The organism is Microcystis viridis FACHB-1342 (assembly GCF_014698335.1).
Lineage (GTDB): Bacteria > Cyanobacteriota > Cyanobacteriia > Cyanobacteriales > Microcystaceae > Microcystis > Microcystis ichthyoblabe_A.
In genome coordinates this window covers 1-45,534 of sequence record NZ_JACJSV010000037.1, presented here as the reverse complement: position 1 = coordinate 45,534, position 45,534 = coordinate 1, and the positions used below count along the sequence as shown (strand labels likewise).

Sequence of the window (45,534 nt, the reverse complement as noted above, 5' to 3'; positions counted from 1 at the left end):
AGGATAAGTTATAATTTAAAAAATTAATCAACAACTAAAGCTTATGCTTGTAGCTAAGTGAAATCATTGATTAAGAGACCTGTACTTTTCAATGACTTTTTGCCGCAAACCCTATGTAGCTTGGCTGCAAGACCAAGCAGCAAAACTGCGATCGCCTGATCGCAATACTTTAGATTGGCAAACTTTAGCCGAGGAATTAGAGGAAATGGTGGATGAACGCAAATACAAAGCAGAAAGCTTTCTTTTCTTATTCAACTCCTCAGTCACCTGCTACTTTACGCCTACTGGAAGCATCCTTACTACCTACCCCAATGGACAGACGAGATAGATAATTTCAGATTGGAATCGAGCCTGCTATTTCGCTCTCAGGTAATCTACAATCATGCCTTAGAACGGGTTTGGTTATTGTTATCAAAAAGCACTGGGAAAAGCGAGCCGCAAAAGTGGATTAACTTTACCAGTTGACTGTCCTTGGACAATTGAGAAAATTCTTGATGAGGATTCGTTACCTGGTTAAAAACTCGAGCTTGCAATCCAACTTACATCCATACAACAATAGGGTGGGCAATACCCACCTTACTTCAGTTGCTCAACAACTAATAGCTGGTATTCCAAAATCTGGTTGAAAAAGAAATTGATACCAATTTTCAATAGTCGTGATTAACATCTGAAAGTGCAATTCCGCTCTCAGAGAGGAATTGCACTTTGGAATAATCAACTAAGTCTGTCATCACTTTTGAAAAATGATATGAGTCAGCGGTTTAATCACTATCGGTGCAGCAGTAGGAGCCACATTAGGGAACGCACTCTACAGCGATTAAAATGCGTAGATTTCATGATGAGCTAGGCGGATTTGATGGTTTCAAATACTTCCGATTATCTAAGCAATCAATTACAGATAGTCCTAGCTCATACATAGCTTCCAAAGCCGCATTTTCATACTTGTTATACTCAGTCAGATCATGAATTATTTCTTTCTGCCCATGAGCTATATTATTTCTCCTGCTTACTAATGTCTTAAGTAAAAGCTCATGTTGATCCACCATTGAGCATGATAAACCAGCATCTGTAGAGTTCTTTTTAAGCAGCATAGGCTTTAAATTGCTATCTGCTTCTAAGCGAATATTGAATTCAATATTCTCATTAATTAAAGCTGGCAATTCGTTGGAAAAAAAGCTCCAAACTCCATCTGCTGACAAATCACCTCCAAGTTCTTTAAAGCGCTTCCTTAGCGATAGCTTTATAACCTCCTCACGGCATTGATTGCGTTTAATATTTTGCCTTTGAATTGTATCGAGGTATAAATCCCATGCAAATCTACAAAAACCTTCATAGTGAGCATATAGCAAAGTAGTAATAGCTCTCAAGAGAGCTTCATACCTTACAGGATGCTTAACCCTATCAGTCGTTAATATTTGAATTTTAATTGCAGCCAGTTCTCCTTCTCTCCAGTTGAGATCAGCCTCGATCTCATTCGCCCAGTTACTCATGAAAATTACTCCAGAAGCTGAGTTAAACCGTCTTGAATACATCCAATTCTATTAGAAAGCTTAGTTCTGGAGTTAGCTCCAGGTCCAATATTATCCTTAAAGCTGTTTGACTGAACAATTTTGATTATTTCATCCCTAACAGAAGAATTATCCAGATTCTCTAATCTTTCTAGTATCCTAAACACGCCAATTGTAACAGCTTCAAAATAAGCTGGAGCTAAAGCACCAATTGGTGATTGATCGCGATATCGAACAAAAGCACCACTGCCGAGAATTTGGCTCAAGTAATCAAATAATCTATTAAAGTCTTGTGTTTCAGTAGAATAATCAAATTGTATTTCTCCAAATAATATATTTTCCATGTATGTGTCTAACCAATCTCTCACACTCCCCCGGAAGAGATCTTGAGCATTTTTTGCGGCAAAAAATCTTAAGACAAGCTCTTCGTCTCCCTTTTGTTCTTTTTCTGATTGAGACAATGTATCTATGCAAGTCTTAAAGTTTGAATAGGAGGATCTTTCTTGGAGAAATGTATAAAACTTTATACCTGGCTCACCAAGCATCCTAGAAGAACAGTTACGAATTTCCTGTGGAGCTAGAATTGAGCCACCAGTATTTAACCTTTTGAACATTTCATAACGCAGAAAAGACTTACTTTGCCTTTTAATAATTACTGTCCTTACAGAGGATCTTTTAATCCTAAGCTTGAGTCTCAATGATAAATCTTCAAAAGTCAGATTATTAAGTTCTGAAATCTGATCACAACCTTCTAACTTTAGAGATTTCAGCTTTTCTCCATCTATATCAGTGAAATTCAGTACATTGGCATCAATGAATTGAATCACAGAGCTAAGGCGTTGTAAGCCATCAATTAACTCCAAAACCCCATCTGAGTTCTCAATAGTAAATATCTGTGGTATTGGCAACTCAAGAAGTATGGATTCTATTAAACGAGACTTTTGTTGATTAGACCATCGGAATAACCTTTGATATTCCGGTTGAATAATGAGTTCATTTTGAGAATATAAACTGATGATTTCTCCAAAGCTGAGATCGATAGATTCAGTACGAACCTCACCAATTTTGGCATCTATCCGTTCATCTATTGATTCCATCATCATATTGCTCCTAGACTTCTAAACCCTATGGCAAGCAAAACTTGTACCTTAAACATTCTAATCGTAATCTGCCAGTTGAATATTACATTCAAGGAAAAAGTATGAACAGGGAACGAGCCGCATAACTATTAATCATACCGCTCCCTGCGGTCGAGTAACCTCCCCCATCCTAATATCCCACTTCCATCGGTCTAACACCGCCTCAATAAAACCTAATACCGCACTGTGCGGTTTAATCACCTCAATTTGGACATAATTACCGCAGAGGGTAGTCTAGCACCCCACCCCAGTGGGTTCTAGCACATTTAAGGTAAAGGCGAAATTAAAAATTGTTGCCATCCTACAGCCAAAAGTCTAGAATGATCATTAATTTTTGTGAATGGTCGGGTCTTCTAACCGAAGGCATTGACGAAAAGCACATTGTATCTGTCCTAGAGGCACTATGAAAAAGCTTAAGCAATACTGGACTGCTGAAGCACTGGAAAAAGACTTAGGCGATCCTCTCAATCCCGATAACCCTCTATCCTACAAGCGGGTGATCGAAATTGATGAGAGCGAAGAATTTCCCCACGAGGAAATTCGCTGGTTATACGACTGGAAACTCCAACACTACTACATTCCCACGGATTGCGGCGGTGAGTTCACCTCTTTTGAGGAATTTGTCGCTTTTGTGCGGGTACTTTCCCGACGGGATCAAACTATCGGCATCGCTTTTACTACCCTATTCTGGTCGTTTTTAAACTGGATGGCGGGAACCCCAGAACAGAAACAGAAGCTCGCCCGTTTTATCATGGATGACTATGGGGCGCTGTGTCTGGGTTACTCGGAAAAGGAACACGGCAGCGATCTGATCAATGGTGATCTGACCGCGACGAAGGTGGAAGGAGGTTATATTCTCAATGGGGAGAAATGGCCGATTAACCGGGCGACTATCTCTGGAATTTCCTTTATTTTGGCGAAAACCGATGCTAACGGCGGGCCAAAGTGTTTAACCCTATTTATGGTCGATAAACGGCAATTAGACCCCGAAAAATACTATAATTTGCCGAAAATATACACCCATGGTGTGCGGGCCTCGGATATGAGTGGCATTGGTTTTAAGGATTGTTTCGTCCCTGATTCCATGCGTTTACGCGAGGAGGGAGACGGTTTAGAATTAGCCCTGAAAGGTTTCCAAATTACCCGAATGTTGTGCGCTGCTTTTTCCCACGGGGCAGCCGATACCGCTTTAAGAACTACCCTCGGTTTTGCCGTTAATCGAGTAATTTATAACAAAAATGTGATGGATTTGCCCCAACCCCGGCGCACTCTCGTGGATGCTTTCCTTGACATCCTTATTTGTGATTGCGAGACGATTCCGGCTGCGAGAGGTTTTCATATTATCCCCGAACAGTTTAGCGTCTGGGCTTCGGTGGTAAAATATTTTGTTACTGTCCGTCTGGAGGAGATGGTTAATAGTGTTTATGTGGTCTTGGGATCGCGTTTTTATATGCGAGAAGAACACGAATTCGGCATCTTCCAGAAGCTACTGCGGGATAATTCGATTATCAGTATGTTTGACGGCAGTTCGATCGTCAATCTTCATGCTTTAATCCTACAATTGCGTCCTTTAACCAAATATCGGGCTAAACGCAACTCGCGCACCATGTCGGCGTTAAAAACCCGTTTAGAGGCGATTTTTAGCCTAGAAAAGTCAGTTCCTCCCTTTGAACCCAATAATTTAGAATTATTTGGCCGGGGAATGGATGATTCCCTGCAAGGTTTAGAAATTGCCCTTGATATACTGGAAGGATTGAAAAATTCTGACGAAGTGGACCCAGAGATATTAGAAAATCTATTGATGTTGGGTAATTTAGTTTTAGAGGAACTAAATGCTCACGATGAAAAGATTAGTCAATCGAAATTCGAGTATGGTCACGACCAATCACCCGAATTGTTCGAGATTGCCAAGAAATACTGCACTTTACACGCCGCTTCTGCTTGTTTACACACTTGGCTTTATAATCGTTCTATCTTGGGGGAATTTTTTGCCCGGGGGGAATGGTTGGTGTTGAGTTTACACCGATTACTGCGAACTCTGCGGCCGCTGCCTTACACTCTATCTGAGGTGTATGTAGAAAATGTTGCCCAAGAATTGCTGAAATTATATCAAGAAAATCAACATTTTTCGATTGTGCCTTTTCAATTAGCCCATTTACAAACTACCGAGGAAAAAACCCATGAACTCCAGCTCCAATCTTAATAATCTGGTACAAAATTGGTTAGTTAAACAGTTAGCTGATCAGTTATCTTTGGATGCTAAAACAATTAATGTGACTGAACCTTTAACCCGTTATGGTTTAGATTCGATCGATGCAGTAACGATGGTGGGTGATCTAGAGGATTGGGTTGGTCAAGAGTTACCTTCTACCCTTTTCTGGGATTATTCTACTATTGAAAAAGCCTCTCTTTTCCTAGTAGAAAACTACGATCTTTCTAATCTTTCTGATGAGGAAACCCCCGCAGAAGTTGCCTCCGTCGCTGAAAAAGCTGAACCGGCCGTTAGTGGTGGCAAAGGTTGGAGTTTATTCGGTCGTCGTTAATTATCAGTTATCATTGATCAGTTACCAGTTACGGCATTTCTCATAAAAATGAAGTATAACCTAGAGGATAACTGCTGTAAATTGAAATATACAAAAAAGGGCGATCAATTGATCGCCCTTTTCTCCTACTAAATAACAAAAATTAGCGTAAGATATACACCAGTAAAAACAGGATAATCCAGACCACATCGACGAAATGCCAGTATAATTCTGCCGCTTCCACACCAAAGTGAGATTGACTAGAATAGTGGTCTTTTTGACGAGAACGCCAGAGGACAGATAGAATCAGCACTAAACCGAAGGTAACGTGGAGACCGTGGAATCCGGTTAAGGCATAAAAAGCGCTGGTGAAAACATTAGTTGTCAGACCGAATTCAGCGTGATAATATTCGTATCCTTGACCACAAAGGAAGATAATTCCCATCAGGGCAGTAATACCGAACCACAATTGTAAACCGGCATTATTGTTTTGTTTAATCGCCTTTTGTCCTATGTGCATAACAAAACTACTGGACACCAGAATAATCGTGTTAATTGTCGGTAGGGTTAATTCTAATTCGGGCGTGCCGGCGGGGGGCCAAACGGGTAACATGGTACGGTAGAACAAGAAAGCGGCAAATAAGCCTAAAAAGATGGAACTTTCCGCCACTAGAAACAAAACCACACCGAATAAGCGATGATCCGGGTGGCCATGATGTCCGTGTTCCACTGTTTCCTGATGATAATTGACAGAGAGTTGAGAATCTTCGAGCGTTGAACCTTGCATGATTGAATGTCCTTAGTTTACACAGGAGACGGGGAGCTTTTTGTCAGTGGGAAGTGGGAAGTGGGAAGCTTTTTTTCAGTGATCAGTAAACAGTAAACAGTAAACAGTAAACAGTGAACTGAAAACTCACATCTGATAACTGATAACTGAAAACTCACATCTGATAACTGATAACTGATAACTGATAACTGATTATTGGGATTCAGCACCCACTTCAGCGAGGAGATCTTGTACTGATTCCGCTGCTTCCGATTCTTCCATATCAATACCGTAATCGTAGGGGCCAGACCAAAGAATCGGCATTTCCTCAAAATTCTCGATAATTGGGGGGGAGGAGGTTTGCCATTCTAGGGTTAAAGCGCGCCAAGGATTACGACCAGCCGGTTGACCTTTAAAGGCACTCCAGACCATATTAATAGCGAAGGGAATACTCGATATACCGAGAATATAAGCTCCTGCGGTACTAAGAACATTTAAATCCTGAAACTGCACATCATACAGGGCAATACGACGGTTCATACCCAATAATCCCAATTCGTGCATCGGCATGAAAGTTAAATTCAAACCGATAAAACTGAGAACAAAGTGGATACGACCGAGAGTCTCGTTATACATCCGTCCGGTCATTTTCGGGAACCAATGGTAAACGGCAGCAAACAGGGCCATTGCCGTACCACCAAATAGTACATAATGGAAGTGACCGACGACAAAATAGGTATCGTGGACGTGGATATCGAAGGGAACAGAAGCCAACATAATCCCAGTCAAACCACCGATGAGGAAGGAAGACAGGAAACCGATCCCAAATAATAAAGACGTATTGAGACTAAGTTTACCCCCCCAAAGAGTGGCACACCAACTAAAGATTTTAATGCCGGTGGGAACGGCGATTAACATAGTTGCCGCCATGAAAAACATCCGTAACCAGCCGGGGGTGCCGCTGGTGAACATATGGTGGGCCCAGACGATTAAACCCAAGAAACAGATGGTGAGACTGGAATAGGCGATCGCTCGATAACCAAAAATCGGTTTACGCGCATGAACCGGTAATATCTCCGATATAGTGCCGAAAAAGGGCAAAATCATGATATAAACAGCAGGATGGGAGTAAAACCAGAACATATGCTGATAAACCACCGGATCGCCGCCGCCAGCAGGGTTAAAAAAGCTCGTGCCGGCGATTAAATCAAAGGACAAGAGAACGAGAGCAGAAGCGAGAACGGGAGTGGAAAGCAGTACCAGAGTCGAGGTGGCCAGCATTGCCCAACAAAATAGCGGCATACTGTACAAATCCATCTCAGGAATCCGCATTTTCAGGATCGTGGTGATGAAATTAATCGAGCCTAAAATCGAAGAAGTCCCGATCAATAAAAGGCTCAAAATCCACAATTCTTCCCCCCATTTGCCGCTAATTAAGCTTAAAGGTGGATAGGAAGTCCAACCGGACTGGGGTGCGCCGACAAAGAAACTGGATAATAATAGCAGCCCGCCGGGGGGATTAAGCCAGAAAGCCACAGCGTTAAGACGAGGAAAAGCCATATCTTCCGCCCCAATCATCAGGGGAATGAGATAATTGGCAAAACCTGCCCCAACTGGAACGATCCAAAGAAAGATCATGATCGTTCCGTGCATGGTCATGAATTGGTTATATAGTTCTGGGGAGACAAAATCGGGGTCGGGAGTGGCTAATTCTGTCCGCAGCACTTCCGCGAAAGCACCGCCAATAAAGAAGAAAAGAAAGGCAGTCACCAGATATTGAATCCCGATGACTTTATGATCGGTGCAGAAAGTAAAGTAATCGGTCCACTTGCGGTGATGGATCACCTCGGGAACGGTTGCTGGGGTGGTTATTTCCGTTGATGCTGTCATAAGGCCAAGATTTTAGATGACAAGAAAAATTACATTTGCTGCTGATGGGCAACTTGGGCGAGGATTTCACCGTTTATGCCCATTTCTTCGGTGTAGGGGGTCAAATATTGACTATCAGAGCGATCTTTAGCGGTCATAGCTACAGTTCGATCGCTGTCAACTTCGGCGATTGTGTTATCCTGCACCCATTGGTCGTAATCGGCTTGGGAGTGAACCACAAAGCTAGATTTCATGCCGCCGTGATAGGCCCCGCAAAGTTCCGCACAAATGATCGGATATTGACCAATTTGGTTGGATGTGAACGATAACACCGTTTCCTGTCCGGGGATAACGTCCTGTTTTAGACGCAATTGGGGAACCCAGAAAGCATGGATCACATCCCCTGCTTCCATATTCAGTTGCACGGGACGATTGACGGGAGCGTGCAGTTCTCCGGAAACAATGCCGGTTTCGGGATAGGTGAAGATCCAAGCGTATTGAATACCTTTAACATTGACCACTAGGGGGGGAACTCCTTCACCATCGTAGGAATTGCCGATACCTAGGGCTACTCTGCGATCGCCGCCCATGGCCATCATCGTGCCGTGGTGATGACCGTGGTGGGCGATTTCTCCTTTGCCACCCTTGGAAATCAAGGGATCGAGACCGCCGATATTGTTATAAATCTCGAAGCTATAGACGGCAAGGATAAAAACGATTACCGTCGGGATGGCTGTCCAGAAGATTTCTAGGGGGACATTGCCCTCCACTGCCGGCCCGTCGGTTTGATCCCCCGGTTTACGGCGAAAGCGAATCACTATATAGATAATCACGCCTTCAACTATTAAAAATAGTCCCGTGGCGATGGTCATCATCAGATTAAAGATATTATCTATCTCCTGAGCATCTTCAGAAGCGGCCACAGGCATTAAGCCATGATTTTGGCCATACCAGAGACTAATTAAGGTTAAGGTGATCCCGAGTACGAGCGTCAGGATACTGCTGGGAATTTTCACGGTCTTTTCAATATTTTTAATAGTGGCTACTTATTCAAGGCTAAAACATGATTCCCCTATAGATGGGAAATTTAACCAGCATCTTCTGAGAATTTTATCTTTTCTTTGGGATCGTTTTCGGGGAAAGTATTTAAAATAACTAATTTTTATGTTTTATTCTGAGTTTATGTAAACAAATGTAACGGAAATGGCCAGAAATCTAAAGAATATCTAAAAGGTTTTACCAGTCGTAAAAAAACTCATTCACAGTGATAACTGACTGGCAAACCAAGCCAGGATCTTTGATGACAGACTCCTTGAGAACAGGCAAACCGATGACCGAATCTGTTTTTAACCCGACACCCCTAAGAGAAACCGGCCATATTCAGGTGTGGATGCGCCGCTTAGTTTGGAAAATTGCGATCGCTACTTTCGCCCTCATGGTGGTGGGCGCTGCCACCAGAGTTATGAACGCCGGTTTAGCTTGTCCCGATTGGCCCCTCTGTTACGGTCAATGGATTCCCAGTCAGCAGATGAATCTACAGGTATTTCTGGAGTGGTTTCATCGTCTCGATGCCTCTTTGATCGGGTTTAGTACGATCGCTCTCGTCGGTCTGTCTTGGTGGTATCGTCGCCATCTTCCCCCTTGGCTGTGGCCATCTGCGATCGCCGCCTTGGCTTTAATTCTGCTGCAAGGAGTCCTGGGAGGATTAACCGTCACCCAATTACTGCGATTTGACATCGTAACCGCCCATTTAGCCACAGCTTTGCTCTTTTTTGCCACCCTAATCGTCATTGCTATCGGTCTGACTCCCTACCGTGGCACAGGTACGGTCGGAAAACTAACCGGGATGGGAATGGTCGCCACCAGTCTAGTTTATCTGCAATGTCTCCTCGGCGGTCTCGTCGGTTCCCGTTGGGCAGCCCATCAGTGTTTAACGGTTTCCCAACTCTGCACGGTGATGAATAGCCACATTATCGGGGTTTTTCCCGCCACTATCTCGGTGTTAACCCTAGTTTTCTTCGCTTGGCGAGCTGCCGCTATCCATCCTCTCCTCAAAAAACTAGCTTTTAGCGCCGGGGGATTAGTCGCCCTACAGGTGTTTTTAGGCGTTGCCACCCTGAAACTACATCTCCAGGTGGAACCCTTAACCATTACCCACCACAGCATCGGTGCGCTATTGGTGGGAACCCTCGTCGCTTTTACCACTTTTGCCCTTCGCGATCGTTCTTTCGCGTCTATAAGCCATCTCTAAGGATTTAATCACGATGACTGGAACTCAAGCCCTTCGCCACCACGATAATTTTTTACAAGTCGCTAAAAGTTATTATCAACTCACTAAACCGCGAATTATTCCTCTACTGCTGATTACCACGGCCGCTGCCATGGAAATCGCCTCTAAAGGTCAGGTTTCCCCCCTCTTACTCTTTCTTACTCTCCTCGGTGGCACTCTCGCCGCCGCCGCCGCTCAAACCTTAAACTGCATCTATGATCGCGACATCGATCACACCATGCTTCGTACTCGCGCCCGTCCGATCCCCTCCGGTCGCGTACAACCCCTCCACGCCCTCATTTTTGCCCTGGTTTTAGCCTCCCTTTCTCTAGCACTTTTTGTCTTTTTTGTCAATACTTTGAGCGGATTTTTAGCAATGACCGGTATCGCATTTTATATGCTGATTTATACCCATCTGCTCAAGCGTCATAGTATCCAAAATATTGTTATCGGTGGCGCGGCTGGCTCGATTCCTCCCCTCGTCGGTTGGGCGGCAGTAACGGGCGATCTCGGTTGGATTCCCTGGATTTTATTCGCCATTATTTTTCTTTGGACTCCTCCCCATTTTTGGGCTTTAGCTTTAATGATCAAGGATGATTATGCAGAAGTGGATATCCCGATGATGCCCGTAGTTAAAGGGGAAGAAGCCACTAGCGAACAGATTTGGCTCTATACTTTAATCGTCGTTCCTTTCACTTTCCTCCTGATTTATCCCTTGGCTGCCTGTGGTGTGGTTTATGGTCTAGCGGCTTTGGTTTTAGGGTTTGTTTTCCTGAAAAAAGCTTGGCAATTAAAACAGAATCCTTTTGATCGAGACATGGCTCGATCGCTGTTTAAATATTCCATTCTTTACATGATGTTATTATGTACAGCTATGGTGATCGATAGTTTACCCATGACCTCTCGTCTCCTCGCTACAATTGCCAGTTTATTCCCCTGTAGTTAATCTCAGTTATCAGTTATCAGTTATCAGATGTGAGTTTTCAGTTCACTGATTACTGTTTACTGAAAAACCCCATCTCCCCAATTCATAATTCATAATTCCCTCCGACTACTGATTGCGACTGAGGGAGTTAATTCGCTCGATTAGTTGCGCTAAGATTTCTTGTAATTGTCGATCTTGATGTTGGGAAAGGTTGATTTTATCACAGCTATAAATAACGGTGGTGTGATCTTTGCCGCCAAATTCTTCGCCAATGCGCGGTAAACTTAAATCCGTGTGTTGACGCATTAAATACATCCCAATCTGTCGAGCAAAACTAATTTCTCGTCGGCGGGAATTTCCCTTTAGATCAGCGATCGAGAGTTGAAATTTTTCCGCTACTACCGCCATAATAATCTCAGGAGAAGTGGCAATTTTGGCCATTGGTGGATTTAAAACTGGCGCGATATTTTTTACCGTCATCGGCAATCCGGAGATAGAAATATAAGTAGTAGCCCGGATTAATGCCCCCTCTAATTCGCGAATATTAGAAGTATAATTAACGGCAATATATTCGATAACTTCTCTTGGGAGACGCAGATTTTCGTACTCGGCCTTTTTTTGTAAAATTGCCATGCGAGTTTCGATATCTGGTGCTTGGATATCGGCGACTAATCCCATAGAAAAGCGAGAAATTAAACGATCCTGTAAACTGGGAATCTGTTTGGGGAGGCGATCGGAGGCTAAAACTACCTGTTTTCCCGCTTCGTGCAGGGTATTAAAGGTATGAAAAAATTCTTCTTGAGTGTATTCTTTTCCTTCAATAAATTGCAGATCATCCACTAATAATATGTCAGCATGACGATAATGATTACGAAAACTTTCCATACTATCTTGACGGATAGCGGTGATTAAATCATTCGTGAATTGTTCCGTCGATACATAAAAAACCTTGGATTGGGGATATAATTCCAGACGATAATGACCGATGGCCTGCATTAAATGGGTTTTACCTAATCCCACACCACCACAGAGAAAAAGCGGGTTAAATTCGCGTCCGGGTAATTCCGCCACCGCTAAAGCAGCCGCGTGGGCCATGCGGTTAGTTGGACCGACAACAAAACGGGAAAAATTATATTTAGGGTTAAGTTGATTACTGGGCGGTAATTCTGATTCTAAGCTACTGTTAGGCTGGAAAATAGCGATCAAATCGCCCTGTTGTGCCGTTAGTTGAATCTCGACGGGATAACCGACGATATCCTCCACTACTTCGGCAATTGTTGACAGATAATTTTTCTGAAGATGGTTAAGAATAAAGGGATTGGCAGCCTGAATTACTAAGCGATCGTTTTGCCATTCTTTAACCGTTGCCGTTTGAAACCAAGTCTCAAAAGCGGGACGGGTTAATAGTAATTTTAGACGCTCTAGGAGATTATGCCAAAGTTGTTGGGTGCTGCTATCCACGGTTAATTTTGATTAACAAAGTTGCTCTAGTGCTGCTGCGGGGAAACCTTATCAGTTTAGCGAGATTTTGCCGTTGACGATAAAATGATTTTCAGAGCGAAACAATTAATCCTTATACAGATGACACAAGTTTTAACAATCACCCAATTAGGAAACCCAATTCTACAGCAAAAAGCACCGGAGATCGATAATCTTCTCGATTCTGACTGTCAAAATTTGATCGATTCCCTGATTACCACGGTGCAAGCTGCCCACGGGGTGGGAATCGCCGCGCCCCAAGTTGCTCGGTCTCTGCGTCTGTTTATCGTTGCTTCTGGTCCCAATCCTCGTTATCCCGACGCTCCGATCATGTCACCCACTGCCATGATTAATCCGCGTATTTTGCAGGTGAGCGAGGAAATGGTCAAGGGTTGGGAAGGTTGTCTCAGTGTCCCCAATTGGCGCGGTTTTGTCCCCCGTCATCAGTGGATTGAGGTGTCCTATTCTGGTCGCAATGGTCGGGAAATCCGTCAAGTTTTCAGGGATTTTGTCGCACGCATCTTTCAACACGAATACGATCATCTGGAGGGAATCCTCTTTCTTGATCGCCTTGCTTCTCCGGCGGATTTATACTCGGAGGAAGAATACCAAAAAATCAGTAATATTGCTGAATATAAGCGTTAACGGGAGAATTAGTTTGAGCATTTGTACTAAAATTTCCAATACGCAGTTTAAATTCAATACAGCTTAGGCGGGGGGATATGATAGTTTTTAGCACCCAACTACACTACTTAGCTAAAAAAACTGATAACTGATAACCCGGGAGAAAATATAATTGTAGCTACCTACCCATTCCAGATTAATTCCTATGGCAGAAGAAACCACCACCCCAGCAACTCCGGCAGCAGAAGCAGCAAAACCGGCTCAACCTGCGGCTGCTAAAAAACCCAAGGAGCCTACCGTTGAGGAAAAACCCTTTGCTGAATTTATCGAGCAGCATTTTCAGCCCGCATTGGCTGCCGCCTTGCAAAAGCTGGGTATAACTGATATAAAGCTGTCCTTTAAACAGGATAAAATTCCCGTGCAGGGCTTTTCTAGCTCTCCCTGTTGGCAGTTAACTGGCAATTGGCTCGGGGGAATGCGTCAATTTAGCATTTATTTTTTAGAAGAAGACATCAATGGCAAAAAAGCTTTTTCTCAAGCTGAGGGCGGTGCTAAACCTAGTACACTTGAATCATTTATGATCGATGAAAGGAAAGTTAGTCTTGATTTACTGTTGTTTTACACCCTGCAACGGCTTAACGGTCAAAAGTGGTTGACAAGAAACTAAAATTGCTGGGGATTAGCGATCGAGAAGGGGGGTAAAATGAGCATAGACGACCACTGCTTATCGATCGCTAATAGTAATTATGCGTGTATTTGTACTACTTTTTAACGCAGGCACAGAAAACGAAGGTATCCACACCATTCAAATGGGAGCTATCAATAAGGTGTTGATGTTTGAATCGGAAGATGATGCCACCCGTTATGCGCTGTTGTTAGAGGCCCAGGATTTTCCGACTCCCACGGTAGAGAAAATTGATTCGGAGGAAGTGGCAGAATTTTGTCGCAGCGCTGGCTATCAAGCGGAAATGATTGAAGCGGGTATGTTGGTAATTCCCCCCGAAAGCAATGCCGAGGAGTTGGATTGGCAAAAAGAGGAAGTCCCCCCCGCCGAGGAGGAGTTTTCCGAGATTCCCGATGCGGAGTTAGACAGCATCCGTCGTCGTCTAGAAGGACTTTTGTAATAAACCTCTTGTAAAAATCGAAAATTGTCCTGCTTGGTTAGGAGACAGGAGACAGTAGCCAGTAGTCAGGAGTTCAGAGTCAGAAGACAGGACAATAAATCAATATTGTTCCCTGTTCACTGATAACTGTTCACTGATAACTGTTCACTGAATATGACAACCGTGGGGGAATTGGGCGAAAATTTGGTGGCGGATTGGTTGCAATTACAGCAATGGCATATCCTCCAGCGTCGTTGGCGTAGTGGCGGCGGTGAAATCGATTTAATCGTCTTATCTAAATCTCAGGCGATTCTCGCTTTTGTCGAGGTGAAAACCCGCAGCGCTGGCAATTGGGATTTAGGGGGCAAATTAGCAATCGATGACCGTAAACAGGGGAGAATTTACGAAGCTGCTCAGATATTTCTCTCCTTTTATCCCCAATGGTCCGATTTAACCTGTCGCTTCGATGTGGCTTTAGTTAGTTGTCAAAAAAGTTCTCTATTAGCTTTACCTGAGTTTTCCCTTGATTATCCCTGTCAGCGACAGGCAGGTTATCAATTGCAGTTACAGGAATATCTCGTGGCGGTTTTCTAAAAACACAATAGGCCCGCCTAGGGAGGCGGGCTTTATCTTGTACAAACGATATGGACTCCTAAAAAATTAACGGACTCAACATAATAGAGGTTTACAGAAACCACAACAGTCTATCTGTCAACTATCAAGATTTCTCAGTTTACCGACTCAGGTGCTGATTACGGCTCACTCCATCTGTCCTATATCGAGCAACAGAGGCGAAACCATACTTTACTTTACAAACTTTGAGAATCTGCGTCCGATTTAGCTGTTGCGTTGAGCTAGAGCAGGTGGCACAGGCTCTAGGTCTTTTTGCCTGAAAGGAAGTTGAGTCGCTTCCCTTGTGCCTTTATGTTTTTAATATAACACCTTTGTCGGGACTCGATCGAGCTTGTGATTAAAGTTTACATTTATTGATTTTTAGCAAAAATTGCCGTTACAAAACTATGGGAAGTGGGGTGTGGGGTATGGGGTGTGGGGTGTGGGGTGTGGGGTGTGGGGAGAATAAATAAAATAATCTCCTATCTCCTATCTCCTATCTCCTATCTCCTGACTCCTATCTCCTGACTCCTGATTAGGGACTGAATCTCCTCTCTGTAGGCAAAAGGAGCGCGACTGAGAGCCTCTTGAAAGAGGGGTTGAGCCTCTTGATTTTTGCCCTGTTCTTTTAGTACGATCGCCGTCGCTAAAATCGGTCGGAAATCGTTAACATCCATCTGTTGAGCTTGTTTATAGGTGTTTAAAGCTTCCGGATAATTTTGCTGCTCGAAATAGATTTTGCCTAAAAGTAACTGAACGGAAACGATATCGATTAAACTAGCGGGATTATTGGGATCGGCAGCGGCTTTTAAAGCACGATCAATCGTGTCTTTGACTAGACTAATCGCCTCGGTATGGCGGTTTTGGCTGAGAAACAAATTAGTTAATCCAGTTAAGGCCCGTAGATTTTGGGGATGGGAGGCCAAAAGACTGCGATAACTGGCTGTGGCTCCTGCATAGTCCTCTATTTGCTGTTTTGCTTCCGCTAAAAGTAGTAGATAATCGGATTGTTGGGGGTTAAGTTGCGCTAATTTTTCTAAAGGTTCGATCGCTTGCTTTAAATCGCCCTGCTGTAGGCGAATATCTAATAATCCCCGCAAAGCCGTCTGATTATCGAGTTCACGCTCTAAAACCATCTGATAACCCAGTGCTTGACTGGCTAATTCCTCTTGTTTCACTGCGGACAGATGACTCTGGCCCGAGGAGTGCTGACTCTGGAGAATAGAAGTCAATAGCGGCATGATTGAGAAAGACAGCAAGGCAAATAACATCAGGATGAGACCGATGGACAGCCAACGACGGTTAGAGAGAGAGGCTTTCATAGACTGGGGTGGGAGGGGACAGACAGGAAAATGTTATGGAAATCTGGAGATTTGATGAGGGGATCGATCGAATTCGCCGCTCTTTATTGAGTACAATGGGCAGACAGTCAAGACTCAAAAGGGTTTTGATAAGGTTGACAGTCAGAAGATCATGGTTCTTAATATACTAGATGCCAGTAGAGTCGCCCTAGAGGGTTATTGCAACCCCCCAGGTCGCGCTTTTGACTTGCTTGATTACTAATTTACTATGTGTCTCCGCCGCTAGGAGTGTGATATGAATCGTCCTGGGAATCGGTTTACCGAATCACCGAAAACCCCCCCGACTCCTGAAGTGGAATTTCAGGAAGTCCCCCTTGAGTCCCCCCATACTGAGGCTGACTCAGCCGTAGAGTCAGCCACCCCCGAAGAAGTCAAACGTCAACAACCGATCCCCCCTCCCAGTCATCTGCGGCAGTATCGGGCGATCGGTCTCGTCTATGGCCATTATCAGCGATCGGAGGAACAATTAACTAAAGGCAATATTTTAACTGCCGATGGTACTCTGATCGATTCTGTGATTCTCGGTCGGGTGATCAGTTTGGTTAAAAATCATCTCGATCTGGAAAAACCCCATCTTTGGGTAGTTTATCCCCGCACCCGTCAGGAAAATGATGCCCTTCATGTTCAGATTGTCGGTGTTTGGGAACCAGAAACCCTGAAAAAAGAGGATGATCAGGAGATAGAGCCTCTACCCGCTTCTACCCCGGGTTATTTTTCGATTCGAGGCGAAGTCATCTTTACTGAACGGGAAAATCAAGCGGTAGTGGTCAAAATCCGACAGATGCCCAAAACTGAAGCGGACAAACCCAAGTTTTTTAAACTAAAATTGCGCGGCACTTTACCAGGTAAACCGATCGGTCGTTTTTGGGATTTTCAGGTACAACTGAAAGGAGATGCCTTAATCATTTTGGAAGGTTTAGACCTCGGTTTTGCCAGTAAGAAAAAACCGATGGGTAAGGGAGGTTTTAAAAAGCCTTTTGATAAAAATCGTCATCCCTCGGCCGATAGATATTCTCGACCGGAAGGGGAAGGAGAAAAGCGACCTTTTGCCCCCGGACAATCCCCTATCCCTCGGCCTTCCCGATCCAAACCCCTATCGGAAAACTAATTTTTTCTAAGGATGGGTGCAGAACCCATCCCTAGGTTTAAGGTTTTTTTTCAGGAGTTATTTGCTCGTTAGTATCTGGGAATACGAGCGCGAATTCTATAACTATAACCTGTTCCCAAAATCTCGGTGATAAAAACCGCCAACTGAGTGCCTAAAATCGCTTCATCGGCAGAACTAAAAGATTTATAATCTTCTATTAACCACTCTTGACCACCATTAACTAAAGTACATCTAAATGTACCAAGAGATTCGGCAATTTCTGTATATTCTGTATAGTTTCTCGTTCTTACTTCGCCCCTACTATCTGCCCTCAAACATAATTGATTAAGTTCTGCATAAAATTTGGCAGGAATTTTGTCTAAATCACCCCCTTTAGTCGCCCAACGCACAAAAAGATGGAAAGACCAAGGAAGATTGAGATAAACTAGATAACATAAAACCAGAATAGTTGTTAAATATAAGGAGGAAGTCAAGAATTTATTATATTTCCTTTTTCGGGATTGATTTAAACGGTTAGCTAAATCTAGCTTTGATTTTCTCATTTTAATTAGTAAAAAATAAGATGTATAAAAAAATCCTGCGTTTTGCTCCGATTATCCTGTCCTTGAGTTTGTTTATTCTAGCGGTCTGGGCAATTAGTCAAGAATTTAAACACTACACTTTTGCCCAACTCTTGGCTAGTTTGGATCATATTACCACAAGTCGTAAGCTAGAAGCTGTTTTTTGGATGGCTTTGGGTTATTTGTCGATGACGGGTTATGATCGCCTAGGTTTTTATTATATCAATCATCCCTTAGCTTTAGGCACTATTATCCGTACTGCTTTTATCAGTTATGCCCTTGGTAATACCATTGGTTTAACCTTATTTTCTGGGACCGCGATCCGTTATCGTTTCTATACTCCTGCGGGGGTGGGGGTGGTGGATATTGCCAAAGTCATCACTTTTACCCATTTAAGCTTTTGGTTAGGAATGTTAGGGATTGGTGGTGTAAGTTTCCTCGTTGATCCCCAACGGATTCCTCAACTTTTAAAATTACCTTTTTTAACTACTAAACCTTTAGGAGTAATTTTTTTATTGCTAGTTACGGGCTATTTTTTCTTGACTCTCACTTATAAAAAACCGATAAAAATCGGCAAAGAAAATATCTATTTACCCTCTTGGACTCTTTCCTTGGCTTTGATTTTGTTGACTTTTATTGATTGGATATTAGCCGCTAGAGTTCTATATCTTCTACTCCCAGACAACCATAATACTTCGTTTTTAGGATTTTTCGGTCTCTACGTATTTGCCATGACAGCAGGGGTATTAAGCAATGTGCCGGGGGGAATAGGTGTTTTTGAGTTTATCATGCTGAGATTACGCCCCGAATATGTATCTAATGCCGAGCTTTTCGGTTCTTTAATCGCCTATCGAGCTATTTATTATTTCCTGCCTTTAATTGTCGCTTTTGTCTGGTTATTGGGTTACGAAGCTCGCAGAAAATAAGGCCTGCAAATTAGCTTAAACGGACAAAAAAAGTCCCCATGCCGTCATAGCTGGGGAGCATCAATCTAGTAGGCTAAAGTTTCTAAAGTTTCGCGTAGATAGGAACAAATGCGAGCATCAGCATCGTCTCTATTTTTACCTGATTCTAGTTGTTCTTGCTGCCAACGCCGAAAACCGGAACTAGCGGCGATGGCTTGTTTTAAATGCTCCCAAGTGTGATGATCTTTGTGAAGTGGGGTGTCGGAAAATGTGGTGGAGTTGCCCATCTTTACCTCTGGTGGTAGGGTTGCACCTTTTAACATAACTTAAAAATGGCTGGAAATTCTGATAACTGGGACACAATTAGCCAGAAAAAGGTGTTGCCTAGCGGGAAAGCTGCGGGGATGACAACACCTTTTTTGAGGAAATCTAGCGGATTTTTAGGAGATTTTGCTGGTTTCTGCCGCTTCTTCCACTTCCACTGCCGCGTTTAAAGCTGCGGGGGGAATGGGGATAGGAAATACCGCCGGCAGGTTAGCGGTGGTATCTTCAGGAGGCTGCGCAGAGTGAAAACGACGGTAGCTTAAAACACCAGCTAGGGTGATTGCTCCTGTAGCGGCGGCAACCCCTAAAATAAGTTTGTTAGGATCCACATGGAAGGTGGTATTGCTGCCAAAAATGCTTTTACCTTTAGCGAAAGCACAAGCGGAAGCGCTGCCGGCATCAAGAGTACCTAAAACAATACCACTGACGAGGGTGGCACTAACGGCGATGGAGGTGAAAAAAGTTTTCTTCATAATTGCCTTGAGGATAGGTTGTCAATAGCGATTATCCTTGCATTATAGATATCTAAATCACAATTGTCTATTTTATTTCTTTTGGTGACATTGAAATAATTTTGTTTAAGAATCATGAATTATCAATATCGTGTCGGGGGTAGTCTTGCTTATAACCATCCTACCTATATCGAGAGAAATGCCGATCAAGAACTGTTAACGGCGTTGAAAAATGGTCAATTTTGCTACGTTTTTAACTGTCGTCAGATGGGCAAATCCAGTTTAAGGGTACGAGTAACTCATATTTTACAGCAATTGGGCAGGGATTGCGCGTCCGTAGATATAACCAGTATTGGTAGCAATGATAATTTATCCCAATGGTATAACGGCGTGATCACCCGTTTGTTTTTAGGATTTAATCTGACGGGAAAAATTAATCTTAAATCCTGGTTGCGCGAGCGAGAGGATTTACCCCCCGTGCAGCGTTTGGGACAATTTATTGAGGAAGTTTTATTAGTTTATTGTCGGGGAGAGAAAATATATATTTTTATTGACGAGATTGATAAAATTCTCAGTTTACAGTTTTCTCTAGATGACTTTTTTTCCCTGATTCGTTATTGTTATAACCAAAGAGCGGAAAATTCCCAGTATGAAAGAATTACTTTTGCTTTATTCGGTGTGGCTACCCCAGCAGATTTAATTCGCGAAAAGACGCAAACATCTTTTAATATCGGCCAAGCGATCGAATTAACGGGATTTAATCTTGCAGAAATTGCTCCTCTAGCTGCGGGATTATCCGGTCAAAGTAATTATCAACCCGACTGCTTAGAAAAAATTATTTTTTGGACGGGAGGACAGCCATTTTTAACCCAGAAAATCTGTCAGCTATTGCTGGAAAGTAATTTAGATATTGAGACGCTGATCAAAGAAAGAATTATTAATAATTGGGAATCTCAAGATGAACCAGTGCATCTGCGAACTATTGCCGATCGCTTGTTAAGAAATCAAGACAAAGCGGGTCGTTTGTTAGGCATCTATCAACAAATTTTAGAAAAGGGGGCAATCCTCTGCGATGATAGTCCAGAACAAGGGGAATTAAGGTTATCGGGGTTAGTGGTAAAAAAGGATAATAAATTAGTAGTTTATAATCCTATTTATCGAGAAATATTTAATCTCAATTGGGTAGAAAAACAATTAGAGCAATTGCGTCCCTACTCAGAAGCGATCGCCGCATGGCAACGGTCTAATTATACCGATGAATCGCGGCTTTTACGCGGAAAAGCTTTAAATAATGCCCTCGATTGGTCTCAGGGAAAAAGCTTAAGTAATCTTGATTATCAGTTTTTAACTGCTAGTCAAAATCTCGATAAAAGAGAGGCAGAAATTAGTCTAGAAACTCAGAGACAAGCTAATAAAATTCTAGCAATTGCTCACCAAAAAGCTACGAAAAGAATTCAAATTGGCTCGGTAATTTTAATTGCTTCTCTTTTGGGTTCTCTCTTAGCTTTTATTCAGGTAAAACAAGCGTGGCAGCAAGTAGAAACCGCTCAATTAGGTATTCAATTACAGCGCAAGGGTGATAGTGATTGGCAACAATTTCAATTTGAACAATTAGAATCTTTAATTGCGGCCATGCAAGCAGTCAATAGTTTAAAAAATATCGTTACTGATGGGCAAACCTTGAGTAAATATCCTGCTACAAGTCCAATTATTACCCTACAACAAATTTTAGATCGTATTCAAGAAAAAAACCAACTGCAAGGACACCGGGGAACTATTTATAGTGTTAGTATTAGTCCTGATCGTCAAAAAATAGCCACTGCTTCCCAAGATGGGACGGTAAAAATTTGGAATCAAAAAGGTGAGAATATTCAAACTTTGACAGGTCATCAGGGAGCAGTTTATAGTGTTAGTTTTAGTCCCGATGGTCAAAAAATCGCCACCGCTTCCGAAGATAAAACCGCCAAAATTTGGAACTTGCAAGGGCAAAATTTAGTCACCTATCCTGACCATCAAGAATCAGTTTATAGTGTTAGTTTTAGTCCCGATGGTCAAAAAATTGTCACCACTTCCAGGGATAAAACCGCTAGATTATGGAATTTATCAGGTGAAACTTTACAGGTATTTAAGGGACATAAAAGATCGATAGATGCAGCTAGTTTTAGTCCCGATGGTCAAAAAATTGCCACCGCTTCCCGGGATGGTACGATTAAAATCTGGGATTTATCAGGTAAAATTATCTTGAGTTTAGGTCAAGATAATATTGAGGCTTTTTATAGTGTTAATTTTAGTCCCGACGGTCAAAAAATTGCCGGAGCAGCGGCCGATAAAACTGCTAAAATCTGGGATTTACAGGGAAATTTAATAGCTACTTTCCGGGGACATCAAGATTTTGTCAACAGTGTTAATTTTAGTCCTGATGGAGAGTTTATAATTACTGCATCTAGTGACGGTAGTGCTAAAATTTGGGGAATGCAAGGGGAAGAAATAACTACTCTCAGAGGACATCAAGAATCAGTTTTTACTGCTGTATTTAGTCAAGATGGAAAACAGGTGGTAACTGGATCGAGTGATGAAACGGCTAAAATTTGGCAGCTGAACAATTTAAATAAAACTAGGGTCGATAATACCAGCGTTAGCATTAATTCCCAGGGCAATATTATCGCTATTGCTAACAAAGATGGTCAAATTACTTTACTCGATTCCCAGGGAAAAAAAATTAGAGAATTTGCCACAAAAATGCGCTCAATCTATAGTATAGCTTTTCATCCCGATAGTAATCAGATAGCGATTACAGGAAGAAATGGAAAAGTACAAATCTGGAGCCAAAAAGGAACAATGCTTCAAGAATTTACTGCTAGTCAAGTACCGATTTATAGTCTTGCTTTTAATGGAGAGGGAACAGCAATAATCACGGGAACAAGCGAGGGAAAAGTTCAATACTGGCATTTAAGTAATTATCGGCCTCAATTAATTAATTCTTGGACAGCCGATGATAATATTATCTATAATTTGGTGTTTTCTCCTGATCATCAAAAAATTGCTACCGCTACTCGGGGAAAGATTAAAATTTGGGATTTACAGGGCAATCTTTTAAAGGAGATTAAAACCGATTCTTTTCCCGTTTATGGAGTTAGTTTTAGTCCCGATGGTGAAAAAATCGCTGCTATTTCAAGGGATGGTACAGCTAGACGCTGGGACATTGACGGAAATTTGCGCTCCGAGTTTAAAATAGAAGAAGATATCGTCTATGGGATCACTTTTAGTCCTGATGGTCAAGAAATTGTGATTATTTCTAGGGATGGTCAAAAGCATCGCTGGCCCTTAGAAACAGAATATAATTATTTACAAAAATTGCTCGATCGAGGTTGTTTTTGGTTAGAAGATTATCTCAGGACTCGTCCCGAAAAACGAGAAAATCTATCCCTGTGTACCGGGAAAATAAAACCATTCACATTTTAAACTTGGTTTGACTGGGTGGGGGGTGAAGGTTAAATTAATTAGTTAATTTCTTGATCTCTTCGGTTTGTCTTATGCAACGGACAGGGTTATAAGGGATGAAACCCTTATAGAAACAGACATTACTGCGATTTTTGTCAATTGTTTGCGATCTGGAGCGAACTAATCAATTAAATCTCTTGCCAGATAAGGATTTAGTCGATTTATGCCTCCCTATAGAATCATACCAAGTAAAGAAGAACCCAACATTTTTGATTTTAACGCTAGAATTTTATCTAATGACCTTTTGTCAACGAGAGAGTCTAGGTATAATCATTGTCTTTGTGTCTTTGCTACTCTAAAAATTTCTTGAGCTGTTGCTGAACCGACAAAACGCCAGTGCCAAGGTTCATAACTAACACCTTGGAAATTGTTTTTCGGAAATGATAGTTCAAAGCCATATTGAGCAGCGTGAACTTCTAGCCAGCGATAGGCTTCAGTAGAGTCGAATGTCAATTTGAGGAAAGTATTAGGACTTTTACCGTCACCAACATCGAGAGCATAGCCTGTATGATGTTCGCTGAAACCTGGAGGCGCACTCAGTTTAGAGGCTGCTTTCTTGCCTCCTTGGCGTTGAATTTGTCGCTCAAACAGCTTTTTTTGATCGGCAACTGAGCGAAAGCCAGAAACAGGAATGATCTCAATTCCCTCTTGTTGAGCGGCTAATTGCATCTGTTTAAACATCTCTGCCGCTTCTCGATTTAGATATGCTTTACGTTCGTAGAAAATACCAATTTCCACTAAATCATTAGCATTTTCTTCGTATTTTATATGAAAAGGAATTTCAGTTTGGTTAGGGAGTGAAGGTACAGTGTGATTCTTGGGAGGTGGCGAAGATAGTGAATAGATGTCATCAGCACCAGTAACCATCTGTTTGAGCGAAGGAACTGGCAGAGCTTTGGATGTATTTGCCAAAGGATAAGGTCGCTGTAAGGGAGGCGTTAGAGTATTTTTAGGGATAGGAGCAGGAGAAATTAGAGAAGTAGAAGAAACTGAAGGCGAGGTAGAAACTATCGCAGTGGTTGGCGGTTCAGTCGGCTGTTTAAACCCTAAATAAATCGATACACCCATTACAACAATTATAGGAATAATAAAATATCGAAAAGCTGAAATAAAAGATTTCATATTAGTTGTAGTAGATGAAAAATCACACTAGAGCTAGTCAGAGCTAATTAATTGAGCAGCAATCCAGCCTGTCGTACCGGACTGAGGATGATAGACTTTATACCACTGATAACCATTTTTATCATAGCTACTACCCAAAATTTGCACACGATCGCCTGTACGGACAGTTCCTACCACCCCATAAAAAGTTCCAGCGCCAGAACGTATATTTTTAGTTCCTGGAGTGCCGCTAACTTTAGCATTAGTTATGGGGTCAATAGAAAGTAAATTACCAGCAATCCATCCATCAGCCCCCGATTGGGGAAAATAAATTTTGTACCAGGGCAAGTTATCACTATTTCTAGCAGATTCGATAACTTGAACACGATCGCCTGGATAGGCAATATGTCTTGGTGCATATTCTAAACCAGGACCACTGCGAATATTTGTCTTCCCTGGGTTTCCTACAATTGTGGCATTAGTGCTTTTGGATTGTATAGGAGTAGGAGCAAATACTCTTACTTGTTTAGCAAGTCTGGCATTTTCTTCCTTTAGTTTTTCTAATTCGTCAAGTCTGGCTTTTTTTTGTTTAAGGTGTGTTTGTATTTGTAACAGTTGAAACAGATTAGCACTTAAAGTTATTGTTAGTAAAAATGCCAAAAATAAAGTTAATTTTGATAAGTTTTTGTTCCACCAAATTTTATATTTCTCTTTTCGCGTTAGCTCATATCCTTCATAAGCGCGTGTGGGATCAACTTTATATGCTCTATTATATTTTTCTAATGCTTGTTGATAGTTTTTAGTGTCAAGATAATCTTCAGCTAATTTAAATAAAGCCGTAAAATGATTAGGATTCAGTTTTGTAATTTGTTCATAAATATCGGAACTAGATAAATTACGATTCTCAGCTATATCTTCGGCCAATTCAAAAAGTCGGCAAGCATCTAAATCAACTTTTTCTAAATCCCAGATAGCCTGTCTTAAAGGATAGCGTTTAACCAACCAATAACGAACTAGCTTAACTTTAATTTTGTAATGAAATTCTGAATTTTCTACTCTCTCTAAAAATTCCCATTGAACTAAATTTTCTGTAGCTTTATTTAAAGCTTCTGTTATGATAACTCCATATTCTCTGAGCAATTTTAAAGGTTCTTCTGTCACTGAATTATTTTTCTTCTCAGCCATTTTCTCCGCTTGCGCTACTGCTGAAAAAACAACTCTTTCAGGAATCGGTAATCCATCTCGAAACCAAGCTAGTCCTCCTTCAGCAGTTTCAATTGCATCATCGACAATTTTAGTAACATCATCACAGGTAATTTCTGACTTATCCTCTTCTTCAGCTTGTAAAAAAAGAGCATTACATATCACTTGAGTAAAATAAGGATGACCTGAACTCAATTCTAAAATTGCATCGATAGCCTGAGAATCATAGTTTAAATAATGTGCAGCAGGTTTAGTAATTAATGCTTTAGCATCTGATTTTTCTAATAAGCCAATTTCTTGATTGACAGCTTGTCTAAATAAGCTTTTTAAGTTGGTTAAATCTTCTACTCTTCTCCCTATTACTGGAATGATAAATAAATTATTGTATTGACCGATAAGAGTTTCCAGATAAGGAAAAAAAGATTCAACTGGGGAATCAGGTGTTTGATCATTTAAAACATCAAATTCGTCTAATAACCAAACCATTTTTCGTTTCTGCTCTTTTAAGACCTCAATTACTTGAGGTAAAAACTCATCAGAGAAAACCGTTTTATAATTCAAGGACAAAGATTCTGATTGAGGAATATTCAACTTATCAGCAATAGTTGAAGCAAGATTTTGTAAGATACTGTCAAGTGGTAGTCGCGTTTTATCATGCAAATCAAAATAGATAAACACGAACTCACCTAGTCCCACAAAATTAGGAATTTGCATGAGTACAGAAGATTTACCAATACGTCTTTGACCATGCAGCAAAACAACTTGTGTATTTTGTTTGAGATTATCTTCAATAAATCTAAAAAGTTTCCGTCGGCCAAAAAATGACTCTCGGTCATAAATGGGACGACCGACAATATAGGGATTTATGTGCCTTGTTTGTGTTGTCATCATGATAATAACCCCCCTACTTGCTCAATGATAGATGCTATCTTATCTTTATTTTGCCATAGCCAACGAATAGCAGTATTAACTCTTGTCGTCTGTTGGCGGCTCATTAAATTAAGGAATCCTCTTTGTCGTTTTTTCAACTCCTCTTCCTGGCTATTCTCGATTTGCTTAATCACCCACCACTCCATTATAGATGAGCAGAAAGAATAAGTAGTATTTTCTTCTCCCTCTACCTTCTTTAAGATACCTCGCTCAACCAAATTATTTAATTCTATTTCTTTTTGACTGAAAATCGCTTCAATTCCGCCGAGAGCGTATCGACTCCTTCCTAATTTGCCTTCTAATTGGGATAAAGCCAGCAACATTAACAAATTTTGCTCTGTTTCAGTGGACAGTTGCCAAATAGCTTGAAATAAGTGTAAAGTGTTTGTTTGAAATTCTTGAATAAATTTTTTCTCATTAAGGTTATTTCCCGAAACCAATTCTTCATATAATAAGAAACAAGCATTTTGCAGTAAAGCTGGATTACCATCAGCAATTTTACGGATAGCTTGTTTCCAACCCAATAGACTCTCACTTCTATCGAGTAAAAGGTTTACTTCCTGATTAGTAAAAGGCTTAAGATTTTCAAATAAATAACCATTATACCAAGGTGATTTATCAGGTGTAAGTTCTGGACCAATTTGACTCAACCGACGAGATGAAGTCACAACTATCGAGATATTTTGCTCCTCGGATTGAGCCAGGGTACGACACTGACTGACGAAGGTATCTATATCAGCTTTCGTATATTGGGAATTGGGACGTAAGGTTACATCGTAATTATCGATAAGTAAAACTAAAAATTTACCCTGTTCTTTAAGTAAACGCAAGATAATAAGCAAATCATTAACCGTGGCTTCTGGTTTTTCTGAAAGAGTATCAATACTGGTTTTTAAGAAAGAAAAATTATTTTTAATTGTTACTAAAATATTGCGCCAAAAATCAGAAATCTTAAAAGGTTCCAGGCTTTGACAGTCAATGAATACAACAACTGCTTGGCTATAATCTTGCCCGCATTGTTCCCAGATAATAGGATATGTTAGCAGTTTTAAAAAAGATGATTTGCCCATACCCGGACCACCCCAAACCGCTAGAGAAGTACGGCTTCTAATCTGATGCAATGCTCTCCTGATTAATGTCTTTCTTCCAATGAAATTTTCAGGAGTAACTCGTTGACCAATAGTGAAAGGATTTGAAGGCATGATCATTTTTTTAGACCCGATTGGAAAAATCAAGGAAGAATGCTTACCCAGTTTGATATTGAGGCTTTAATCTCCCAACCACCAAATCTATTATAGAACCCATTTGGTATCTTTTATAATGTAGATGCTAGGCTGAAAAGGTGAAGCGAAAACCTTGTCCATTATAGGTTTCAGGGAAGAGAGTCTGTAGCCTGTTTAACGGCAATACTTTGGTCTGAACCCCGTCAGTGAATGCGCCACCGTCTAGTCGTCCCCGAAAATCAATAGAGGAGTAAGCTAAAATCTACTCAAGTAGTATGACGAATGAAGAGTAGTCTATCGCAGAACCGCTATTGCCAAAGAAGAAATTGACTGGCCCCCCCGAAAGGGACAAAACGACAGATTTTAGATGGGATTTTCTATCAACTCAAAAATGGCTGTAATTGGCGGGAATTCCCGAAAGATTTCTCTCCCTACTCCACCATGTTCTGGCATTATAAACAGTGGAAAAGTCAGGGAATCATGGTTCTTCGGTTTGTGTTATGCAATGGACGGGGTTTATAATAAATGTAACCCTTATATAGAAAGACATTTGGCAATTTTTGTCAATTGTTTTCGATCTAGAACGAACTAATCAATTAAGTCTCTTGCCAGATAAGGATTTAGTCGATTTATGCCCCCCTATCAAACCATACCAAGTAACGAAGAACCATTTCTTGGGTAATTATTGCCTAACCCACCCGCTCAATAATCTTAACTTTTAATCCGATGAGGGGGGATTTTCTGCGCTTGGCGATCGAGTTTCTGGGGGAGTATCTTCTCCGATAGTTTTTTCTGGGGGCAAATCTTCCTCTGGGGGGGAATTTTCTTCCCTTTGTGATCGAGTTTCTGGGGGAGTATCTTTTTCGATATTTTCTTCTGGAGACAAGTCTTCCTCGGTAACTTCAATAATCACCGTTTCGCTAACGGCAATAGTTTCGACTTCAACAGTTGCGACAGGTTCAGTCGGGGGAATTTCTGGGGCATTTTCGGAGGGTTTGATCTCTTCCGTTGCCAAATCAAAATCATCGAAATCATCGAAATCATCGAAAGTTTCTCCATCATCAATAATTTCTTCGGCTTTTTCCCCAATTTCTGTCACTGATTCTGTAATAGTTTCCCCGATAGCTGCCGCTTTTTCGGCAACGGAGGCAACCGTTTCTTGAGCTTTTTCCGCAACTTCTGTCACTGATTCTGTAATAGTTTCCCCGATAGCTGCCGCTGTTTCGACAACGGGATCAACCGTTTCTTTAACCTTTTCTTTAACTTTTGCTGCTACTTTCTCAGGTTTAGCTTTAGTTTTAGGGGATTGAGAGGGAGTAACTTTCCCCAGACGATTGCCTAACCAACCGACAATAGTAAATAATTTAACCGGTTTGTCGGGATAAAAAAGTGCTTGTCTGAGTTTGAGAGTTTGCCAAGCAAAAGCAATAAATAATATGGCCGCGGCAGCTTGTCCGAGGAGGATAGCGCCTGTAATCCTTCCCGCGCACAACCAGAGGACAAGGGCATAGAATAATCCTACCGCACTCCAGAGAAAATCATCTTGACGGTGGCGATCGGGGGCGATAAAAGCGGTGGTGAGGAGGTAGAGACTACTTAATCCCACCACGACCGCTAGGATATAGGGCAACATTTGCGATTCTCCTTTGACATTTCCTTTTTTATTGTGCGTTATTTGGGGTCGATCGAGTCTATTTTTTGATTAATTTGGGAAATTATCGAGTCAGATAGTCTTTACCTGTGTTTATGAATAGCCAGCGTTAATATTAGGAAATTCTGGGTTTATCCTCTGCTGCTTGTGCTGATCAGATTAAACAAGCTTTCGGATCAAATGATTAAGTTTTGGTCTTTAACAAGCAAAGCAAAATTAGCAACTCTTGATCAACCCACAGACAAACTGTTATCTTTAGTAATTAGTGCCGATGGTAAATATTTAATTATTGGTAGTGCTGACAAAACTGTAAAAATCTGGCAAAATGGGTAATAGTGACACCTCAAGATAAGTAAGTAGTTATAATTAAATTGAAGATAAATTTCGCTTCTGATCCCCCCTGCCCCCCTTAATAAGGGGGGTGCCGATTCCCCCTTAGTCCCCCCTTGATCAGAGGGGTGTCTGACAACTTTTAACACCTACCTACTTAACTGCTATAATTAGAAACTCATGCCGACAATATTTTATTGGGGAGAAGATGAATTTGCTATCAACCAAGCGGTGAAAAATCTGCAAGCAAAACTTCTTGATCCCAATTGGATACAGTTTAATTATGATAAAATTAATGGTGATCGCAATGAGGCAATTATCGAGGCCCTCAATCAAGCGATGACTCCAGTTTTCGGCATGGGAAATCGTTTAGTTTGGTTAGCCGATACGGTTATTTGTCAACAATGTTCCGAGGATATTTTTAAGGAATTACAGCGCACTTTGCCCAATTTACCCGAAAATTCCTATCTGTTATTAACCAGTGCCAAAAAACCCGACTCCCGCTTAAAATCGAGTAAGTTTATCCAAAATCAGGCCGAGGTTAAAGAATTTGAACTAATTCCGCCTTGGAAAGTCGAGGAAATTGCCCAAAGAGTTAGGGAAATTGCCAAAGAAGTGGGGGTAAAATTAACCCCCGATGCGATCGAACTCTTAGCAGAATCAGTGGGAAATAACAGCCGCTTGTTGTGGATGGAGTTAGAAAAACTGCGTTTATTTAAAAATAATTCGGCGGGAACTATTGACAAAAAGGACATTTTAAGCTTAGTCAATGCCAGCAATCAAAGCAGCCTACAGTTAGCTAGTGCGATTTTAAAACGGGAGACAGGCAAGGCCCTCGAATTAGTCAATGAATTATTAAATCGTAACGAGAACCCCTTGGCTATCACCGCCACCCTAGGGGGTCAATTTCGCACTTGGGCAATAGTAAAATTAAAAATTGAAGAAGGAGAAAAAGACGAGAAAAATATCGCCGCCGCCGCCGAAATTGCCAATCCCAAGCGACTATATTTCATTCGCAAAGAGATACAATCCTTTTCTTCTAAGCAACTTCTCGCCACCTTGCCCATACTTCTGGAATTAGAATATCGTCTCAAGCGGGGTGCAGAACCTTTGGCAACTTTGCAAACAAAAATTATTGAACTTTGTTGTTTATTGGTGACTTAATACTCTTCCTTGCTGTTCAGAAATCCTCTAGAATAAGATTCTAGAGACTTCTCAAGAACCACAATGACCGATGATGCCATCCCTAGTCTAAATTTAGCCATCTCTAGTTTAGCCACGAGTAATAATTTCGCCCGTTGGGTGACGAAAGCACCCCTACCGGGGGGATATGTGCATCATGACTGTGAATGGACCGAGAGTCTAACCACGGAATGGATGGCATGGCAGGAAATGTTCTGTCTGGAAAAAATGCCGACCTTGCCGATGTTAGAGCAATTAGAGCGAAATCCCCGACCTAAACTGACTCTTTCGGGAGAAGGCGGCAGTTATGGAGGTCGATTAATGCAGAAACTAGGTATTAGTCTCTGGCAATGGTTATTTCAAGCATCAATTGGTCAAAGTTTCGCCCAAAGTCAGGGAATCGCTCTCGGCAAAAATCAGCCCCTGCGAATTCGCTTGGAATGTCGCAATCCCTATTTAATTCTGCTGCCCTGGGAAATTATGCAGCAAGCGGGTAAACAGGCTATATCTCTGCATCCGAATATACTCTTTAGCCGGACCACCAGCGATGTGGAACCACTACCACCGATAAAACCGAGTAATAGTCTCAATATTCTCTTAGTTATCGGCGAAAAACAGATTAAAACCGCCGCTAGTTCCCTCAACCTCACCGCCATTAATACCGATGGAGAAACTAATCCCGACCAGGCACTGGAATCCGAGGCCGCCAATCTCATCCGGTCTATCTCCCCTGGGGGCAGTGGTTCCCTCCAGAATTGGGGAGTGAAAGTCAAAGTCGATACCCTAATTCGACCGGGGGCCGAAGAACTGACCAAGGCCTTGGATACGGGTAAATATAAAGCTTTTTTCTACGCTGGTCACGGAATCGCCGCCCCCAATGGCGGTTCCCTATTTCTGCGGCCGGGGGAACAGCTAAACGGGACGGAGTTAGCCCAAGCTTTGGTGAGAAATCAAGTTATTTTAGCGGTTTTTAATGCCTGTTGGGGGGCTTATCCCGCTAAATCGGGTCAGGAGATGATTCCCCGCATCAGTCTGGCGGAAGTCTTGATTCACCATGGCGTTCCCGCAGTTTTGGCCATGCGAGATGCGATCGCTGATCGAGAGGCCTTGAGTTTTATCGAAATTTTTACCCGCAGCCTCCTCGGGTTCAAAGACAAAGAAGCGCAGATGTCCAAGTTGTTTCCCGGTCCGAGAGTCCCTATCGATCAGGCCGTTCGTATCGCCAGGCAGCAGTTATTAACCCTCTACAAGTACAATCAACCCGCTTGGACTTTGCCGATTCTCTATATGCACCCGGAATTCGACGGGCAATTACTGCAAACCCTTGATGAGACTCAATCACCGACGGTTATGCCCAATATCTCCGGAACCATGCCCGCCGCTTTCTTATACTATCTTGATCGTCCCGAAAGAAAATGGTCAATCCGTGGTGGTGCCATGAATATAGGACGGGACATGGAAAATGATCTACAGATTACTGAAAAATGGGTTAGTAAAAACCATTGTCGGATAATTTGCCGTAAAAATGCCGATTATCCAGACTATCAATACTTTCTCGAAGATTTCTCCCGTTTTGGTACTTTTATCTACCAAGATGGCCACTGGAAGCAGGTACATAACCAAGAAGTTCCCCTAGAGTCCGGTTTACAGATTCGCTTCGGCAGTTGCCAAGGCCAAATCCTCGCATTTGTGGTGGAATAATTAGGGTTGGCTGAAAAAGTTTGTCGTCGGGGTGGGGTGTGGGGTGTGGGGTGTGGGAAGAATAAATAGAAATAATCTCCTGTCTCCTGTCTCGGAGTCTCCTGACTCCTGCCTTCGTTAACTAAGTTTTTGCTTCCTCTTTCAGGGAATAAATTGGTTTAAACCAACCTTTGCGCCAGAAGTAGAAAATTAAGCCCCCCGCTACGGCTAACATGACTAACCAGACAAGGAAATAACTCCATTCTCCTTTTAATTCTGGCATATTCTCGAAGTTCATGCCATAGACACCAACGATAAAAGTTAAGGGAATAAAAATCGTCGAAATTACGGTTAAAAACTTCATAATTTCGTTTAATTTATTGCCCATAGTGGACATATAAACATCCATCAAACTCGCCGCTAATTCTCGATAAGCTTCGATAATTTCCAGAATTTGAATGACGTGGTCGTAGGAATCACGAAAATAAATTTGTACTTCATCGCTGACTATACCATGATGGTCACGCATCAGTAAATGTAGGACATTTCGCATCGGCCAAATTAAGCGACGCAGTGCCAATAATTCCCGACGGACATCATAGATTTCCTGCATTGTATCTCGATCGGGATTACTAATGATCATATCTTCCAACGCCTCAATCCGATCTTCGTAGTGTTCTACCACGGGAAAATAACCATCGATAATCGTGTCTAATAATAAATAGGTTAAATAATCCGCCCCCGATTTCCGTACTCGTCCCTGGGAAGTGCGAATTCGATCTCTGACTATCTCAAAACAGTCCTGTAATTCCTCCTCTTGAAAACTTAAAAGATAGCGTTTTCCTAGTACAAAACTCACCTGTTCCGTATCAAAACCGCTTTCATCTTCTTTCAGTCGCACCATCTGAGAAATCACTAACAATTGATTGTTATAGTCCTCTAACTTGGGACGCTGCGGCACATTAACCACATCTTCTAATAACAAAGGATGCAGATTAAAAATTTCTCCCACCTGTTTTAAAACCGTCTCACTCCCTAACCCTTGAATATCCATCCAAGACACGGTATTTGTGCCAATATAGGGGGCGCAAGCATTGGGAGTAATATCCACCTTGCGAACGGCGTTATCTTCATCGTAGTCAATTAAAATAATCCGCGAGGGTTTGGCATCCGGCTCGATAATTAATGTCCCTGGTTCACTACCCGGTTCATCATAAAAATAATCGAAGTAGTCTTCTTCCTCGTCTCCATCGGTATCGGGACGATTGTTGACGAATATATCGGGTTGTAGTTGGGTCATAAGCTTACAACAATCTGGCTAGTTTGGGCAATAAGAAAACAGAAAAGTTAAAAAATTTAATTTGCCTAAAGTTACTATCTATCGCCATGAGATTACATTGACATACTCCCACCGTCAAGCTACGCTGTGACGGGGGATTCTTTCCACATCGCTGTTAGAAATTCCTTGTTCAACGAGACAACTTAGATTCTCAATGTCTCCACTGAAAACCCAGAGGTCGGACTCTCCCAAGGCGTTTGGGTCAGTTTCTGTTTGCCCAACAGTACCGTTGAGATGATTTCCCAAATATTGCAACCCTTTTTTAAGAATGTTGATTGCTGCATTATGATCCCTATCTAAGACTGTTTGACAATTGGGACATTGATGAGTTCTAGTGCTTAAGGTTTTTTGAACTCTCGTCCCACAAACTGAACAATCTTGAGTCGTGAAATGTGGTGGTACAGCAACACAAACAATCCGATAAATCTTGGCAAAATAATTCAACCATTCAGTGAATTGATACCAAGAAGCATCACTAATCGACTTGGCAAGTTTACGGTTTTTGACTAAGTTTCTTACCTTTAAAGCTTCATAGACTACCAAATCATTAGACTGGACTAACGCCAAAGCGTCTTTAATTGCTTTGTCTTTACGTTGTCTTGATACTTTAAGATGAAGTCTAGCCACTTTTATCCGTTGCTTGTGATAGTTGTTAGACTGTTTCTTTCCTTTACGAAACTTTTTGGATAATCGTCGTTGTGCTTTTTTTAGTCGTTTTTCTGACTTTCTTAAATAACGTGGATTCTCTACTATTATATTGCCTTGAGCGTCGGTATAAAATTCCTTTAACCCTAAGTCAATTCCTGTTATTTGTCCCGTTGGTTTATGGTATTCTTGCCGTTCTACGTCAATCAAAAACTGGCAATAATAACCATCGGCACGTCTCACAACTCTTACCCGTTTAATCTGTTGCTCTGAATAATAAACTAAGGTTTTTTGATTACACCATAAATCAAATTCTCCTGCTTTAAAACCATCAGTGAACTTGATTTTACGTCTATCATCAGATAGTTTGTAACCCGTTAGTTTATACTCAACCGAACGGCTATGCTTTTTAAACCGAGGAAAACCCTTTTTCCCCGGTATCTTAGCATGACAATTCTGGTAAAACCTATTAATTGATTGCCAGGCTCTATCAGCAGCCGATTGACGAGCTTGAGAGTTTAATTTATTAAACCATGGTGTCTCTTTATTGTTAGCTAGTATCGCACAAAGTTTTTGAAGATCATTCCGGGTTGTCCCCTTATTGTCCATCCAATAACGAACACAAGAGTTACGCACAAACTGAGATGTTCTAATTGCTTCATCAAGTCTTTGGTATTGTTCTGGTGTCCCGTTTTTTAACTTGGCTTCTACGACTAGCATTGATTAATCCTCGACCCTGGATCAATTAAGTATAACACAGTTTACCTACAAATGGTAGAATTAAAATCGTGCTTCGCAGTCAATATCCTGGTCGGATTTCATCCCCCGCAAAGGTTGATGTCTTGTCAAAAAATTTAGCGGGGGCATTCATCCGACATTTTAGATAAACTGAAGATTGTTTACTGATTTATTCCCTCCTGATAATTGTCAACGATGAGATTAATCGGGAGAATTAGCAATATTGACGGCCAAAATTTATGGAATCCGCCTCTTTTATTCCCCGTCTAGTTATCCCCGTCGGTGATCCCGCCGGAATCGGTCCTGAAGTGGTGTTAAAAGCGATCGCCGATTCCCCAATCTCGTCCGGTTGTCAGATTACTCTAATCGGCACCAGAACGCTTCTCGAAAAAGCCTATCACGATCCCCATCTTCTTGATCGCTTTTCTCTGATCGATTTGCCCTACAATCAAGAAAAAATCGTTTGCGGGCGTGGGGATGCCCATAGTGGTGAAATTAGCTTTCTTTACCTGCAAGAAGCCATAAAACGCACCCTCAAGGGCGAATTTGACGGTATTGTCACCGGTCCGATCGCTAAATCCTGTTGGCAGTTGGCTGGTTATGATTTCCCCGGTCAAACGGAGGTTTTAGCTACCATGGCGGGAATTAACCGTTATGGGATGCTATTCGTCGCTAAATCCCCTCACACCGGCTATAACTTACGCACTCTCCTCGCCACTACCCACATCCCCCTGCGAGCAGTTCCTGATGCTCTTAACCCCGATCTGATGACCCGAAAACTAGACCTATTGATCGAGTCTTTAAAGCTAGATTTCGGCATCGATCGCCCCAAAATCGCCATATCCGGCCTTAATCCCCACAGTGGCGAAGCGGGAAAACTGGGAAGGGAAGAAAAGGACTGGTTACAGCCTTGGTTGCAGTCAATGGGACAAAAATACCCGCAAACCCAATTAATCGGCCTTGTCCCCCCCGATACCCTTTGGGTGGAACCGGGACGCGCTTGGTTTAGCGGTGCAGGGCAAACCGCCGACGCATATCTGGCATTATACCACGATCAGGGTCTAATTCCCGTGAAATTAATGGCTTTTGACTGTGCTGTTAATACTACCATCGGTTTACCTTTTGTTCGCACCTCTCCAGACCACGGGACGGCTTTTGATATCGCCGGCCTTGGCATCGCTAGGGCCCAGAGTATGCAAGCGGCGATCCAATTAGCGATCGAATTATGTCAGCAGCGGTACAACCAGAGAACTAAACTAGAGATATAGCGCTCGATAGGAGACAATTGGATATGGGTATCGCTTCAGTTAACCCTGCCACTGGCGAAATTCTCAAGACTTTTACCCCTCTAACCTCGGAGGAATTGGCGGCGAAATTGGCCCTAGCTGAGACAACTTTTCAGCAGTATCGCCAGATCCCCATCAGTCAACGAGGACAGTGGTTACGGCAAGCAGCGGATATTTTGGAACGGGATCAAGTAGCATTGGCTAAAACCATGACTCTAGAAATGGGGAAACCAATCAAATCAGCGATCGCAGAAGTCCTCAAATGTGCCTTGGTTTGTCGTTTTTATGCCGATAATGCCGCCGGTTATCTGGAAGATGTGTTGATTGCCACCGATGCTAGTCGCAGTTTTGTCCGTTATCAACCTTTAGGGGTAATTTTAGCGGTTATGCCCTGGAATTTCCCTTTATGGCAAGTATTTCGCTTTGCTGCTCCCGCTTTAATGGCGGGAAATGTCGGCCTACTCAAACACGCTTCTAATGTTCCCCAATCAGCTTTAGCGGTGGAAAGAATTTTATTAGAAGCTGGTTTTCCCGAAGGCACTTTTCAAACTCTTTTGATCGGGGCCGATCGCGTTAGTGATTTAATTAACGATGAACGGGTAAAAGCCGCCACTTTAACCGGTAGTGAACCGGCGGGGATCAGTTTAGCAGCCGCCGCAGGAAAACAGATCAAAAAGGTGGTTTTGGAGTTGGGAGGTAGTGATCCTTTTATCGTTTTAGATAGTGCCGATATCGAGGCGGCAGCGGCTACGGCAGTGACGGCAAGATTGTTAAATAATGGTCAGACTTGTATCGCTGCCAAACGGTTTATTGTTATGGAAACTGTCGCCGATCAATTTGAACAGTTATTAGTGGCTAAATTCCAAGCTTTAAAAGTTGGTGATCCCCTCGATGAAACTGTTGATATCGGTCCTTTGGCCACGCTATCGATCGTCTCGGAAATTGCCGCTCAGGTGGAAAAAACCGTCGCTATGGGTGGTAAAGTCCTTGTGGGGGGTCAACGTTTAGAGGGGAAAGGTAACTTCTATCTACCGACGATTTTAACCGATATTCCTGTCGGTTCTCCGGGGGAAAAAGAGGAATTTTTTGGACCGGTGGCTTTACTATTTCGAGTCAAAAATATCGAGGAAGCGATCGCTTTAGCTAATGATAGTCCCTTTGGTTTGGGTTCTAGTGCTTGGACGAATAACCCCGCAGAAATTGAGCGTTTAATTACCGAAATTGAGGCCGGTTGTGTGTTTATTAACGGTATGGTTAAATCCGATCCTCGTTTACCCTTTGGGGGGATTAAACGTTCCGGTTTTGGTCGGGAATTAAGTGTGGAAGGTATTCGCGAATTTGTCAACGTTAAAACTGTTTGGATTAAGTAATTCAGTTATCAGTTATCAGTTATCAGTTATCAGTTAGAAAAGCCTTATATTAACTTAATCTTTTTATAAAAATATGCCGCGTATTATTGATAATATTGAGTCCCATTTATTGCCAATTTTACGCGAAAGTTTATTAGCATCCCAACGCGCTGATTTTTGCGTGGGTTATTTTAATTTGCGCGGTTGGCAGTCCATTGATACCTATATTGATCACTTTCTCGGGGGTGATTTGTCCTGTTGTCGTCTGCTGATTGGTATGCAGCAAGCACCCCAGGAATTACTACAGCAATCCCTGTCTTTATTGAAGCGCTCAAATGATATAGATAAGGCTACTTGCGCTCGTTTAAGAAAACAAATTGTTCAGGATTTTTGCCAACAATTAACTTGGGGGAATCCTAGCAATCGAGATCAGGCAGCTTTGCAACGGTTGGCCAAACAAATTCAATCGGGTAAGTTAGTAATTCGCTTATTTTTGGGCTATAATCTCCATGCTAAATTATACCTTATTCATCGACAGGATGTCAATAACCCAACGGTGGGATTTTTGGGTAGTAGTAATCTAACTTTTGCGGGATTACAACAGCAGGGAGAATTAAATATTGATGTCCTTGACCACGATGCTTGTGCCAAATTACAAAAGTGGTTTAATGATCGTTGGTTTGATGCTTGGTGTTGGGATATATCCGAGGATATTGTCAAGGTGATTAACGAAAGTTGGGCCAGGGAAAGTCTTATTCCCCCCTATCATATCTATTTAAAAATAGCTTACCATCTTTCCTTTGAAGCGAGAGCCGGTTTAGCGGAATACAAAATTCCCCGACAGTTTGACCAAGACTTACTAGATTTTCAGAAATCGGCCATTAAAATTGCCGCTCGTTATGTGCAAAGACGCGGTGGGGTATTAATTGGCGACGTGGTGGGGTTAGGAAAAACGCGCATTGCTTCCATTCTAGCATATATTTTGCAGGAAGACTACGATTTAGAAATCTTAATTATTTGTCCGAAAAATCTCCTAACCATGTGGGAGGATTACAGCTATAAATACAAATTAAGAGCGAAAATTATCCCCTTAAGTCAGGTTATGCAGGAATTACCCAATCTGCGGCGCTATCGGGTAGTAATTATCGATGAAAGTCATAACCTACGCAATCGGGAGGGTAAACGTTATCGGGTGATACAGGAGTACATTAACACCAATGAAAGTCGCTGTATTCTCTTGACTGCGACTCCCTACAATAAAAACTATCGTGACCTGTCCAATCAACTGCGTTTATTCATTCAAGAGGATACTAATCTCGGAATTCGTCCCGAAAGACTACTAGAATCTCTGGGAGGAGAAATCGAATTTAATCGCAGATACCAATCTCCGGTCAGGTCCCTAGCAGCCTTTGAAAAAAGTGACTCTCCCGACGACTGGAGAGACTTAATGCGTCTCTATATGATTAGACGGACTCGCGGTTTTATCAAAAATAATTATGCTACAGAAGACGAACAGGGTCGTCGGTATCTAAAATTTGCTGATGGGTCGAGGGTTTATCTTCCCCAACGACAACTAAAGACAATCAAGTTTGACCTACAAGACTCGGTTTATGCGCGTTTATATTCGGAAGCAGTGGTGATAACTCTCAACGGATTGAAGTTACCCCGTTACGGATTGGGAAATTATCTAATTAAAGGATGCCAAGGGACAGGAGAGGAAGAAACCATCTTAAAAAGTCTATCCCGTGCGGGTAAAAGATTAATGGGTTTTTGTCGGACGAATTTATTTAAACGTTTGGAGAGTGGGGGGTATGCTTTCCTGCAATCCCTTGACCGTCATATTCTCCGTAACTATATTTTCCTTCATGCCATGGCCAAGAATTTACCCCTTCCCATCGGGAGTCAGGATCCAGCTTTGTTAGACACTCGTTATCTGGATGAGGATTTAGTCACTCAGGGAGAAGATGAAAGTATAGAAACCGAGGAGACTGGGGGGATAACCGGATTAGAAAAAGAGTATCAAAAAAGAGCCGAACAAGTGTATCAAAAGTATAGCGGTGATTATCGCAAGCGCTTTCAGTGGATTAACCCCGAGGTGTTTAAACCCGCATTGAAAAAAGACCTAAAATCCGATGCCTTGGCTTTAATAGCATTGTTGCAAACCTGTGGAACCTGGCAGCCGGAGACCGACGAAAAGCTAGAGAAGTTATGGCAGCTGTTAGAGGAAAATCATCCCCAAGAAAAGGTGTTAATTTTTAGCCAATTTGCCGATACAGTCAGTTATTTAGTCACTCAGTTGCAAAATCGGGGAGTGGATAAGATTGCGGGAGTGACGGGAAACTCTGCTAATCCTGCGGAAATGGTCCATCGTTTTAGTCCCCGCAGTAATTCTCAGCAAGTGGGGGAAGAAATACGAGTCTTGGTTGCGACGGATATCTTGAGTGAAGGGTTAAATTTACAGGATTGTGCCATTATCGTTAATTATGACCTACCCTGGGCAATTATTCGCCTGATTCAACGGGCCGGAAGGGTAGATAGAATCGGTCAAAAAGCAAGTCAGATTCTCTGTTATTCCTTTTTACCTGCGGAGGGAGTGGAGAGAATTATTAAACTGCGGACGAGACTATCTCAAAGACTGCGAGAGAATGCGGACGTGGTGGGGACCGATGAGGTATTTTTTGAGGAGGAGATGGATAACCAGACTTTATTAGATCTGTATCATGAAAAATCTGAGGTTATCGATGAGGAGGAGGATCAAGAAGTGGATTTAACCTCGGAAGCGTATCAAATTTGGAAAAATGCGATCGAAGTTGACCCTAGTTTAAAACATACCATAGAGACTCTGCCGCCGGTGGTTTATTCTACCCGTTGCCATAGTGGGACAGCAACCCATCCGGAGGGAGTCATGGTTTATCTAAAAACTGCCGGGGGGAATGATGCTTTAGCATGGATTGATAAGCAGGGAAATAGTGTGACTCAATCCCAATTAACTATTTTACGGTCCGCTGCCTGTCATCCCCAAACCCCGGCCATTCCCCCCCATCCCCAACACCATCAGTTAGTACAAAAAGGTACAGAATTAATTGCGGAGGAGGAAAACAACTCCGGATCTAAATTGGGACGATTGACGGGAGCAAAATTTAAGACCTATGAGCGCTTAAAAAGGTATTCTCAAGATAGTAAGGATGATCTATTTGCTCATGAGGATTTATGCAAGGCTCTCGACCAATTGTATCATTATCCCCTTAGACAGTCGGCTCTCGATCGCTTAAATCGTGGTTTAAGAACCGGCATCAGTGACCGACAATTGGCAGACTTACTGGTATCTTTATATAAAGATGACCGTCTCTGTATTGTTCACCCACAAGAATCCACCCAAGAACCTCAGATTATTTGTTCCCTGGGTCTATTTCAACCTTCTTAAGTCCCCCTTATCAAGGGGGATTTAGGGGGATCTAACCAATTCAAGTCCCCCAATTCAAGGGGGATTTAGGGGTATCTAACCAATTCAAGTCCCCCAATTCAAGGGGGATTTAGGGGGATCTAACCTTATCAAGTCCCCCTTATCAAGGGGGATTTAGGGGGATCTAACCTTATCAAGTCCCCCTTATCAAGGGGGATTTAGGGGGATCTAACCTTATCAAGTCCCCCTTATCAAGGGGGATTTAGGGGGATCTAACCTTATCAAGTCCCCCTTATCAAGGGGGATTTAGGGGGATCTAACCTTATCAAGTCCCCCTTATCAAGGGGGATTTAGGGGGATCTAACCTTATCAAGTCCCCCTTATCAAGGGGGATTTAGGGGGATCTAACCCAATTCAAGTCCCCCTTATCAAGGGGGATTTAGGGGGATCAAACCAATTCAAGTCCCCCTTATCAAGGGGGATTTAGGGGGATCTAACCAATTCAAGTCCCCCTTATCAAGGGGGATTTAGGAGGATCTAACCAATTCAAGTCCCCCTTATCAAGGGGGATTTAGGGGGATCTAACCAATTCAAGTCCCCCTTATCAAGGGGGATTTAGGGGGATCTAACCTTATCAAGTCCCCCTTATCAAGGGGGATTTAGGGGGATCTAACCAATTCAAGTCCCCCTTATCAAGGGGGATTTAGGGGGATCAAACCTTTTGACTCCTAACCCTAACAACAATTTTTAATTTTTCCAAGAGGTCTAATATGTCCCTCAACTTCTCCCGGACTCGTGACTTATTATCTAACTTCCAATTTGGGGAACTGTTTATCGAGGAATTGGGATGGTCTCATCCTCGCGCAAAAAAAACTGTTAGTATCACCGTTGACAATCAAGAATATCCCTGTCAACGAATTGCGGAAGTGTCCGGAGTAGCAGTATTAGAGGTGACAACTACCGATATACCCGATGCGAAACTTCGTCGGGACATTCACCAGCAAGTTATCGAAAGAATTGCCGAAAATCTGCTAATTTTCGTCGATGGGGGACGGACACGCAGTTTATGGTACTGGGTAAAAAGAGAGGGAAGTAAAAGTTATATCCGTGACCATCTTTATATAAAAGGACAACCGGGAGATTTATTTCTCGGTAAACTAGCGGAATTAGTCCTCGATATCACCGATTTTGAAGATGGGGAACCCTCCGTGGTGGAGGTGGCCCATCGCTTACAAAAAGGTTTCGATATCGAAAAGATTACCAAGAAATTTTATCAGGAATTTCAGCGAGAGCATTTACAGTTCCTCCCCTTTATCCAAGGAATTGATCGAGAAAGCGATCGAAAATGGTACACTTCGGTTATTCTCAATCGTTTAATGTTCGTCTATTTCCTGCAGCGCAAGGGATTTATCGATAACGACTTCAACTATCTGCAAAACCAATTACAAGCAAGTCAACGACGCGGGAAAAATTTATTTTATCGTCAGTTTCTGCAAACCCTCTTTTTCCAAGCATTCGCTCAACCGGAATCCCAACGAGATGAGACAGTAACTGCATTGGTGGGAAAAGTCAAATATCTTAACGGAGGATTATTTCTCCAACATCCCCTCGAAAATCTTTATCAAAACATTTGTATTGATGACCAAGCATTTGAGAATATCCTCGATTTATTCTCCCGTTACTCTTGGAACCTTGACGACACTCCGGGGGGAAGCGATGACGAAATTAACCCCGATGTTTTGGGATATATCTTTGAAAAGTACATCAACCAAAAAGCTTTCGGTGCTTACTATACCCGTCCGGAGATTACTGAATATCTCTGTGATAGGACGATTAATAAATGGATTGTCGAGAGAAGTAATCAACATTATCCCCGCAAACAATTTGCCAGTATTTCTGAACTACTAATTAATCTCGATTCTCCCCTCTGTCAGCTTCTGATTGAAGATATTCTTCCCCAGCTTTCTATTTTAGACCCTGCCTGTGGTTCCGGTGCTTTTTTAGTGGCTGCGATGAAGACATTAATCGGAATTTATAGCGCGGTGATTGGGACAATTGAACTACGGGGAGACAGTAAATTAAAACAGTGGTTAACAGAGGTAAGAAAATCCCATCCCTCCCTCGGATATTACATCAAAAAAAGAATTATTTCCGATAATCTCTACGGTGTCGATATCATGGAGGAAGCGACGGAAATCGCGAAACTGCGTTTATTTCTCGCTTTAGTTGCTGCCGCACAATCGGTGACAGAATTGGAACCCTTACCGAATATTGATTTTAATATCATGTCGGGAAATTCCCTCATCGGTTTAATTCGCGTGGACGAAAAAAGTTTTAATCTCATGGGAGAGGAAAACATTCTGCAAACCCTCACCGCGCAAAATTATCAGGCAATTCTCGCAGAAAAAAATCGTAGTATTGAATTATACAAAGAACACGCTTTTCGGTTGGGAGAAGTAGAGGGAACCCCCCAAGAAAACCGTCTCCAGATGTTACGCAACCACATCGAGGATGTCAACCGCGAATCGGTGCAGAAATTAAACCAAATTCTCTTAGATGAGTTTAGCGGTAAGTTGTCAATTAAGTACGAATCCGCACAATTAACGGGAAAAGCAAAGAAACGTTTATTAACTCTCTCTGATATGCAATCCCTGAAACCCTTCCACTGGGGTTATCACTTCGATAAACTGATTACAGAAAAAGGTGGTTTTGATGTGATTATCACCAATCCCCCTTGGGAAGTCTTTCAAACCGATGAAAAGGAATTTTTTCAGCAGTATGATAGTTTAATTCAGAAAAACAAACTTGATATAAAATCATGGAACAAACAGCGAGATAAACTTTTAGAGAATCCAGAAATCCAAAAAGCTTGGTTAGAATATTGTAGTGGTTATCCCCATGTTAGTGCTTATTTTAAAAAGTCCGAACAATATCGAAATCAAAATTCTGTAATTAACGGCAAAAGTGCTTCAAGGAAAATTAATCTTTATTGTTTATTTACAGAACAATGTTTTAATCTACTCCATCCCCAGGGAGAATGTGGAATAGTTGTTCCCAGTGGAATTTATACCGATTTAGGAACCAAACAACTGCGAGAAATGTTATTTTCTCAGACAAATGTGACAGGATTATTTTGTTTTGAAAATCGTAAAACAATTTTTGAAGGTGTAGATAGTCGCTTTAAGTTTGTCATTCTAACTTTTGAGAAAAATAAACAAACTCTTTCCTTTCCTGTGGAGTTTATGCGTCACGATGTTGAGGAATTACAACGTTTTCCCCATAAAGATAGTTTAGTAATTAGCGTCGATTTAATCCGCAAACTATCCCCCGATTCCCTCTCGGTAATGGAATTTAAACAAGATATAGATATTCATATCGCTGAAAAAATGTCTCGTTTTCCCATGCTAGGAGAAACCCTTCCCGATACATGGAATCTCAAGTTAACATCAGAATTTAACATGACTACTGATAGTTATTTATTTAAAACTGAACCCGCAGAAGGAAGACTACCTCTCTACGAAGGAAAAATGATTCATCAATTCACCCATCGGTATGCTTTACCGAAATACTGGTTAGATGAAAAGGAAGCAAGACAAGCTTTATTAAAACGCGGTGAAGTCGATAAAGGTCAAATCTTGGACTATCAAACCTATCGTTTAGGATTTCGTGATGTTGCTAGAAATACGGATATTAGAACTATGATAGCTACAATTTTACCTCCTAATTCATTTTGTGGCAATACAATAAGTTTAGAAAAAAATGAGAAGCAAGTAGCTATAAGTTTAAAAGAAAAATGTTATCTATTATCCATTTTTAATAGTTTTGTTTTTGATAGAAGTATCCGAGATAAAGTTACATCTCATTTATCATTCTTTTATGTTTATCAGAACCCTATCCCCCGACTAAAAGAGGGAGATAAATACTTTCAGGAAATAGTAGAAAATGCGGCAAAATTGATTTGTACTACAGAAGAATTTGAGCAATTAGCGAAAGAAGTGGGGATAGGTTCCCATAAAAATGGAGTAACAGAAGAAGCAGAAAGAATCGAAATTAGAGCGAAATTAGATGCAATAGTTGCCCACTTGTATGAATTAACCCCAACAGAATTTCAACATATATTAACTACCTTTCCCCTCGTCCCCGAAAGCGTCAAAATTGCCACCCTCAAAGCTTACCAAACCCTGTAGGGGAATTAGGAAGTGGGGAAATTGAACTAAAACCCCATAAACCCCAAAACCTGTCCCTTGACTGGAAAATAGAAGCTAAAATAACGCCAATTCTTCAATCAGAATAAATCCCTTGAGTACAGGCTACATATCAGGAGAGTCACTCTTGCAAGTGGAGTGACTCTTAAATTATTACAGATGTATCAGCAGCCGCGTGTAAGCATCCCACCGAAAAACTAATGCGCGGGGGGTTTGGGGGCGGCGCCACGCCCCCAACGGGG

At 42.0% G+C, this 45,534-nt stretch carries 36 protein-coding genes and 2 pseudogenes; 22 read left to right on the top strand and 16 right to left on the bottom strand.

What is annotated here, in order from left to right; translation table 11 throughout:
* The first annotated feature begins 91 nt into the window (after positions 1-91).
* Positions 92-328: a DUF29 family protein gene (locus H6G40_RS23300; protein ID WP_002737413.1), complete on the top strand. Its 237-nt coding sequence runs from the start codon at positions 92-94 to the stop codon at positions 326-328.
* An 81-nt stretch (positions 329-409) separates the two neighbouring features.
* Positions 410-517, top strand: a pseudogene (locus H6G40_RS23295) (DUF29 family protein); the annotation flags it as partial.
* A 316-nt stretch (positions 518-833) separates the two neighbouring features.
* On the opposite strand, the gene H6G40_RS13405 reads toward H6G40_RS23295, so the two are convergent.
* Positions 834-1,490 (bottom strand): MAE_28990/MAE_18760 family HEPN-like nuclease, encoded by a 657-nt coding sequence (locus H6G40_RS13405; RefSeq protein ID WP_042790853.1) that lies wholly within the window; start codon positions 1,488-1,490, stop codon positions 834-836.
* 5 nt (positions 1,491-1,495) lie between these two features.
* Complete coding sequence (locus tag H6G40_RS13400) at positions 1,496-2,605, bottom strand: DUF262 domain-containing protein (protein ID WP_123230126.1); 1,110 nt, start codon at positions 2,603-2,605, stop codon at positions 1,496-1,498.
* Between the two features lie 445 nt (positions 2,606-3,050).
* Here H6G40_RS13400 and H6G40_RS13395 point away from each other — a divergent pair, with 445 nt between their 5' ends.
* Both H6G40_RS13395 and H6G40_RS13390 read left to right on the top strand, forming a co-directional pair.
* Entirely contained in the window at positions 3,051-4,850 is a 1,800-nt protein-coding gene (locus tag H6G40_RS13395) for an acyl-CoA dehydrogenase family protein (protein ID WP_069473955.1), read from the top strand.
* Positions 4,828-5,190: an acyl carrier protein gene (locus H6G40_RS13390; RefSeq protein WP_016516957.1), complete on the top strand. Its 363-nt coding sequence runs from the start codon at positions 4,828-4,830 to the stop codon at positions 5,188-5,190. The genes H6G40_RS13395 and H6G40_RS13390 overlap by 23 nt, the downstream gene beginning before the upstream one ends.
* A gap of 142 nt (positions 5,191-5,332) precedes the next feature.
* Here H6G40_RS13390 and H6G40_RS13385 read toward each other — a convergent pair whose 3' ends face one another.
* The 3 genes from H6G40_RS13385 to H6G40_RS13375 all read right to left on the bottom strand — a co-directional run bounded on the left by H6G40_RS13385 (position 5,333) and on the right by H6G40_RS13375 (position 8,820).
* Positions 5,333-5,956, bottom strand: a complete 624-nt coding sequence (locus H6G40_RS13385) for a cytochrome c oxidase subunit 3 (RefSeq protein ID WP_002738397.1) — start codon at positions 5,954-5,956, stop codon at positions 5,333-5,335.
* A gap of 192 nt (positions 5,957-6,148) precedes the next feature.
* On the bottom strand, positions 6,149-7,825 hold the full coding sequence (gene ctaD, locus H6G40_RS13380) for a cytochrome c oxidase subunit I (protein WP_002738565.1): 1,677 nt from the start codon (positions 7,823-7,825) through the stop codon (positions 6,149-6,151).
* Positions 7,826-7,854: 29 nt separating this feature from the next.
* A complete protein-coding gene (locus H6G40_RS13375; RefSeq protein WP_002778178.1) occupies positions 7,855-8,820 on the bottom strand; it encodes a cytochrome c oxidase subunit II in 966 nt (321 codons plus the stop codon).
* A 314-nt stretch (positions 8,821-9,134) separates the two neighbouring features.
* On the opposite strand from H6G40_RS13375, the gene H6G40_RS13370 reads away from it, so the two are divergent.
* Both H6G40_RS13370 and H6G40_RS13365 read left to right on the top strand, forming a co-directional pair.
* On the top strand, positions 9,135-10,055 hold the full coding sequence (locus H6G40_RS13370; protein WP_002739311.1) for a COX15/CtaA family protein: 921 nt from the start codon (positions 9,135-9,137) through the stop codon (positions 10,053-10,055).
* A 13-nt stretch (positions 10,056-10,068) separates the two neighbouring features.
* On the top strand, positions 10,069-11,019 hold the full coding sequence (locus tag H6G40_RS13365) for a heme o synthase (RefSeq protein WP_002738594.1): 951 nt from the start codon (positions 10,069-10,071) through the stop codon (positions 11,017-11,019).
* A 105-nt stretch (positions 11,020-11,124) separates the two neighbouring features.
* Here H6G40_RS13365 and dnaA read toward each other — a convergent pair whose 3' ends face one another.
* Positions 11,125-12,459 (bottom strand): chromosomal replication initiator protein DnaA, encoded by a 1,335-nt coding sequence (dnaA, locus tag H6G40_RS13360; RefSeq protein WP_002738765.1) that lies wholly within the window; start codon positions 12,457-12,459, stop codon positions 11,125-11,127.
* Positions 12,460-12,543: 84 nt separating this feature from the next.
* Here dnaA and def point away from each other — a divergent pair, with 84 nt between their 5' ends.
* The 4 genes from def to H6G40_RS13340 all read left to right on the top strand — a co-directional run bounded on the left by def (position 12,544) and on the right by H6G40_RS13340 (position 14,798).
* Complete coding sequence (def, locus tag H6G40_RS13355) at positions 12,544-13,122, top strand: peptide deformylase (RefSeq protein WP_002778184.1); 579 nt, start codon at positions 12,544-12,546, stop codon at positions 13,120-13,122.
* A 184-nt stretch (positions 13,123-13,306) separates the two neighbouring features.
* Positions 13,307-13,768 (top strand): DUF2996 domain-containing protein, encoded by a 462-nt coding sequence (locus H6G40_RS13350; RefSeq protein WP_002739064.1) that lies wholly within the window; start codon positions 13,307-13,309, stop codon positions 13,766-13,768.
* Between the two features lie 79 nt (positions 13,769-13,847).
* Positions 13,848-14,225, top strand: coding sequence for a DUF3110 domain-containing protein (locus H6G40_RS13345; protein WP_002755488.1), 378 nt, complete (start codon positions 13,848-13,850; stop codon positions 14,223-14,225).
* Positions 14,226-14,378: 153 nt separating this feature from the next.
* Positions 14,379-14,798, top strand: a complete 420-nt coding sequence (locus tag H6G40_RS13340) for a YraN family protein (protein ID WP_002739402.1) — start codon at positions 14,379-14,381, stop codon at positions 14,796-14,798.
* 521 nt (positions 14,799-15,319) lie between these two features.
* Here H6G40_RS13340 and H6G40_RS13335 read toward each other — a convergent pair.
* Positions 15,320-16,138, bottom strand: a complete 819-nt coding sequence (locus H6G40_RS13335; protein WP_002778188.1) for a tetratricopeptide repeat protein — start codon at positions 16,136-16,138, stop codon at positions 15,320-15,322.
* A gap of 274 nt (positions 16,139-16,412) precedes the next feature.
* On the opposite strand from H6G40_RS13335, the gene H6G40_RS13330 reads away from it, so the two are divergent.
* Positions 16,413-17,285, top strand: a complete 873-nt coding sequence (locus H6G40_RS13330; RefSeq protein WP_069474322.1) for a hypothetical protein — start codon at positions 16,413-16,415, stop codon at positions 17,283-17,285.
* Positions 17,286-17,353: 68 nt separating this feature from the next.
* Here H6G40_RS13330 and H6G40_RS13325 read toward each other — a convergent pair whose 3' ends face one another.
* The gene (locus H6G40_RS13325) at positions 17,354-17,827 is read right to left on the bottom strand and encodes a hypothetical protein (protein ID WP_002744871.1); all 474 of its coding nucleotides are present in this window, start codon (positions 17,825-17,827) and stop codon (positions 17,354-17,356) included.
* A gap of 20 nt (positions 17,828-17,847) precedes the next feature.
* Between H6G40_RS13325 and H6G40_RS13320 the strand changes: the two genes are divergently transcribed.
* Entirely contained in the window at positions 17,848-18,771 is a 924-nt protein-coding gene (locus H6G40_RS13320) for a lysylphosphatidylglycerol synthase domain-containing protein (RefSeq protein WP_002739398.1), read from the top strand.
* 65 nt (positions 18,772-18,836) lie between these two features.
* Here the strand turns inward: H6G40_RS13320 and H6G40_RS13315 are convergent, their stop codons facing one another.
* Positions 18,837-19,073: a hypothetical protein gene (locus tag H6G40_RS13315; RefSeq protein WP_002738997.1), complete on the bottom strand. Its 237-nt coding sequence runs from the start codon at positions 19,071-19,073 to the stop codon at positions 18,837-18,839.
* A gap of 117 nt (positions 19,074-19,190) precedes the next feature.
* Positions 19,191-19,547 carry a hypothetical protein gene (locus tag H6G40_RS13310; RefSeq protein WP_002738767.1) on the bottom strand — a complete coding sequence of 119 codons (357 nt, stop codon included), beginning with the start codon at positions 19,545-19,547 and terminating at the stop codon, positions 19,191-19,193.
* Between the two features lie 114 nt (positions 19,548-19,661).
* Here H6G40_RS13310 and H6G40_RS13305 point away from each other — a divergent pair, with 114 nt between their 5' ends.
* Both H6G40_RS13305 and H6G40_RS24170 read left to right on the top strand, forming a co-directional pair.
* Positions 19,662-22,988 (top strand): AAA-like domain-containing protein, encoded by a 3,327-nt coding sequence (locus H6G40_RS13305; RefSeq protein WP_069474320.1) that lies wholly within the window; start codon positions 19,662-19,664, stop codon positions 22,986-22,988.
* 64 nt (positions 22,989-23,052) lie between these two features.
* A pseudogene (locus H6G40_RS24170) lies at positions 23,053-23,326 on the top strand (hypothetical protein).
* On the opposite strand, the gene H6G40_RS13300 reads toward H6G40_RS24170, so the two are convergent.
* The 3 genes from H6G40_RS13300 to H6G40_RS13290 are packed head-to-tail and all read right to left on the bottom strand — an operon-like array spanning position 23,298 to position 27,469.
* Positions 23,298-24,149, bottom strand: coding sequence for a M15 family metallopeptidase (locus H6G40_RS13300; protein WP_069474319.1), 852 nt, complete (start codon positions 24,147-24,149; stop codon positions 23,298-23,300). The pseudogene H6G40_RS24170 and the gene H6G40_RS13300 sit on opposite strands and share 29 nt — an antisense overlap.
* A gap of 33 nt (positions 24,150-24,182) precedes the next feature.
* Positions 24,183-26,222 (bottom strand): SH3 domain-containing protein, encoded by a 2,040-nt coding sequence (locus H6G40_RS13295; RefSeq protein ID WP_081330824.1) that lies wholly within the window; start codon positions 26,220-26,222, stop codon positions 24,183-24,185.
* A complete protein-coding gene (locus H6G40_RS13290) occupies positions 26,219-27,469 on the bottom strand; it encodes an NACHT domain-containing protein (protein ID WP_081330828.1) in 1,251 nt (416 codons plus the stop codon). The genes H6G40_RS13295 and H6G40_RS13290 overlap by 4 nt, the downstream gene beginning before the upstream one ends.
* A gap of 345 nt (positions 27,470-27,814) precedes the next feature.
* Here H6G40_RS13290 and H6G40_RS24165 point away from each other — a divergent pair, with 345 nt between their 5' ends.
* Positions 27,815-28,006 (top strand): transposase, encoded by a 192-nt coding sequence (locus H6G40_RS24165; protein ID WP_103111750.1) that lies wholly within the window; start codon positions 27,815-27,817, stop codon positions 28,004-28,006.
* 196 nt (positions 28,007-28,202) lie between these two features.
* Here the strand turns inward: H6G40_RS24165 and H6G40_RS13280 are convergent, their stop codons facing one another.
* A complete protein-coding gene (locus tag H6G40_RS13280) occupies positions 28,203-29,117 on the bottom strand; it encodes a Ycf66 family protein (protein WP_069474317.1) in 915 nt (304 codons plus the stop codon).
* 198 nt (positions 29,118-29,315) lie between these two features.
* Here H6G40_RS13280 and H6G40_RS13275 point away from each other — a divergent pair, with 198 nt between their 5' ends.
* From H6G40_RS13275 to H6G40_RS13265, 3 genes are all read left to right on the top strand, one after another.
* Positions 29,316-29,468 carry a WD40 repeat domain-containing protein gene (locus tag H6G40_RS13275; RefSeq protein WP_199309417.1) on the top strand — a complete coding sequence of 51 codons (153 nt, stop codon included), beginning with the start codon at positions 29,316-29,318 and terminating at the stop codon, positions 29,466-29,468.
* 177 nt (positions 29,469-29,645) lie between these two features.
* A complete protein-coding gene (gene holA, locus H6G40_RS13270) occupies positions 29,646-30,629 on the top strand; it encodes a DNA polymerase III subunit delta (RefSeq protein WP_002738836.1) in 984 nt (327 codons plus the stop codon).
* A gap of 63 nt (positions 30,630-30,692) precedes the next feature.
* The gene (locus H6G40_RS13265; RefSeq protein ID WP_190537808.1) at positions 30,693-32,348 is read left to right on the top strand and encodes a CHAT domain-containing protein; all 1,656 of its coding nucleotides are present in this window, start codon (positions 30,693-30,695) and stop codon (positions 32,346-32,348) included.
* A 121-nt stretch (positions 32,349-32,469) separates the two neighbouring features.
* Here the strand turns inward: H6G40_RS13265 and corA are convergent, their stop codons facing one another.
* Together corA and H6G40_RS13255 are read right to left on the bottom strand one after the other, a co-directional pair.
* Positions 32,470-33,627, bottom strand: a complete 1,158-nt coding sequence (gene corA / locus H6G40_RS13260; RefSeq protein ID WP_002739000.1) for a magnesium/cobalt transporter CorA — start codon at positions 33,625-33,627, stop codon at positions 32,470-32,472.
* 114 nt (positions 33,628-33,741) lie between these two features.
* Complete coding sequence (locus tag H6G40_RS13255) at positions 33,742-35,031, bottom strand: RNA-guided endonuclease InsQ/TnpB family protein (protein ID WP_069474315.1); 1,290 nt, start codon at positions 35,029-35,031, stop codon at positions 33,742-33,744.
* 257 nt (positions 35,032-35,288) lie between these two features.
* Between H6G40_RS13255 and pdxA the strand changes: the two genes are divergently transcribed.
* From pdxA to H6G40_RS13235, 4 genes are all read left to right on the top strand, one after another.
* Positions 35,289-36,317: a 4-hydroxythreonine-4-phosphate dehydrogenase PdxA gene (pdxA, locus tag H6G40_RS13250; protein ID WP_069474314.1), complete on the top strand. Its 1,029-nt coding sequence runs from the start codon at positions 35,289-35,291 to the stop codon at positions 36,315-36,317.
* A 23-nt stretch (positions 36,318-36,340) separates the two neighbouring features.
* Positions 36,341-37,705 carry an NAD-dependent succinate-semialdehyde dehydrogenase gene (locus H6G40_RS13245; protein ID WP_069474313.1) on the top strand — a complete coding sequence of 455 codons (1,365 nt, stop codon included), beginning with the start codon at positions 36,341-36,343 and terminating at the stop codon, positions 37,703-37,705.
* 73 nt (positions 37,706-37,778) lie between these two features.
* The gene (locus H6G40_RS13240) at positions 37,779-41,108 is read left to right on the top strand and encodes a helicase-related protein (protein ID WP_069474312.1); all 3,330 of its coding nucleotides are present in this window, start codon (positions 37,779-37,781) and stop codon (positions 41,106-41,108) included.
* A gap of 749 nt (positions 41,109-41,857) precedes the next feature.
* Complete coding sequence (locus H6G40_RS13235) at positions 41,858-45,274, top strand: Eco57I restriction-modification methylase domain-containing protein (protein WP_069474311.1); 3,417 nt, start codon at positions 41,858-41,860, stop codon at positions 45,272-45,274.
* Positions 45,275-45,534: the final 260 nt, after the last annotated feature.

Bases quoted from the DNA above. Each gene is read 5' to 3' on its own strand.
- H6G40_RS13390 (WP_016516957.1), top strand. From the start codon at position 4,828: ATGAACTCCAGCTCCAATCTTAATAATCTGGTACAAAATTGGTTAGTT.
- H6G40_RS13335 (WP_002778188.1), bottom strand. From the start codon at position 16,138: ATGAAAGCCTCTCTCTCTAACCGTCGTTGGCTGTCCATCGGTCTCATC.
- holA (WP_002738836.1), top strand. From the start codon at position 29,646: ATGCCGACAATATTTTATTGGGGAGAAGATGAATTTGCTATCAACCAA.
- H6G40_RS13280 (WP_069474317.1), bottom strand. From the start codon at position 29,117: ATGTTGCCCTATATCCTAGCGGTCGTGGTGGGATTAAGTAGTCTCTAC.
- H6G40_RS13400 (WP_123230126.1), bottom strand. From the start codon at position 2,605: ATGGAATCAATAGATGAACGGATAGATGCCAAAATTGGTGAGGTTCGT.
- H6G40_RS13345 (WP_002755488.1), top strand. From the start codon at position 13,848: ATGCGTGTATTTGTACTACTTTTTAACGCAGGCACAGAAAACGAAGGT.
- H6G40_RS13395 (WP_069473955.1), top strand. From the start codon at position 3,051: ATGAAAAAGCTTAAGCAATACTGGACTGCTGAAGCACTGGAAAAAGAC.
- H6G40_RS13325 (WP_002744871.1), bottom strand. From the start codon at position 17,827: ATGAGAAAATCAAAGCTAGATTTAGCTAACCGTTTAAATCAATCCCGA.
- H6G40_RS13265 (WP_190537808.1), top strand. From the start codon at position 30,693: ATGACCGATGATGCCATCCCTAGTCTAAATTTAGCCATCTCTAGTTTA.
- H6G40_RS13295 (WP_081330824.1), bottom strand. From the start codon at position 26,222: ATGATGACAACACAAACAAGGCACATAAATCCCTATATTGTCGGTCGT.
- H6G40_RS13370 (WP_002739311.1), top strand. From the start codon at position 9,135: ATGACCGAATCTGTTTTTAACCCGACACCCCTAAGAGAAACCGGCCAT.
- def (WP_002778184.1), top strand. From the start codon at position 12,544: ATGATTTTCAGAGCGAAACAATTAATCCTTATACAGATGACACAAGTT.
- H6G40_RS13235 (WP_069474311.1), top strand. From the start codon at position 41,858: ATGTCCCTCAACTTCTCCCGGACTCGTGACTTATTATCTAACTTCCAA.
- H6G40_RS13320 (WP_002739398.1), top strand. From the start codon at position 17,848: ATGTATAAAAAAATCCTGCGTTTTGCTCCGATTATCCTGTCCTTGAGT.
- ctaD (WP_002738565.1), bottom strand. From the start codon at position 7,825: ATGACAGCATCAACGGAAATAACCACCCCAGCAACCGTTCCCGAGGTG.
- H6G40_RS13330 (WP_069474322.1), top strand. From the start codon at position 16,413: ATGAATCGTCCTGGGAATCGGTTTACCGAATCACCGAAAACCCCCCCG.
- H6G40_RS13350 (WP_002739064.1), top strand. From the start codon at position 13,307: ATGGCAGAAGAAACCACCACCCCAGCAACTCCGGCAGCAGAAGCAGCA.
- H6G40_RS13385 (WP_002738397.1), bottom strand. From the start codon at position 5,956: ATGCAAGGTTCAACGCTCGAAGATTCTCAACTCTCTGTCAATTATCAT.
- H6G40_RS13340 (WP_002739402.1), top strand. From the start codon at position 14,379: ATGACAACCGTGGGGGAATTGGGCGAAAATTTGGTGGCGGATTGGTTG.
- H6G40_RS13240 (WP_069474312.1), top strand. From the start codon at position 37,779: ATGCCGCGTATTATTGATAATATTGAGTCCCATTTATTGCCAATTTTA.
- H6G40_RS13300 (WP_069474319.1), bottom strand. From the start codon at position 24,149: ATGAAATCTTTTATTTCAGCTTTTCGATATTTTATTATTCCTATAATT.
- H6G40_RS13255 (WP_069474315.1), bottom strand. From the start codon at position 35,031: ATGCTAGTCGTAGAAGCCAAGTTAAAAAACGGGACACCAGAACAATAC.
- H6G40_RS13310 (WP_002738767.1), bottom strand. From the start codon at position 19,547: ATGAAGAAAACTTTTTTCACCTCCATCGCCGTTAGTGCCACCCTCGTC.
- H6G40_RS13245 (WP_069474313.1), top strand. From the start codon at position 36,341: ATGGGTATCGCTTCAGTTAACCCTGCCACTGGCGAAATTCTCAAGACT.
- H6G40_RS13290 (WP_081330828.1), bottom strand. From the start codon at position 27,469: ATGATCATGCCTTCAAATCCTTTCACTATTGGTCAACGAGTTACTCCT.
- H6G40_RS13315 (WP_002738997.1), bottom strand. From the start codon at position 19,073: ATGTTAAAAGGTGCAACCCTACCACCAGAGGTAAAGATGGGCAACTCC.
- corA (WP_002739000.1), bottom strand. From the start codon at position 33,627: ATGACCCAACTACAACCCGATATATTCGTCAACAATCGTCCCGATACC.
- H6G40_RS23300 (WP_002737413.1), top strand. From the start codon at position 92: ATGACTTTTTGCCGCAAACCCTATGTAGCTTGGCTGCAAGACCAAGCA.
- pdxA (WP_069474314.1), top strand. From the start codon at position 35,289: ATGGAATCCGCCTCTTTTATTCCCCGTCTAGTTATCCCCGTCGGTGAT.
- H6G40_RS13365 (WP_002738594.1), top strand. From the start codon at position 10,069: ATGACTGGAACTCAAGCCCTTCGCCACCACGATAATTTTTTACAAGTC.
- H6G40_RS13405 (WP_042790853.1), bottom strand. From the start codon at position 1,490: ATGAGTAACTGGGCGAATGAGATCGAGGCTGATCTCAACTGGAGAGAA.
- H6G40_RS13275 (WP_199309417.1), top strand. From the start codon at position 29,316: ATGATTAAGTTTTGGTCTTTAACAAGCAAAGCAAAATTAGCAACTCTT.
- H6G40_RS13305 (WP_069474320.1), top strand. From the start codon at position 19,662: ATGAATTATCAATATCGTGTCGGGGGTAGTCTTGCTTATAACCATCCT.